This window comes from Croceicoccus marinus, assembly GCF_001661675.2.
In the GTDB taxonomy this organism is placed as follows: Bacteria; Pseudomonadota; Alphaproteobacteria; order Sphingomonadales; family Sphingomonadaceae; genus Croceicoccus; species Croceicoccus marinus.
Genome location: NZ_CP019602.1, coordinates 2689861 through 2747325 on the forward strand (window position 1 = coordinate 2689861; position 57465 = coordinate 2747325).

Here is a 57465-nt window from a genome sequence, read left to right on the forward strand (position 1 = left end):
CCCGCGCCGACGTCGACCGCATGATGGCCGAGATCGACGCGGGTGCGAAACGCTGCGTCGTCATCGGCGGGGGCTATATCGGCCTGGAAGCCGCCGCCGTGCTGCGCAAGCTGGGGATCGAGGTCGTGCTGGTCGAGATGCTCGACCGCGTGCTGGCGCGCGTGGCGGGCGAGACCTTGTCGCGCTTCTATGAAAAGGAACATCGCGACCACGGCGTCAACATCATGCTGGAAACCGGCGTCGACTGCATCCTGGGCGACGGCGACAAGGTGACCGGCGTGCGCCTGTCCGACGGCAGCGAGATCGATGCCGAGATGGTGATCGTGGGCATCGGCATCGTGCCGTGCATCGGCGCGCTGATCGTGGCGGGCGCGACCGGGGCCAATGGCGTGGACGTCGACGAATATTGCCGCACCTCGCTGGACGACATCTATGCCGTGGGCGACTGCGCGGCGCATGCCAATGATTATGCCGACGGGGCGGTGATTCGGCTGGAATCGGTGCAGAACGCGAACGACATGGCCAAGACCGCGGCGCTGGCGATCTGCGGGGACAAGCAGCCCTATCGCGCGACGCCCTGGTTCTGGTCGAACCAGTACGATCTGAAACTGCAGACGGTGGGCCTGTCGATGGGCTTCGACCAGTCCGTCGTGCGCGGCGATCCCGATAGCCGCAGCTTTTCGATCGTCTATCTGCGAGATGGCAAGGTCGTGGCGCTCGACTGCGTGAACAGGGTCAAGGATTACGTGCAGGGCAAGAAGCTGGTCGAACGCCACGCGGTGATCGATCCGGCCCTGCTGGCCGATACCGACGTGGCGCTCAAGGAAATGGCGGCAGGCTAACCGGCGGGCTGGAGCGCCTGCTCCAGCTGCGCCAGCGCCCAGTTCGCGGCCTCGGCCACAACCGGGTCGGGATCGTCCAACAAGGCGGCGACCGGTTCGATCAGCACCGCATCGCCGCTGTTCCCCGCAGCGATCAGGCAATTGCGCACGAACCGGTCCCGCCCGATCCGCTTGATCGGAGAGCCCGAGAACAGCGCGCGGAACCCCGCATCGTCCAGCGCCAGCAATTCGGCCAGCCGCGGCGCGACCAGCTCGGCGCGGGGCAGGAAGGCGCGGTTTGCCGCCGCGCTTTGCGCAAAGCTGTTCCACGGGCACACCGCCAGGCAATCGTCGCAGCCATAGATGCGGTTGCCCATGGGCTTGCGGAATTCCTCGGGGATCGGACCCTTGTGCTCGATCGTGAGGTACGAGATGCACCGCCGCGCATCCAGCTGGCGCGGCGCGGGAAACGCATTGGTCGGACATGCGTCGAGGCAGGCGCTGCAACTGCCGCAGCGGTCCTGGTGGATGTCGTCGGCGCGCAGCGGCAGGGTGGTATAGATCGCCCCCAGGAACAACCAGCTGCCATGGGTGCGGCTGACCATATTGGTGTGCTTGCCCTGCCAGCCGATGCCCGCCGCCTCGCCCAGCGGCTTTTCCATCACCGGGGCGGTGTCGACGAAGACCTTGACCCCCGCCTCGATCCCTTCGCGCCGCGCTTCCTCCACCAGCCAACGGGCGAGGCGTTTCAGCGCCTTCTTCACCGTGTCGTGATAATCGCGCCCCTGCGCATAGACCGAGATGCGGGCGCGGTCGCCCTGCCCTTCCAGCGCCAGCGGATCGTGGCCGGGCGCATAGCTCATGCCCAGCGCGATCACGCTTTGCGCCTCGGGCCACAGGGTCTGCGGCGCGGCGCGCTGGTCGGCGCGGTCCTCCATCCAGCCCATCGATCCATGGCGGCCGTCGTCGAGCCAGCCCTTCAGCCGCGCGATACGGCGCGGTTCCTCACCCGCGCTGGCGATGCCGGCGGCGACGAAGCCTTCCTTCCGCGCCTGCGCCAGAAGCGCTTGCCTTAGCCGTTCCAGCCTGTCAGCGCTTGACCCGTTCAAATGCCTTAACCTTATGTTGCGGACTTGCGGGGCAAAGCCGCAATCTCTTCTCTGGGGATTCCCGTTGCAGCAGGCAATGACACACGCATTCGGTCCGGCCCATTTCACCCCGCACGGTGCCCATGTTCAAGGTGGCCAGCTGCACGATACCCAGCCGCTGGCGATAGAGGCCAGGGGGCTGGTCAAGCGCTTCGACGGCGTGCTGGCCGTCGACGGGATCGACATCGCCGTTCCCGAAGGCTCGATCTTCGGCATACTCGGCCCCAATGGCGCGGGCAAGACCACGACGCTGCGCATGCTGCTGGGCATCATCGATCCCGATGTCGGCACCCGCCGCGTGCTGGGCAGCGAAAATCCGCACGCGCTGGCCAATCGCATCGGCTATCTGCCCGAAGAGCGCGGGCTGTATCCGGCGATGAAGGCGGTGGACGCCATCGCCTTCGTCGGCGCGCTGCGCGGCCTGCCCACGGCAGAAGGGCGCCGGCGGGGCTATCGGCTGCTGGAAGAGCACGGGTTTGCCCATATCGCGGACCGCCAGATCCGCCAGATGTCCAAGGGACAGGCACAGACGGTGCAGCTTCTGGCCACTTTGGTGCACGATCCGGCGCTGGTCGTGCTGGACGAGCCGTTCTCGGGCCTCGACGCGATCAGCCAGGGGCGGCTTGAGCGGACGATTCGGGGCCTTGCGGAAAACGGCACCACGGTCATCTTCTCCACCCACGTCCTGGCCCATGCAGAGCGATTGTGCGAACGGATCGCGATCATCGCGGGCGGGCGGGTCCCGTTCCACGGCCTGGTGACAGAGGCGCGCGACCGGCTGCCGCCGCAGGTGCATCTGGAAACGCGCGTCATCGACGGTCCGTGGCGCGCGGCGCTGCCCGCCGATGCCCAGCCGCAGGTCAAGGCGGCGGGCGGCGCGCTGTGGGCGTTCTCGCTGCCCGACGACGGTGTCGAACCGCTGCTGATCGCACTGGTCGAGGGGCAGGCGGGCATCCAGTCGCTCTCGATCGAGCGGGCGGGGCTGCACGACGCCTTTGTCGCCATCGCGGGCGAAGCGGCGGCCAAGGCGCTGGAAGAAGAGACCGGCGCCGCACGAGGAGCAGGGGCATGAGGCAGTTCGTCTCGAAGATCATGGTCATCGCCCGGCGCGACTTCCGCGCGATCCTGTTCAGCCGGTCCTTCCTGTTCTTCATCCTCGGCCCGCTGTTCCCGGTGGTCGTCGCCTGGATGGCGGGCGGCATCGGCGCCAGCGTGCAGGGCGCGGCGGGCGAAGCGCGGCTGGGGGTGGCGATGGGCGCGGCGGACCGCGCCCTGGTCGAACAGGCGCGCGTATCGCTGGGCAGCGCCGCCCAGCGCCTGCCGGGGCTTGAGATATTGCAGTCCGACCGCACCGGCGAGGGCGAGATCCGCGCGATGCTGGCCGACGGTCCGGGCGAACGCAACGTGGCGGCGGTATTGTCGGGCACGCTGGACGATCCCGTCCTGTCCGGGCCGCAGGGCCGCATTGCCGGCTGGCGCGCGGACGTGACCCTGCTGATCGACGAGGCGCGGCGGATGCGCGACATGCCCGCCGGGGCGCAGGGGCGCGAATGGCCCGCGATCGCGCTGCAGCCGATGGCGCAGCCCACCCGGATCGACGCGGTCGGCGGCCGCATCCGCACCGCGCAGGCGGGCCAGACGCTGCTGTTCCTGCTGACCATGCTGCTGGCGGGCATGGTGCTGTCGAACCTGGTCGAGGAAAAGGCCAACAAGATCATCGAGGTACTAGCCGCCGCCGTTCCCATGGACGCGGTATTCTTCGGCAAGCTGCTGGCGATGCTGGGCGTCAGCTTCGTCGGCATCTTCGTGTGGGGCAGCGTGGCGGCGCTGGCGCTGCTGGCGGGGGGCGGCGGGCTGTCGCTTTTGTCCGCGCCGGCGGTCGGCTGGCCGGTCTTCGGCCTGCTGGGCATCGCCTATTTCGCCTGCGCCTATCTGCTGCTGGGATCGCTGTTCCTGTCGATCGGCGGGCTGGCGACCACGGTGCGCGAGGTACAGACACTGTCGATGCCGGTCACCATGGCGCAATTGCTGGTGTTCTTCCTCGCGTCCTATTCGCTGGGGCACCAGGGCCAGCCGATCGAGATGGCGGCGGCGATCTTCCCGTTCAGCTCGCCCTTCGCGATGCTGGCGCGCGCCGCGATGCAGCCCGAGATCTGGCCCCATTTCGCCGCCATCGCGTGGCAGGGGCTGTGGGTTTTCCTGATCGTGCGCGCGGGCGCGGCGCTGTTCCGCAAGACGGTGATGAAATCGGGCCCCTCGCAAGGCAGGCGCGGGCTGGGCGCATTGCTGCGGCAGGTCAGGACCCGTTCGTTCAGGCAGGCCTAATCCGCCGACCGCTATGCTGCCCGCCATGAACAATGATCGCCGCAGCTTTATCGGCCTGCTGCTTGCAGGCACATTGACCCCGCTCGCCTCTGCCTGCGGGCGCGAGGCCGCGGCGAAGGAGAGCTTCCCCTTCAGCCTGAGCGAAACGCAGTGGCGCAAGCGGCTGACCCAAGCCGAATATCGCGTGCTGCGCGAGGAAGGGACCGAGCGCGCCTACTCCTCGCCGCTGAACGAGGAGAAGCGGTCGGGCACCTATGCCTGCGCGGGCTGCGGCAACCATGCCTTTTCGTCGCGCACCAAGTTCGAAAGCGGCACCGGCTGGCCCAGCTTCTATCGTCCGCTGAAGGGCGGCATCGGCACCGACACCGACTACAAGCTGGGCTATCCCCGGACCGAGGTGCACTGCGCGCGCTGCGGCGGGCACCTGGGCCATGTGTTCGATGACGGACCTGCCCCAACGGGCAAACGATACTGCATGAACGGGGTGGCACTGGATTTCATTCCCGGTCCGGCCTAAGGACGTCGTTTACCCGCGGGATCGGCGAGCCTGTCATGGGCGCGATCCCGCATTATTCGACTCCGGCTCAAATCACGGCTAGACCATAGAAATGACTGCCGAACAGGCCCCCAACAAACCCGCCACGCCGCTGCTGGACACGGTCGACACGCCCGATGACCTGCGCAGGCTGGCTCCCACGCAATTGCGCCAGCTGGCGGACGAACTTCGGCTCGAGATGATCGATGCCGTCGGGCAGACCGGCGGGCATCTCGGCTCTGGCCTTGGCGTGGTCGAACTGACCACCGCGATCCATTACGTGTTCGATACGCCCAATGACCGGCTGGTCTGGGACGTCGGGCACCAGGCCTATCCGCACAAGATCCTGACCGGGCGGCGGGGTCGCATCCGCACCCTGCGCCAAGGCGGCGGCCTGTCCGGCTTCACCAAGCGGAGCGAGAGCGAATACGATCCGTTCGGCGCGGCGCATTCCTCCACCTCGATCAGCGCGGCGCTGGGCTTCGCGGTCGCCAACAAGCTGTCGGGCAAGCCTGGCAAGGGCATCGCGGTCATCGGCGACGGCGCGATGAGCGCGGGCATGGCGTATGAGGCGATGAACAATGCCGAACAGGCGGGCAACCGGCTGGTCGTGATCCTGAACGACAACGACATGTCGATCGCACCGCCGGTCGGCGGGCTGTCGAGCTATCTGGCGCGGCTGGTAACGTCGGGCCAGTTCCTTGGCCTGCGCGAGCTTGCGCGCAAGTTCGCGCGGAAGCTGCCCCGCCCGCTGCACGTGGCGGCGCGCAAGACCGATGAATTCGCCCGCGGCATGGCGATGGGCGGCACCTTGTTCGAGGAGCTGGGCTTCTATTACGTCGGCCCCATCGACGGGCACGATCTGGATGCGCTGGTCCCCGTGCTGGAAAACGTGCGCGATGCCGCCGAAGGGCCGTGCCTGATCCACGTGGTGACGCAAAAGGGCAAGGGCTACGGTCCTGCCGAGCAATCGGCGGACAAGTATCACGGCGTCCAGAAATTCGACGTGATCACCGGCGAGCAGAAGAAGTCAAAGGGTGGACCGCCCAATTACCAGAATGTGTTCGGAGAGACGCTGGCAAAGCTGGCGGAGACCGACGAGCGCATCTGCGCCATCACCGCCGCCATGCCCGGCGGCACCGGCGTCGACAAGTTCTCCAAAAGGCATCCGGAACGCAGTTTCGATGTGGGCATCGCCGAACAGCACGCGGTCACCTTCGCGGCGGGGCTTGCGGCACAGGGCATGCGGCCGTTCTGCGCGATCTATTCGACCTTCCTGCAACGCGCGTTCGACCAGGTGGTGCATGACGTCGCCATCCAGAACCTGCCGGTGCGCTTCGCGATCGACCGTGCGGGCCTGGTCGGCGCGGACGGGGCAACCCATGCGGGCAGCTTCGACGTAACCTATCTGACCACCCTGCCCAACATGGTGGTCATGGCCGCCGCGGACGAGGCGGAGCTGGCGCATATGACCTATACCGCCGCCTGCCACGACAGCGGGCCGATCGCGTTCCGCTATCCGCGCGGTGCGGGCACGGGCGTGCCCATGCCCGAACAGCCCGAGCGGCTGGAGATCGGCAAGGGCCGCATCGTGCGCAAAGGTAGCAAGATCGCGGTGCTGTCGCTGGGCACGCGCCTGGCAGAGGCGCTGAAGGCCGCCGACCAGCTGGAAGCCAAGGGGCTGTCGACCACGGTCGCCGACCTGCGTTTCGCCAAGCCGCTGGACGAGGACATGATCCGCCGCCTGATCGCCAGCCACGAAGTTGTGGTCACGGTCGAGGAAGGCGCCATCGGCGGGCTGGGCGCGCACGTGCTGACCATGGCGAGCGACGAGGGGCTGCTCGACGCGGGGCTGAAGATCCGCACGATGCGACTGCCCGACCAGTTCCAGGACCATGATTCGCCCGAACGGCAATATGACGCGGCGGGGCTGAATGCGCCCCATATCGTCGACACGGTGCTCAAGGCGCTGCGCCACAACAGTGCGGGAGTGGAGGAAGCGCGGGCTTGACCGCCGCGCGGACCGTGCTGAGCTTCATCGTCGGCGCGGTCCTGGTCTATGGCCTGGTCGTGGCTGCCGCCTGGCTGGGACAGCGCAAGCTGATCTATCCCGCGCCTTCGGGCAGGCAGGCGGTCCCGGACGGGTATGAACGCGTCCTGCTGCAGACATCCGACGGCCTCACGATCGATGCGGCGTGGCGACAGGGACTGCCCGGTCGCCCGGTCGCCGTCTTCTTCCATGGCAATGGCGACCGCTGGTCGGGCGCGGCGCAGGCCATGGCACCGCTGGCGCGCGCAGGGTTCGGCGTGCTGCTTTCCGAATATCGCGGCTATTCCGGCAATCCCGGCACACCTTCCGAGGACGGCCTGTACCGCGACGGCGATGCCGCCATCGCCTGGCTGCGCGATCGGGGCATCGCGGACCAGCGCATCGTGCCCATAGGCAATTCGCTGGGTTCGGGCGTGGCGACTCGCATGGCGGTGACGCACGGGCTGGACCGGCTGGTGCTGGTGTCGCCTTTCACCAGCCTGCCCGATGCGGCGAGCGCGCGGTTTCGCTTCCTGCCGGTGCGGCAATTGATCGCGGACCGCTATGACAATCGCGCCATGATGGAGGACTATGGCGGGACAGCGCTGATCCTGCATGGGGTTCGCGATTCCCTGATCTCGATCGATCACGCGGGCGCGTTGGCGAATTTGTCGGATCGCTTCACGCTGGTGACGTTCGACCAGGCCGGGCACGAACTGGCCTATCTGCCCGAATCGGGCCGGGCGATCCGCCGCTGGCTACACAACGAAGCGGGCCAGCCCTAGCCGACACACCCGGGCCGATCCGCCCCCTGGCCGATCCCCCTAGCCCACCCAGCGCCACAGGCCTGCCGCCACGCCGCCCAGCGGCAGGTGCAGCCAGTTGATCGCCAGCCACAGCGCCAGCGCGATAAGCCATTTGACCGGGGGTACGCTGGCAAAGCCGGACAGACGCGGCAGATAGCTCGTCCGGGCCTGCCAGCCGGTCCAGGCTTCGCCCAGTTGCTGCTGCTTCTTGTGGTCCTGCATCGCCGATCCGCCCAGCGCCAGCACGATCAGCGCGCCCAGCAGGAACAGGGTGCGCGGTTCGGGGACCAGCAATATGTGCGAGAAGGCCCAGATCGCGATGCCCCACATCATCGGATGGCGCGTGACCGCGAACACGCCCGCCGGCTGCTTGCTGGCGGCCAGCTCGGCGGCCCTGGGCGAAGGCGCGGCGGGATTGCCCGACAGGCTGCCGATGAACAGCAGCAGCGCGAGATAGGTCAGCGCCATGGCGGCGATCCATGCCCACAGCGAATACGGCTCCCACGCATAGGGACCGCGCGGCGCCGCGCCAAAGGCGAAGACCGCCCAGCCCAGCGTGACCACCGCGACGATCGAATAGACCGCCATGAAGCCCGCCTGCCCCAGCAGGCCGACCAGCGGCCTGCGCAGCGACTGGCTGAGGATCACGTGGGAGCCCACGAAGACGATCGCCGCCGAGAGCAGGAAGGAGAGCCGTAGATCCATGTGCGCTGCCTGTCCTTGCTGCAAGGCGCGGATCGTGGCAGCCGCGAGGGGCCTTGGCTAGCCCCTCGTTTCCGGATGCATGCCCGCGGCCTGCGGTTCGCCGACTTCCTTCTGGCCCAGCAGGTCGTCGCCGACATTGTCGTCCTGCAGCGTGTCGAGATGCATCAGCTTCTTCACCAGCGGCGACAGCAGCAGCACCGCGCCGCCTATGGCGATGGCGTACCAGCCGACGGTGGAATAGACCGACAGCACCAGTTCGCGCCCGGCTTCCTCGCCTTCCAGCCCCTCGCCGCCAGCCGCGCTTGAGATCAGGCCTGCCGCGAAATTGCCGGTGGCCGATGCGAAGAACCAGGTCCCCATGATCAGCGAGGCCATGTGCGCGGGCGCAAGCCGGTTCATCGACGACAGGCCGACCGGCGACAGGCACAGCTCACCCGTGGTGTGGAGCAGGTAGATGAGGAAGATGAAGGCGACCGGCACCGCGCTGACGCCCGCGGCATTCGCGCCCCAGACAAGGACGAGGAAGCCGAGGCCGACCTGGATCACGCCAAGGCCGAACTTGAACGGCGCCGAAGGCTCCTTTCCCTTGCGGCCCAGGATCGTCCAGCCCCATGCGAAGAACGGGGCGAGCAGGAAGATATAGGCCGCGTTCAGCGACTGGAACATCGATGCGGGGACCTGCCAGCCGAACAGCGACCGGTCGACATGGCGGTCGGTGAACAGGTTCAGCGAATTGCCCGCCTGTTCGAACAAGGCCCAGAACACGATCGACACGAAGATCAGGAACAGCGCGGCGAAGATGCGGTCGCGGTCCTCGGCAGGCAGCTTGACCACCGAATAGAGCACGACGCCCAGCACCAGGATCGCGCCGAACACGCCCAGCAGCGTGCCGACCACGTCCTGGTTCTGCACCATCCACCAGCATACCACGACCGCGCCGAGGCCGACGCCGTACAGCGCGAACTCGACGGCCCGCGACAGCGCCTTAGGCGGCTCGCCCCGGCCCATCAGATAAGGCTTGCCGATGATGAACACGACCAGGCCCAGCAGCATGCCCACGCCCGCCGCGCCGAAGCCGTACGACCAGCCATAGACCTCGCCCAGATAGCCGCACAGCAGCGATCCCAGGAACGCGCCCAGGTTGATGCCCATGTAGAAGATCGTATAGGCCGGATCGCGCCGCGCATCGGTGCGCGGGTAGAGCTGTCCCACGATCACCGAGATATTGGCCTTCAGAAAGCCCGATCCCACGATGATGAAGGCCAGCGCCAGCCAGAATATGTTGAGCGAGGCGGCATCCTGTCCGCCCGTCCCCTCGAACCCCATCAGGAAGTGGCCGAAGGTAAGGATCACCGCGCCATAGAGCACGGCCTTCCTCTGCCCCAGCCAGCGGTCGGCCAGATAGCCGCCCAGCACCGGCGTGATATAGACCAGCGCGGTATAGGCGCCATAGATGACCCCCGCCTCGCCGTCCGAGAACAGCCAGTGCTTGGTGAGGTAGAAGATGAGCAGGGCGCGCATTCCGTAATAGGAAAAACGCTCCCACATCTCGGCGAAGAACAGGATGAACAGGCCCTTGGGGTGGCCGAGGATCGTCCCGCGGGCATCGCCGCTCTGCTCGTAACTGGTCGCCATCGGGGGAGCTTGCTTTCCTTGTTTCGCGTCGGGCTCGAAACCGCGCACCCTAAAGCATCGCCGCCGTGGGTAAAGCCCGATTGTTGCAGGTGAAACCGGTGTCGTTGCAGCAATGCCACGCCGCGCTGTCGGGCGAAGCGGCGCGGGTGCCGCGCTTGTCTGCGGCAGTGTATTATGCCACTATCACGCCATGCCGCGCCCCACCGGAACCCAGGCCACGCGCCCCGTCTATCTGAAACTGCGCGACGAGATCGTGGCCGCGATCCTGACCGGCGCCTTCCGCGAAGGCGAACTGCTTCCCTCGGTGCGGGCCTTTGCCGCAGAGCACGGGGCGAACCCGCTGACGGTGGCCAAGGCCTATCAGCAATTCCAGGACGACGGGCTGATCGCAGTGCGCCGCGGCGTCGGGGTCGAGCTGCTGGACGGCGCGCGCGACCGGCTGCTGAGGGCCGAGCGCACCCAGTTCCTGGCCGAGGACTGGCCTGCGATCCGCGAACGGATGGTGCTGCTGGAACTGGACCCGGCCCGCCTGCCGACCGGCGCGACCTAGCCTTTTTCCGGCGACAGCCTACCCTTTTGGGCATGTTTCACGGCCGCCATGCCCCGGCTAATACCCTTGTATGTTGCGCCTGCGAATGGCATTATCCACGAATTCCGTTCGTTGCATCTAATCTGGACTGCGAGGGGCCCGGCCAGACCGGGGGGTCGATAGACGGATGCCAACGGGGTCGCAGCCACGGCAAGCGGGGTGCACGCGAATGATCAGATCCGAACTCATCCAGACCCTGGCACGGGAAAATCCCGAGCTTCGTCCCGAAGATGTGGAGGCCGTGGTCAGTACGTTCTTCGACGCGATCACCGAACGGCTGGCACAGGGCGGCCGGGTGGAACTGCGCGGTTTCGGCGCATTTTCGACGCGGGAGCGCGCGGCGCGCGCGGGCCGTAATCCGCGCACCGGCGAAACGGTCGAGGTTCCGGGCAAGCGCGTCCCCTATTTCAAGGCAGGCAAGGAAATGCGCGAGCGGCTAAACGGCTGATCGCGCAATGTCCGGCGATATTCGCGCCGGATGCGGCATCGCGTCTTTCGACGGGCGTTGCGCGCCGCCCGCGCTTTGCCTAGGGCATGGCGCGCGGCGCAAGGGCCTTGCCGCCGCACAGGCGATGCGGGCGTGGCGGAATGGTAGACGCCGGGGACTTAAAATCCCCTGATCCTCGATCGTGTGGGTTCGAGTCCCACCGTCCGCACCAGAACCCGACAACCGCTTCCCCGCCGCATCGCATGGTAAAGATTATCCTGCCGGAATCTTTGTATTTTTCCGCAGATTGGCGAACGGTCTCTTAACCATTCCCCTTGTAAACCGGATGGGTGGAAGAGCGTGCGATCAAGAGATTCATGCTCGACAGGTGGCAAACAGGGGAACTGTCGTGAGTGATCTGGGTCAACACGGAATGTTCGGCGAGACGATCGCCGCCTATGCAGAGCGGCGCAGGGAAGAGCGCTTTCCCATCATTCGAACCGCCAAGCTGATGTACGACGATACCGAGATGCCCTGCGTATTGCGCGACATCTCGAACAGCGCGCTGCGCGTGCGCATCTATGACGCGATCCCGATGGGCAGCCGCGAGATGATGCTGGAATTCGGGGACGGCGACCGCCACCCGGTCGAGCTGGTCTGGCAGCGCGACGGGCATGCCGGGCTGCGCTTTCCGCAATTCGCCGACCTGCGCGCCCTGGTGGGCGAGAAGGGACCCTTCCGCAAGCGCGCGATCCGCATCGGCGTCGACCTGCCTTCATCGGTCACCGTGCTGGGCACAAGGCATGAGATCAGGATCGAGGACATCTCGCATCAGGGTGCGCGGATTTCCTGCGACCATCCGCTGGCGATCGACCAGCAGCTGCGAATCGCCGTGCCTTCGCTGGGCGAAGTCTATGCGGTGGTCCGCTGGCGCGAGCAGCCGCATTACGGGCTGGCCTTCCTCGAGACCTTCCGGTTCGAGGAGATCGCCCACATGGCTGGCAGCCTTCAGGCGATCTCGCGCGTGTGGCGCAGGCAGCATCCCCGGCAGGAAGTGGTGCGTCCGGTGACCATGCAAAAGCGCGTCGTGAATGGCTGATCGCGTCGGCAAAGCGCGCGCGGCGATGCGGCGTTAACGATAATCGGCCGCCTTTCCCGCCGCGTTAACGAGCCCTTAGCCATTTTCCGTCAGCCTTTGTCCAGCGACCGGAGACACCATCCTGCACCGGCGGGGCGGCGGCTTTGGCGACAGGGGTGAGACGGGGGTAAAATGGCTTTCTTGCAGACTTCGGCCGATCCGCGCCAGGCGGCGAACCCGCAGGATCTGACCGTCGATGTCGTCATCATCGGCGCCGGCCCCGCGGGGCTGACGGCAGGCTATCTGCTGACCAAGGCGGGCAAGTCCGTCGCCATCATCGAGAAGGACGAGACCTATGTCGGCGGCATCAGCCGCACGGTCGAGCACGAGGGATACCGCTTCGACATCGGCGGCCACCGGTTCTTTTCGAAGTCCAGGGCCGTGGTGGATTTGTGGAACGAGATCCTGCCCGACGACTTCATCAGCCGCCCGCGGATGAGCCGCATCTATTACGAGGGCAAGTTCTATTCCTATCCGCTGCGCGCGTTCGAGGCGCTGCGCAATCTGGGACTGTGGCGCTCGGCCATGTGCATGGCGAGCTTTGCCAGGGTGCAGATGTTCCCGCGCAAGCAGGTGAAAAGCTTCGAGGACTGGACCATCAACCAGTTCGGCGAGAAGCTCTATTCGATCTTCTTCAAGACCTACACCGAGAAGGTGTGGGGCATGCCTTGCGACGAGATGAGCGCCGATTGGGCTGCGCAGCGGATCAAGGGGCTATCGCTGTGGGGCGCAGTGGTCGATGGGCTGAAGCGTTCGCTCGGCCTTAACAAGAGACCCAACAACGGCATGCAAGCCAAGACCCTGCTGGAAGAATTTCGCTATCCGCGGCTTGGCCCCGGCATGATGTGGGATGCGGCGCGCGACCACGTGGTCGCGGGCGGCAACAGCGTGCTGATGGGCCATGCGCTCAAGCAGCTTGCCAGCGACGGCGAAGGCGGCTGGCGGCTGGACGCGGTGACCGCCGATGGCGAGGAGCGGATCATCCGCGCGCGCCACGCGATCAGCTCGGCCCCCATGCGCGAGCTGGCGGCGCGGCTTTCGCCTGTTCCCGATGCGGTGCTGGACGCTAGCGGACTGAAATACCGCGACTTTCTGACCGTCGCGCTGAAGATCCGCAGCGATGACCTGTTCCCCGACAACTGGATCTACATCCACGATTCCAAGGTGCAGGTCGGCCGCATCCAGAACTTCCGCAGCTGGTCGCCTGAAATGGTGCCCGATGCCTCGGTCGCATGTGTCGGCCTTGAATATTTCTGTTTCGAGGGCGACGGGCTCTGGGCGTCCTCGGACGATGACCTTGTGGCGCTGGCGACCCGCGAGATGGAGATCCTCGGCCTTGCGCGCCCCGAAGACGTGATCGGCGGCACGGTGGTGCGGCAGGAAAAAGCCTATCCGGTCTATGACGAGGATTACGCGCAGCGCGTCGCCGTCATGCGCGAGGAGCTGGAGGACAAGCACCCCACGCTGCACCTGGTCGGCCGCAACGGCATGCACCGCTACAACAACCAGGACCATGCGATGATGACCGCCATGCTGACGGTCGAGAATATCCTGGCAGGCCAGCGGGTCTATGACACCTGGTGCGTGAACGAGGACGCCGAGTATCACGAGGCCGGAAGCGAGGGCGAGCAGCCCGCCTTCCCGCAGCATGCCGGCGATGCCGCCGATCGCGCCGCCGCCCTGTCGTCGATGCGCGCGGTGCCGATGCCTGTAAGCGTTCGTGCGGAAACAACCTCCGCGCCGATGCGGGGGCGCGACGCCGCATGAATTTTCGGGACGAAGCCCGGCGCTTCGTCGCCTATGGCGCGGCCAGCGCGCTCGCGCTCGGCTTCGACATGGGCAGCTATCTGCTGTTGATCGGGGCGGGCATGTCGGCCCCCCTCGCCGCCGTGGTCGGCTATGCGCTGGGCATCGCGGTGCACTGGCTGGCGTCGAGCCATTTCGTCTTTGCCGGCCGCGTCGCGCAGCCGGGCCGCGAACGCTCGGCACAGATGGGGCTGTTCGCGCTGTCCGCGCTGGTCGGGCTGGCGCTGACATGGCTGATCGTCAGTGCAGGCGTCGCATCCGGCCTCGACCCGCGGCTGGCCAAGATCGCGGCCATTGCCGCCAGCTTCATCGTCACCTTCCTGCTGCGCGCCCGCTTCGTCTTCGCCCCGCGCAATGCGGGCGAGCGAAAGGTCGCCGCGCAGTGATCGGGGAACGCCGCCGCCCGGTGATGGATACGGATCTGGTGATCCGGGCCTCGCTTGCGTGGCTGCTGATGGTGGCCGTCCTGCTGATCGCCGGCCTGCCCGCGATCCTGGGCCGCCAGTTCAACGAAGGCGACGACATCATGCGCCTGCTGCAGGTGCGCGACTGGCTGGCGGGGCAGAGCTGGTTCGACGTGTCGCAATATCGCATCGACGCGCCCTATGGATCCGGAATGCACTGGTCGCGGCTGGTCGATGTACCGCTGGCGGTGGTCATCCTCGTGCTCGCGCCGATATTCGGCCAGCCCGCTGCCGAGCATGTCGCGGCGGTAGTCGTCCCGCTGGCGACCCTGTGGCTGGCGGTGCTGCTGATCGGGCGCATCGCTTGGAAGATCGGCGACGAGGAAGCCACCGGCCTCGCCTGCCTGTCCGCCGCCATCGCCGCGCCGCTGCTGCACCAGATGCGGCCGATGCGGATCGATCACCACGGCTGGCAGATCGTGCTGTTCATGCTGGCGGTCAATGCGCTGATGGCGCGCGATGCCCGGCGCGGCGGGTGGATCCTGGGCGGCGCACTGGCGCTGTGGCTCAACATCTCGATGGAAGCTCTGCCGATGGTGCTGGGCTTCGGCGCGATCCTGCTGGTGCGCTGGCTGCGCTGCTGGGGCGACCGGCTGTGGCTGACATCGATGATGCAGGCGCTGGCGGCGGGTTCGGCGCTGCTGTTCCTGCTGACGCGGGGTCTGACCGCGGGAATGCCGATGTGCGACGCGGTGGCGCCCGCGCATATCGCGGCGCTGGCCATCGCGGCGATCGGCGCGACGGGCCTTGCCCGGACCGAGACGCCGCGCCCCTTGCTGTTCACGCTGCTGGTCCTGGGCACCTGCGCGGTCACGGGGGTGGTCGTGCTGCTGCAGATCGCGCCGCAATGCGCGGGCGGCAGCTTTGCGGGCATGGACCCGATGGCCCGCGACATCTGGCTTGCCAATGTGATCGAGAGCCAGCCGCTGTGGCATCATCCCGCCCATCTGGCCGCGCAGATCCTGATCCCCGCGCTGGTCGCCATCGTGGTTTCGCTGCGGCTCGCCGCGCGCAGTTCGGCATGGCTGCACCGCTGGTACCTGGAATACACCGCCCTGCTGCTGGCGGCACTGGCGATGGCGGTGCTGCTGCCACGCTCAAGCGGTTTGGTGGCGGCGCTGGCCGCGGTGCCCATCGGCATCCAGATGAAGCAATGGCTGCGGCAGCTGCGCAAGCTGAACCGTCCCGGCAAACAGGCGATGGCGGTCGCGGGCATGGTCGCGTCGCTTCTGCCCGCCATGCCGCTGACCCTGCTGATGCAGGCCGCGCCCAGTCATGCGAGCGCGCCGCCCAGCGCTGCGGAAAGCTGCGACGTGCGCGGCGCGCTTGCGGCACTGGGCGAAGAGCCCGCCGATATACTGGCGCCGATCGACATGGGTCCGTCCATCCTGCTCGACAGCCCGCACAGGGTGGTCGCGACCGCGCATCACCGCGCGCACAAGGGAATCGGCGACACGATCCGTGCCTTTTCGGGCAGCGACGAGGCCGCGCACCAGATCCTGGCTCGACGGCGCATCGGCTTCGTGATGATGTGCCCCGGTCAGGCCGAGGTGCAGTTCTACCGCCAGATAAACGGCAGCAGCTTCGCGGATAATCTGGCAGAGGGCACCGCGCCCGACTGGCTGATGCCGATCACGCATGAGGGCGACCGCAACGTGCTGGTCTGGCGGGTGATCGGCTAGGCTGGGTGCCGCGCCGCGCAATCGGAGCAGACGCCGCGCAGTTCCACCACCGTGCGCAGATCGCCGAAACCGGCGGATCCCGCGGCATTGCGCAATCCGTCGGTCAACCGGTCGTCGTCGATATGCTCCGCCCGGCCGCACTGGTCGCAGATCACGAAGATGCAGTCGTGGCGGCAGCCGGGATGGCGATTGACCAGATAGGCGTTCGCGCTCTCGATCCGGTTCGCCAGATTGGTCCGCACGAACAGGTCTAGGATGCGATAGACGCTGTTGGGCGCGACCCGCTTTTCACGTTCGCGCGTCAGGTCCTCGGCAATGTCATAGGCGGATACCGGCGCGGCGCTTTTCATCAGCTGGCCGAATACCGCGCTGCGCATGTCGGTCCATTGCTCGCCCGCATCGGTCAGCGCCGCGCGCGCGGCGCGCAGCAGCGACTGGCCCGAGTGCTCCTCGTGGTCGTGACCCGCATGGTCGTCGATCGTGTGGATATGGTCAGCCATGGATGCGTACCGGGATATGATCCGCCGCGCCGCATGGCAAGCGTGCGGCGTTCATCCGCGCTGGAACGATGCCCGGTAATCCTGCGGGAACAGCGCCTGAAGCGCGCGCACCTTGGGCGCGTCCCAGCGCATGATATAGGGATGGCGCGGGTTCTTCAGCGCGAAATCCTGGTGGTAGGTTTCCGCCGGATAAAAGGCCTTCTGCGCCTCGATCCTGGTGACGATGGGCTTGGCCCACAAATCCGCCTTGTCCAGCTGCGCGATATAGGCGCGCGCGACGCGTGCCTGCGCGGGGGTCGTCGGCACGATGGCGCTGCGATAATGGCGGCCGCTATCCGGACCCTGGCGGTTAAGCTGGGTGGGGTCGGCGACGACGGCGAAATAGATGCGCAGCAGCTCGTCATACCGAACCTTTGCGGGGTCATAGGTAATGCGCACCGCTTCGGCATGATCGGTCGCGCCCGCGCTGACCTTCTTATAATCGGCGTCCGCCTTGCTGCCGCCGTGATAGCCCGCGACCGCGCTCTTCACCCCGTCGACATGGCTGAACACCGCTTCCACGCCCCAGAAACAGCCGCCGGCAAAGATTGCGGTGCGGGTGTCGCCGGTTTCCTTCACCTGCAGTTCGGCAACCGGCGTACGGACCGGTTCCTCGGCAAGGGCGGGGACCTGGCTTGCTGCCAGCAGGGCAGCGCCAATCGCAAGAAGAGGTGCGCGTGTGTTCAATCCGGGTTCCTTATACGAAAGCGGCGGCGATGGCCTGCGTCGCGACAGGGAAACCGGTTGCAGCAAACAGACCGCCCGCGCCGATGGCAAAGCCAATGGACAGGTTCCGGATCATGGCCCGGTCACGCAGGATGGCTGCAAGGATCTTCATGGCGCTGCTTTCGTCTGCTTAAGGTTTCTCGGTCGGGATATGGTTACCGCTTATACGCGCAGCCCACTGAAAGAAGCGTGAACGCCCCCGTCGTGCGCCGTTCATCTTCCAATCGACCGACCGCGTGATCCGCCCGATCAATGGCGGAAATGACGCATCCCGGTGAACACCATGGCAAGCCCGGCCTTGTCAGCGGCGGCGATCACCTCGTCGTCGCGAATCGAACCGCCGGGCTGGATCACCGCGGTCGCGCCCGCCTCGGCTGCCGAAAGCAGGCCGTCGGCAAAGGGGAAGAACGCGTCCGATGCAACCGCGCTGCCGGCCGTCATGGGCTCGTTCCAGCCATAGGTGTCGGCGGCTTCCTTCGCCTTAACCGCGGCGATGCGCGCCGAATCGCGGCGGTTCATCTGGCCCGCGCCGATGCCTGCGGTCTGGCCATCCTTCACATAGACGATGGCGTTCGACTTCACATGGCGCGCGACGGTCCAGGCGAACAGGCAGTCCTTCAGCTCGCGGTCGGTCGGCTCGCGCTTTGTGACGACCTTCAGCTGCTGCGGATCGACATGGGCGAAATCGCGGTCCTGCACCAGCAGTCCGCCCGCGATCACCACCTGGCTGACGCCCCGGCGGCGCGGATCGGGCAGCGCGGGCACGATCAGCAGTCTAAGGTTCTTCTTGCGCGCGAAGATGGTGCGCGCCGCCTCGTCCGCGCCGGGGGCGACGACGACCTCGGTAAAGATCTGCGCGATCTTTTCCGCCGTCGCACCGTCGAGCGGGCGGTTCACCGCGACGATGCCGCCGAACGCCGACACCGAATCGCAGGCCAGCGCCTTGTCCCACGCCTCGGCCAGCGTTTCGCCGACCGCCACGCCGCAGGGATTGGCATGCTTCACGATCACCACGGTCGGCGGGCCGTCGGCGAACTCGGCCACCAGTTCCAGCGCGGCATTCGCGTCATTGTAATTGTTGTACGACAGCTCCTTGCCCTGGATCTGCTCGGCCTGCGGCAGGCCTACCGCATGCGGCCCCTCGGGCACGTAGAGAGCGGCCTGCTGATGCGGGTTTTCGCCATAGCGCAGGGTGGTGACCAGCTTCGACGCCATCGTCCGGCGCGGCGGGAACTTCAGCTGCTGGTCGGCATGGGCGAACCATTGGCTGATCGCCGAATCGTAAGCGGCGGTCGCGGCATAGGCCTTGGCCGCCAGCATCTTGCGAAAGCCATAGCCCGTGGCCCCGACGCCTGCATCCAGCTCGGTAATCAGCGCGCCGTAATCGGCCGGATCGGTCACGATCGAGACATAGGCATGGTTTTTCGCGGCCGAGCGCACCATCGACGGGCCGCCGATGTCGATATTCTCGATGATCTCGTCGCGGTCCGACCCCTTGGCCACCGTCTCGGCAAAGGGATAGAGATTGACGACGACCAAATCGATCGCGCCGATCCCGTGTTCGTACATCGCCTTTGCATGGGCCGGATCGTCGCGCACCGCCAGCAGCCCGCCGTGGACCTTGGGATGCAGCGTCTTGACCCGCCCATCCATCATCTCGGGAAAGCCGGTAAGGTCGGAGATGTCCCTGACCTCAAGCCCCGCCTCGCGCAGCGCTTTGGCGGTGCCGCCGGTCGAGACTAGCTCGACATTGCGGGCGGCCAGTGCCTTACCCAGATCGACCAGCCCGGTCTTGTCCGAAACGGACAGCAGGGCGCGGCGGACGGTGACGGGGTTTTCCATGGACGGGGCTTTCGTGGCAGCGGCGCGACACGCACCTTTCATGCGCGTGCGCTTAGGCCCGCGCGCGCCATTCATCAACCCGGCGATAACCCTGCCGGCGATAACCCTGATATCCGGTGTCGTGCCCGGTCGCGGGCGTTCAGCCCGTCTTGCGCAAGGTCCAGTGCACCATGTCGCCCTCGCGCCCGACATCGCCGGTGACGACCAGCTGCAGGGTCTGGCGCGGCTGGCCGCCGCTGTCGACCCACAGGCTTTCCTCGATCGCCAGACCCGGCTCGTCCACGCGGAACTGCCAGAACGAACCATCGGGCAGCGCCAGCATCGCGCCGCTGCCGCCGTCTTCTGTCTTGACGACATGGTCGGCGGCGACATTGGCGCCCAGGTGGAATCGGATCGCAAAGGCATGGCTGCCGCGCCGCGCCCGCTTGCCGCGGGGCATCAGCGCGTCCTGTCCTTCCAGGATCGATCCGTCATCGGCCAGCGCCAGCCGCCGTTCGTGATAGAGCCCGTGGCGGGCGACATAGCCGTCATGGCTGGCGATCATGATCTGCGCGCCCTGCGCCCGCTCGCGGTCGAAGGTGACGGTCTTGACCCCGCCGCCCAGCCGCCCGTCGGCCTCGACCGCGGTCGAATCGGCTTCACCAAGTGTCAGCGTGCTATGCGCGGCGGTGGATCGCAGCCCTTCCTCGATCCGGCGCGGCACCGCGCCGCCCGCCATCGACGCACCGCCGCAATTGACGAAGATGCGCTCTGTCCCGTGGCTGAATTCGATGGCCAGCGTCGATGCGCAGCCGCCATGTGCCTCGCGCCCCGAAGGGGGCGGCGCGGCATCGAACTGCAGCACGGCCTGTTTCGCGGCCAGCCGCTGATAGCCCCAGTGCCCCGCCTCGCGCAGCGGGCGGGCATGCGGATCGGCCGCCTCGCACAGCATCGTCAGGCGGCGCGCGCTGACCGGCGCGCAGCCCTGCCAGCTGCCCAGCGACCCGTCGGCATGCGCCAGCGCCAGCAGCGGCGGCGTCATCAGCCGCAGCATCGTCTCGACCTGCCTGGGCGGTTCGCGGCGGCACGCGCGATAGCAGGCGACCAGCCGCAGCAGCGCGGCGATCGCGGCGATCTGGTCGTCGGGGCTGCGCGACAGCATGCCGCCATCCTCGCCCACCGCATCGCCCAGGGTCGCGACCAGCCCGGCCTCTCCATACAGGCGGCGCGGCTTGCCGTCGGGCATCAGCAGGCCCGCCGCGGTGACCGCAACCCATGCGGGGATCGCGTCCTGCGGCGCATGGCGGCGGCGCACCTGGCGGTCGAGCCACAACGCGGTATCCGACATGTGGCGCAGCAGCGCGGCGCGAAACGCACGGTCGGTGCCCGACAGGATCAGCGGCGCATGCACCAGCCAGATCAGCAGCCGCTCACCCGCGACGCCGGCCTGCCATGCGGGCCCCTCGCCCACCACCGGGTTCGCCAGCATCCAGCGGCGCAAGATATCCTCGGCCACCGGGGCGACCTTGTCGCGCGTGCCGGCGGCTTCCAGGTCGGGCAGCCAGGCAAAGCCGTGGATCGCCCGCGCGATCGGCGGCGCCAGCTTGCCCGAGCTGAAATCCAGGTTCTCGACGCTCAGCCTCTTGCCCGCGATCAGGAAATGCCCCGCGCGCAGCGCCATGCCGCCCGGACGCTCGCCCGGCAGCGGTTCGGCCACGGTCGCCAGCAAGCGCATCTTCGACGGCTTGTGGAACGGGCGCACCAGGTTGCGCGCCGAAATGCCGCGCGCATACAGAAAGCGCATCACCCGGTCGATCGGACCCAGGCTGGGCGGCGACAGTTCGGCCAGCGCCAGCTCGCCATCGCGCAGCGGAGGGGGCGGAGCGGGATCGCCGCTCATCCTGCCGGCACCGCCCAGTGCGGGGCCAGAAGCGGGGCCAGAAGCAGGACCGGGCCCAGGACCGGCACCGGGCGCCGGGCCAGGCCCAATTTCGCCTGCCTCCGTCTCGACCAGGCCGCCATCGCCGCCCGCCCCGGCCAGGGGAACGCCGCGCCGACCGGCGGAACCGGACCGCGCCTTGGACGCGTCGTGGAGAGAGGAGTGGTGGAAGACCATAACGGATTCAATCCTTGCCCTTAAGGGCGGCGATATTGGCGGCATATTGCGGCGGACCGCCCTTGAAGGTAGCGCTGCCAGCGACCAGCACGTCGGCGCCCGCATCGACGCACAGTCGCGCCGTTTCGGCGTTCACGCCGCCATCGACTTCCAGCCGGATGTCGCGGCCCGACTTGTCGATCATGCGGCGAACCGCCTCGATCTTCTTCAATTGCGAATGGATGAAGCTTTGCCCGCCGAAGCCGGGATTGACGCTCATTACCAGTACAAGGTCGATCTCGTCGATCAGATAATCCAGCATTTTGGCCGGCGTGCCGGGATTGAGCGAGATGCCCGCCTTTTTCCCCAGCCCCTTGATCGCCTGCACGGTGCGGTGGATGTGCGGCCCCGCCTCGGGGTGGACGGTGATGATGTCGGCGCCCGCTTCGGCGAAATCCTGCAGGTACTGGTCCACCGGGCTGATCATCAGGTGCACGTCGAAGACCTTGGCCGAATGGGGGCGCAGCGCCTTTACCACCGCCGGGCCGATGGTGATGTTGGGCACGAAATGCCCGTCCATCACGTCGACATGGATCCAGTCCGCGCCTGCTTCGTCGATGGCGCGCACTTCCTCTCCCAACCGGGCGAAATCGGCGGACAGGATCGACGGAGAGATGAGCGGTTCGGGCATGAATCACGGATAGTCCACAGCAGAGAAGCGTCACAAGCAAGACCGGCGGTTTTTTCCACACGCCCCCTTCGGTTCGTCCCTGATAGAGACAGTTCCGGCAGCCGAAGCGGGGGGAATACGCGCCCACCCGTGCCAAGCGCCGCAAATGCGTTTAGGAAAGGCGCGATGTTCCGCCCGATGACGCCCCGCCCATGACGCTCTCGACGATCCGCCGCGCGGCGGGGCTGCTGCGCTCGATCCCGCCGGGGCAGATCGCGCTGCTCTCCGCGCTGACGCTGGCCTCGGCCCTCAGCGAGGGGGTGGGGCTGCTGATGCTCGTGCCGATGCTGTCGGCGCTGTCCGCGGGCGAGCTGGCCGCCGGGCTGCCCGGCTGGGCGGCCTCGGCCTCTGCCACGCTGGCGCAATGGATGGGGCTTGGCGGATTGCTGGCGCTGTTCGTCGCGCTGGTGGCGGCGCGGGCGGTGCTGAACTACCGCCTCGCGCTGGCGCAGACGCGCAGCCAGTATGCCGTGGTCGACGACTGGCGCGACCGGATCTATCGCGCGTTGCTGTCGGCGGGCTGGCGGCATCTGTCGGCGATGCGGCAATCGGACAATATCAGCCTGCTGATCCAGTTGGTCGACACGATCGGCGACGGCATATTCCGCCTGCTGGGCCTGCTGACCAGCGTGGTGACGCTGGGGATCGTGTGGCTGGCCGCCTTCGCGCTGTCGCCGGTCACGGCGCTTGTCGGCGCGCTGGGCGGTATGGCGGTGCTGGCGCTGTTCTCGCGCTTTCGCCGCCATGCGCGCGGCCTTGGCAGCGATGTCGTGCGCGGGATCGGCGCCCTGCAGGGCGAGGCGCAGGAGACGCTGGGCGCGCTGCGCCTGATCAAGTCGCACGGGCAGGAAGGCGGCGCGGCGCTGCGCCTGTCGCAGAACGTGGGGGCGCTGCGCCGCGCGCAGCTGGCGATGATCCGCACCACCGCGGGAAGCCGCGCATTGCTGCTGTCGGCCGGGGCCGTGGCGATGGCGCTGGTCGTGTGGGTCGCGTTTGCGCGCGGCGTGTCGCTGGCGGTGCTGCTGCCGCTGGTCGCGCTGTTCGCCCGATCGGTGCCCCTGCTCGACACGCTGCAGTCGGGGCTGCAGCACTGGTCGCACGCGCTGCCCGCGATCGAACGGGCCGAGAGCCTGCTGGCGCAGGCCAGCGCGGCACGCGAACCCGACCTGCCCGCCGCCCCCGCGCCCCGGCCCCTGCACGAGATCGCGGTCACCGATGCGACAGTGCGCCACGCCGGGCGCGACAGCCCGGCGCTGGATGATGTCACGCTGGTGCTGCCTGCCGGTTCGATGACCGCGCTGGTCGGACCTTCCGGCGCGGGCAAGAGCACGCTGGCCGACCTGTTCGGCGCCATGTTCGCGCCCGATGCGGGCACGCTTTCGGTCGACGGGATGCCATTGGATGGCGCTGCTTTGGTCGGATGGCGGCGCACCAGCGCCTATCTGCACCAGGAACCGGTGCTGTTCCACACGACGATCCGCCGCAATCTGCAATGGGCCAGGTCCGACGCTGGCGAGGCGGAGATGAAGCGCGCGCTGGAGCGGGCTTCGGCCGGCTTCGTGCTGGAGCTGCCCGAGGGGCTGGACACGGTCGTGGGCGACGCGGGCCGCCGTCTTTCGGGCGGCGAACGCCAGCGGATCGCGCTGGCGCGGGCGCTACTGGGCGATCCGGCGCTGCTGATCCTGGACGAGGCGACCAGCGCGCTGGATGCCGAGAACGACGCCGCCATCGCGCGCGCCATTGCCGGGCTGAAGGGACAATGCACCATACTGGTCATCGGTCACCGCGGTGCCCTGACCGACATGGCGGACCGGGTCGTGACCTTGCGGAACGGGCGGATCGCCGGGGAAGGCGCAATTCCTTCCGCCAGCTAAACGGCGAATTCAGCACCTATTCACGGCATTTGTCCCAGAAAACCGCCAACCATGGGGCGCAGCTTGATCATTTCCCAAAGCAGACCATCTAGCCGCCCATCCCCCTTTTCTTCGCAGCGGAGCCCTTTCGCATGATCCCATCGCTCTTCACCTTCGGCCGTTACACGTCGCCCCGTTCCCGCATGCTTCGCGCCGGCGGGGCGCTTGCGCTTGCGTTGGTGGCATCGGCGCTTGTCCCGGCGCCCGCGATGGCCGCGCCCGCGGGATGCGAAGGCGACAGCAGCGGCAACAGCTGGATGTTCCTGGAAGCGCAGGGCATGCGCAATGCCAAGGGCTGGCTGACGGTCAAGATCTACAACAGCTCGGACGAGTTCCTGGCCAGCGGCGGTTCGATGGACGTGATCCGCGTGCCCGCAAGGCCGGGCAACCAGCGCATCTGCATGAAGCTGCCTGACAACGGCACCTATGCCCTTTTCGTCTATCATGACGAGGACAAGGACAAGAAGCTCAACTTCAACTTCCTGAAGATGAGCCCGACCGAAGGCGGCGGCTTTTCGAACAATCCCAGCATGGACCGCATCCGCCGCCCCAGCTGGAGGGAAACCGCGGTCCGCGTGTCGCGCCCCGGCCTCGCCACGCGGGTGACGGTGAACTACCCCTAAGGCCGTCCTGAACCCGCGCCTCTTTGCCTGACCGGCAGGGAAGTGTTAGCCCTGTCGTCATGAACCTTCATGCGACTCCGCCCGGCGACATCGGCTCCTCGATTGCAGAGGCGGCCGAGGCGCTGGGCGACGAGATCGTGGCGCTGCGCCGCGCGATCCATGCCGATCCCGAACTGGGGCTGGAAACGCCGCGTACCCTGGCGAAAGTGAAGGACGCACTGGCGGACCTGCCGCTGGAATGGCGCGAAGGCCCGCAAACGACCGGCGCGGTCGCCGTGCTGAAAGGCCGCGGTCCCGCCACCGACAAAAGGCGCCGCGTGGTGCTGCGCGGCGACATGGACGCGCTGCCGCTGGCCGAGGAGACGGGCCTGCCCTTTGCCTCGCGGACCCAGGGCCGGATGCATGCCTGCGGCCATGACGGGCACACCGCCATGCTGGCCGGCGCGGCAAGGCTGCTGGCCGAACGCACGCAGGACTTCGATGGAGAGGTCTGGCTGATGTTCCAGCCGGGCGAGGAAGGCTTTGGCGGCGGGCGCATGATGGTCGAGGATGGCCTGCTCACCGATCGGCATGGCCCGCCCGACGCCTGTTTCGCCCTTCACGTCATGCCCAATGCCCGCCACGGCCAGATCGCCTGCATCCCCGGCCCGCTGATGGCGGCGTCGGACACGTTGCAGGTGGTGGTGAGGGGTTCGGGCGGCCATGCCTCAATGCCGCACGGCGCTGCCGATCCCATGCCCGTCGCGGCCGAGATCGTGACCGCGCTGCAAGCCATGGTGACGCGCCAGTTCGATGCGGGCGAGCCGGTCGTCGTCACCGTCACGAGGATCGAGGCCGGGCATGCCGACAATGTCATCGCCGATGCCTGCACCATGCGCGGAACGCTGCGCACCCTGTCGGACGAGACCCGAGCCCGACTGCCGCAAGCGATCGAGCGGCTGGCCACGAATATCGCCGCGGCCCACGGGCTGACCGCGGAGGTCACGGTCAAACCGGGCTTTCCCGTCACGGTCAACGATCCGCGCGCTTTCGCCCTCGCCCGCGAGGTTGCGGTCCGCGAATTCGGCGCGGACAGCTTCGAGACGCTGAAACGCCCGCTGATGACGGCGGAGGATTTCAGCTATGTATTGAACCATGCGCCCGGCGCGATGCTGTTCCTGGGCGTTGCGCGCGAAGGTGACGATTGGTCGCAGTGCTGCGGCCTGCATTCGCCGCGCATGCATATGGACGAGACTGCCCTGCCGCGCGGGGCCGCCTTGCTGGCGGCGCTGGGGCTGGCGGTCTTGCAGAAAGGCTTGCCCGCATGACGACTCCCCCCGGATCGAACCAGCCCCGGATCGACATCAAGCGGATCGAGGCGGACATCAATGCCATCGCCCGCTTCGGCTTCAACGAAGAGGATCGCGGCGTCTATCGCCAGGGCTTCTCGCCCGAGGACATGGCCGCGCGGCAATGGCTGCGCGACCGCATGGGCGAGCTGGGCCTCGATCACCGCATGGACGGCGCGGGCAATGTGATCGGGCGTTATGGCGCAGAGGGCGCCGGCGCCGACAAGCCCGCCATCGTGATCGCGTCGCATCTCGATTCGGTGCCGGCGGGCGGTATCTTCGATGGCGTGCTGGGCGTGGTTGCGGGACTGGAAGTGATCCGCACCATGCAGGACGCGGGGATCACGCCGAACTATCCGATCGAGGTGATCGCCACCAGCGAGGAGGAAGGCCGTTTCGGCGGCATGCTGGGCGCGCAGGCGCTGACCGGCAATCTCACCCGCGAATGGCTGGAAGGCGCGGCGGACGAACACGGGCTGGCGCTGAAGGACGCGATGGCCGACGCGGGGCTGGATTACCTGGAGGCGCTGCATGCCTATCGCCGCCCCGAAACGCTGCACGCGTTCCTGGAACTGCATGTCGAGCAGGGCCCGGTGCTCGACACCGAGAAGACCACCATCGGCGTGGTCGAGGGGATTTCGGGCGTGTTCAAATGGATGGTCAGGCTGAAGGGCAAGGCCGACCATGCGGGCACCGCGCCGATGCACCTGCGGTCCGACGCGCTGATGGGCATGGTCGATTTCGCGCACGAGATCCCGCGCATCATCGACGAGGAAGGCACCGACAAGAGCCGGATCACCATCGGCCATGTCGCGCTGAAACCCGGCTTCCCCCACACCGTGCCCGGCGAAGCCGAGTTCACCATCGTGGGCCGCGACCTCGACGAGGAGGTGATGACGCGCCTCGCCGACAGCTGCCGCAAGGTGCTGGAATCGATCTCGCGCCGTCATGGGCTGAAGTTCGACTACGAGCAGATGAGCTGGCTTGCGCCCGCCTATTGCGACGAGGGGATCGTCGCGCTGGTCGAGCGCAATGCGAAGGCGCTGGACTACAGCTACAAGATCATGCCCTCGGGCGCGGGGCACGATGTGCAGTTCTTCACCGCGTTAACCAGAACCGGCCTGATCTTCGTGCCCAGCGTCGGCGGGGTCAGCCATGCGCCGGACGAATGGACTCACTGGTCCGACATCGAACGCGGCGCACAGCTGCTGTGCAATTGCGTGCTCGAACTGGCATGCGCTTCGGAGCAAGTTACACCGCTAGAACAGTCGATTGCCCGCTGATCGGGCACGCCTTGCCGCAACGCAGCAAGCAAATTCGAGAATTCGTATCTCGAAAGGGGTGCTGGCCTTGCCTCGATTGATTTACGGGGGGATGAAGGGCGCCCCGGGGGCAGGCTTTTTGAAAGCAATATCTATCGAACGAAGTTAATTTCGATTTATCCCCTCGCCCCCATGTTTCTGCGAAGGGAAACTCGTATGACACAATTCGATCAGGCACGCCGTGCCGGCATGCTTGTTGGCACCGCTATCGCGGCATTCACCGTCCTCGCCCTCCCCCAGAGCGCCATGGCCGAGGAATGCGTCATGGAGGACGCGGGCACCTCGACCCAAAGCACGCAGGGGGCAAGCAGCGCGAATGCAACCGCCACCGCCTGCGGGACCGAGGCGACGGCCAGCAGCAGCAACAGCACCGCAGTCGGCTATCAGGCAAAGGCCTCGCTCAATAGCGCGACCGTGGCCACGGGTTTCACCGATGGTGCAGTGGCTTTTGGCGCGCGCGCGGTGTCGGTCGGCTATGACACGATCGCGCTGGGCAACGATGCCCGCGTCGGCACGGTCGATTCCACCGACGGCACGAACACCACCTATGGCTTTGCCGATTTCAGCACCGCGGTCGGCGCGGATTCGCGCATCAGCGCCGCGTTCGGCACCGCAATCGGCAAGGTCGCGACCGTTTCGGCGCAGGGCGGCAGCGCGATCGGCGCCTATGCCAGCGCATCTGGCGTGAACGGCATCGCATTCGGCACCGACGCCGATCTGAACGACGGCAGCCGCATGGGCGCCAGCGCATCGGGCGCCAATTCGATCGCGATCGGCACCAATGCCGCATCGGCCGGAAGCGCTTCGACGGCGATGGGCCAGGGCGCATCTGCCATGTCCGACAATTCCGTCGCGCTGGGCAGCGGCTCGTCAGTCCAGTCGGGTGCGGGATATGCGATGGCGCTGGGCTCGCGCTCGACCGCCAGCGCCGCGTTTTCCAGCGCGGTCGGCTATTCGGCATCGTCCAGCGGCGCGCGCTCGACGGCGGTCGGCAGCCTTGCGATGTCGAGCGGCGCCGATTCCACCGCGGTCGGCCGCGGCGCGATCTCGTCGGGCGGGCGGTCCAGCGCGTTCGGCTTCAAGGCGGTCACGCCCGGATCGTTCGCAGTGGCGCTGGGGACCGAGGCTTCGGCCAGCGGCACCTCGGCCACCGCGGTCGGCGGGTCGGCCAGCGCGGCCTTCGCCAATTCGACCGCCATCGGCTATCAGGCGCAGACGACCGACGTTAACCAGGTCACTGTCGGCGGCACGGGCTCCTCGGTCCGGGTGGGCGACATCGACGCCTCGACCTCGGCGCAGGAAGGGCAGCTTTATTCCGTGACAGTCGATAATGACGGCACGCTGGGCAAGGGCAGCGCGCTCGCCACCGGCCAGCAGGTCGCCTCGCTCGCCAGCAACATGCAGGCGATCGCGGCGGTCACCGATGCGCAGTTCTCGGCGCTGCAGGCGGATGTCGACACGCTGTCGTTCCAGCTCGACGACCTCGACGAAAGCACGCGCGGCGGCATTGCCTCCGCGATGGCGCTGGGCGGGCAGATGATCGTGCCCGACAGCACGATCTCGGTCTCGGGCAATGTCTCGACCTATCGCGGAGAGCAGGGCTTTGCCGGTACCGTCGCCGCGCGGGTCGCGCCCCGCATCTACGTGTCGGGCGGCCTTGCGGGTTCGACCGCGAAAAACTCGACCGGCGGACGCGTGGGCGTCGCGCTGGGCTTCTGATCCGGGCCAGGTCCGAAAGAGGGGGCGGGCGCTTTCACAAGCGCTCGCGCCTTCGCTTTTCAGGCTGCGAACAGGCTCCACAATTGCTGTCCGGCCAGCACGACGAACAGCAGCGCCGATCCCGCCAGCATCGCGTTCGACAGCCAGCCATTGCGCGCCTCCGCCGGCAGGTCCCGGCGGTTCAGCAGCAGCAACAGGGTCACCGCCAGGAACGGCATGAACAGCGCGCCGAACGCGCCATAGATCACCGCCAGCAGGAACGGCTGCTGCGCATAAAGCAGCAGCATCGGCGGAAAGGTCAGCCAGGCGGCATAGGCGCGAAACGGCGCGCTGCGTTCGGGCGGGCCTTCGGGCAGCGGCCGGTTGAAGAACTGCGCGTACCAGTCGGCGAAGAACAGGCTCATCCCGTGCCACACGCCCAGTACGGACGAGAATGCCGTCGCGGCGAAACCGATCAGGAAGGCAGCGGCGACTGGCTGGCCGAAGCGCGCGGCAAGCACGTTCGACAGGTCCAGCAGGCCCCGGTCCCCGCTCTGCAGCGCGATGCTGGCGGCATATAGCAGTTCGGCGCCCACGATCATCATGGCGACGACGAAGATGCCGGTCAGGATATAGGCGACCGCATTGTCGATCCGCATCATCGGCAGCCAGCCGGTGCCGTTCCAGCCCTTCGCCTGCGCCCAGTATCCATAGGCCGCGGTCGTCACCGTGCCGCCCACCCCGCCGATCAGCCCCAGCGTGTAGAACAGCGAATGGCCGGGCAGCGTCACCGCCAGCCCCGACAGCAGCATCGGCAGGTCGGGGGCGGCCAGCACGGCCAGGCTGACGATCACGACGAACATCACCGCAACCAGGATCTTGATCAGCCCTTCCAGCCGCTCATACCGGTTGAAGAATACGAAGGCGAAACCCGCCAGCCCGGTCAGGATCGCCCATCCGGTCAGCGGCAACACGGGAAACAGAGCGGCCAGCGGCAGCGCGGTGGCGCTCATCGCGGTGGCGCCATAGATGAAGCCCCAGATCACGACATAGATGCCGAAATACCAGCCGGTCCAGCGCCCCAGCGACTGCCAGCCCGCCAGAATCGTCGATCCGGTCGCAAGGTGATAGCGCGCCGATCCTTCGGACAGCGCGATCTTGACGATGCAGCCCAATATCGCCGCCCACAGCAGCGCATAGCCAAAGCGCGATCCCGCGATCAGCGTGGCGACCAGATCGCCCGCGCCCACGCCGGTGGCGGCCACGACGATGCCGGGGCCGATGTGACGCCAGAGGCTGCCCGACGGCTGCTCGCTCATGCCGCGGTCAGATCAGTTCCTCGATCGCGTGAAGCGCAATCGCGTGGTTCAGGATGATGTCCTTGCGCGTGTTCGCGGTGTGATCGTCCGACTGCTTGTATTCGGCAATGCTGGCGCGCAATTTATCCTCGTCGAAGATGCCGTGCTGGGCGATCCTGTCCGACGACAGCCATTTGTCCAGCAGCAGGTCGATCTCGCGCCCTTTCTCGTCGCTGGTGTGCGCGGGCGGGGCCATGAAGGCGAATTTCTCGCGCTTGTAGAGCACCTCGGGCAGCACGTGCTTCATCGCCTCGCGCACCACCCATTTCTCGATCCCGTCGCGGATGCGAACCGATGGCGGGATGCGCATGGCGAGCTCTGCGACATGATGGTCGAGGAAAGCGGGGCGCGATTCCAGGCTGTTCGCCATGTCCACACGGTCGCCGCCCCAGTTCAGGATCTGGCCTTCCAGCATGGTCTTGATCCAGCTGTACTGCACCTTGTCGAGCACATGCCGCCCGTCGAGCATCGACTTGTCGAGACTGTAGGCAATTGCCGCAACCGGATCGTAGCCATCGAGCTTTTCGACGAATTCGTCCGACAGCAGCGGCTTCACCCGTTCGTAGACCAGCATCCACGGCTGGATCCAGCTGGGGGTGAAACCCATCACCTCCTCGAACGCAGGATGGCTGATGGTCTCCTCCGCCAGCACCGATCCTGAGAAGATCTTGTTGCGCTCCTTCATCTCGGCCCCTGCGGCGGTTTCGGCGTAGGCGGGGTCGTGAAGGAAATAATCGGCCTTGAACTGGGCATAGCCGCCGAACAGCTCGTCGCTGCCCTCGCCCGTGATCACCACCTTGTAGCCGTTTTCGGTCACGTGCTTGGACATCAGCATCTTGGCGACGCCCAGCGTGTTGTAAAAGGTGCGTTCCGAATAATAGACCGCATCCTCGAAATTCTGGCCATAGAGATCGGCGGCGGACACGCGCAATATGCCCTGGTCCGCGCCGACCATCTCGGCCATTTCGGTCGCGATCGAGGTTTCGTCATAGCGCGCATCGTCAAAGCCGATGGTGAAGGCCTTGACCGGCGATTGCTGGATCGCCGCCGCCATGCCAAGGATCGAGCAGCTGTCGATGCCGCCGGACAGGTAGCAGGCGACCGGCACATCGGCCTCCAGCCGCAGGGCGATGGATTCGACCAAAGCCTTGCGGACATTCTCGATATGCTCTTCGTCGGGCAGGTCGTCATGCTCGCCGTCCAGCGGAAAGTCGGCGTCCCAATAGCGGCGCTCTTCCACCGCGAAGCCGTCGCCGTCGCGGCTGACGATCAGCATGTGGCCGGGCTTCACCGCCTCGATCCCCTTCCACAGCGTCATGCCGGGGACCATCACCTGCATCATCTGGTGTAATTGCGCGCGCGGATCGAGTTCGCGCGGGACATCGGGATGCGCCAGCATCGCCTTGATCTCGCTGCCCCAGAACACGCCCGCATCACCCACGTGGCAAAACAGCGGTCGAATACCGAACCTGTCGCGCACAAGGATCAGCTGCTGCTTCGCCTCGTCAAATATGGCGAAGGCGAATTCTCCGCGCAAATGGTGCACGAAATCAAGGCCGTGCTTGTGATAAAGCTTGATCGCCAGCTCACTGTCGGACTTGGTGTTGAAATCATAGCCATCGGTGCGCAGCAGGCCGCGGATGCGCTTGTAGTCGTAGAACTCGCCGTTCGCGGTCAGCACCATGCCGCCGGTGCCATCGCTGTCGCGGCCGAAGATCGGCTGGTCGCCCGCGTTCAGCCCGATGATCGACAGCCGCGTATGGATCATCGCCAGCGCATTGCGGTCATCGATGTGAAAGCCGCGCCCATCCGGCCCGCGGTGATAGAGCGCATCGGCCATCTTCTCGGCGCGGGCGACGGTTTCGGGGTGATGGGTGCGGGCCCACAGCCCGGCAATTCCGCACATCGGGGCGTTCCTTTACTTGATGAGTTCGCGTTACTTGATGAGTTCGCGGGGCACGATGTTGCGCACCCGCCCGAAAATGGCGAGCAGCAGCGCCTGGCGCAGCCAGACCGCGCCATCCGCCTGGTTGAAATAGAGATTGTGGTCGGTGTCATCGAGGCAGGTGCCAAGCTCGTCCCCGCGCGCCAGCGGATGCAGGATGACCGTGTCGGTCTTCAGCTGGCTTTGCGACGACAGCGAGAACTCGTCGCCGAAGAAGCGATATCCATCGCCCAGGAATGCAATGGCGTTCATGTAGATGACGTCGAGATATTCGAGGCTCTGCTTCAGGTTCCGGCTGAAATCGATGGTGATCGGGCTGGCATTGGTCAGCGCGCGCAACTCCGTGCCCAGCGGGTCCGCCATTTCCGAGAAGATGGTGATATGATTGATGTTCCTGTGGAACAGCAGCGCCAGCGTGAGGAAGCTCTTCACCGTGCGCATATTGCCCGGCGTGCCGATGATGCCGATGGTCAGGCGGAACTGTTCGGGCAAGGTGCCGAACGCCAGCTCAGGCCGCCATTTCATCAGCGCGTACCAGTCGGCCAGCGCCTGCGTCGGATGTTCGTCCGACCCGTTGCCGCCATTGATCAGCGGAACACGCATATATTCTGTCAGCTGCTGCAGCGCCTGCTGCTGCGTGTGCCGGACCACGACGATGTCGGCGTAGCTGTTGAACATCTGCCCGATGTCGCGCATCGATTCGCCCTTGGCGACGCCGGTGGTCTTGGCGTCGGCCACGCTCATCGTCTTGCCGCCGACGTGGAGCATCGCGCTTTCGAACGACAGGCGCGTTCGGGTGGACGGTTCGAAGAAGGCGGCGGCCATGATCTTGTCGTCCAGCGCATGGCCGGCGGGAAATTTGCGCAGCTGTAGACAGGCGGCCAGCTTCGACAATTCCTGCATCAGCGGCAGGTCGAACTGCGCCGCCGACAGGATCGAGCAATTATGCAGCCGGTCGAGCACGTCGAGATCGAGCTTTGGCGACATTGCGAGCAGATCGCGCGGGTCGGGGCAATTGCCCAGCACCCCGGCTTTGCGCTGTGGGTCGGCGCGGTGGTCGAGCTGGCTGGCGGATTGGATGTCGTTCACCAGATCGACCTCGCCTTGGCGTCGCGCAGAAGCATCGCCGCCAGCGCAAGCGCCGAAACCGCGCACCAGATCAGCGCGGTCCAGACCGCGAGTTCGAGGAATCCTGCAGAAAAGCTCATGAGTCCTCCTTCAACCGCGCCCAGTCGAACCGGTTCCTGTTCAGCATGCACGCCGCCAGCATCCAGGCCATGGACACCGCGGTCGCGATGGTGGTGGCGACGAACCAGCCGATGGTGAAATAGCAGACCAGCCCCGCGCCCGCGCCCAGCAGCATCGCGCCCAGCGCGCCCGCCGTATTGGCGCTGCGCCAGTATAGGCCGGTGATGATCGGGAAGATCATCGCCCCAACCAGCGGTCCGGCGAAGAACAGCACGCTGGCGAGCGTCCCGATGCGCGGCGCGCATAGCGCCCATGTCAGGACGCCCAGCGCCAGTGTGATCCACTGCGCCGCCGATTTCAGGGCCGCGGGCGATGCATTTGGGCGCAGCAGGCGGCGCCAGATATCCTCGGTCACAAGATCGCTGGTCGCGGCGAGCAGGCTGTCGATGCTGGAGGCGAGCGAGCAGAACACGATGATGAAGATGCCGATGGCCCCCGCCGTGCCCAGCACCTGCGCGATCACCAGCGGTCCGACCATGTCCGCGCTGGGCACCGCGACGCCCAGCGCGCCCGACGCCAGCGCGATGAAGCCCGCCGCCACGGGGATCGGCAGCCACACCAGCCCGCCGATGAAGAACGCCTTGCCGCCCAGGCCTTCGCGGAACGCAAAGGCGCGGCTCCACCAGACATTGTTGTGAAACACCTCGCCCAGGCCGAACAGCAGGTTGTTGAAGATCGCCATGATCGCGGCGGGGAACAATACGTCGAGCAGCGCGGGCTTGTTCGCGGACAGTTCGGCGTGGATTTCGCCCACCGACACCTGGCCGAGCACCGCGAATCCGGTGATGACGATGCCGATGAGGATGATCAGCGTCTGGATGAAATCGGTGCCGATCACCGCCCCCAGCCCGCCGCGCATCGTATAGAGCACGCAGACGCCGAGGATGACCGTCATCCCCCAGACGTAATCGATGCCCGCCAGCGCCTCCAGCAATATGCCGCCCGCCATTGCCATGCTGACCAGCCATGTCAGCGAATAGAACAGGGTGAAGACCAGGAACACCGCCCAGGTCGCGCGCCCGTATCGCAGGCGGAAGAAATCGCCGCTGGTATAGCCATGCGGCATCAGGGCGCGGATCCGCACCGCCAGCGGCGCGAACAGCATCAGCCCCAGCGAGGCGGTGGAATAGGCGATCATGCCCCACACCCCAAGCTCCAGCGCGAATTGCGGGGCGAGCATGGTGGTGTTCGACGTGATCCACGTTGCCGCCGCCGTCGCCGAACCCAGCGCCAGCCCGACATTGCGGCCCGCCAGCGCGTGATCCTCGAAGCTCTTGTTGCGGCGGCCCCAATAGATGCCAAGCCCGACCCACAGCACGCTGAACGCGGCCAAAAGGATCCAGCCCAAAGTTGGGTCGAGGAAGATCGTGCGCTCAGTCATGGCGCGCACCGCGCAGGATGATCCCCAGCACCATCAGGAACACGACCCCGCCCAGCAGGGTGAGCAGCAGGGCGCGCGTCAGCGACTGGTGCCGCACCTCCAGCTGGATGCTGTCGGTGACCGCGCCGCCTTCCGGCCCGATGGTCAGCGTGTAATGGCCATCGGAAAGGCCCGAGAGGAACAGCTGTTCGCCGCTGCCTTCGAACACCGCGCGCCAGGGCCCGCCCTCTCTGGCCATGGATATATGCACCGGACCGTCCGCCTGCCATGCCAGCGGGACCTGTCCGGTATCGCTGGTCCGCGGGACCTGTCCGGTATCGCTGGTCAGCGGGACATCGTCGCTGAAAGCCGGCTGGGCCGAGGCGGGCAGGGAAAAAGCAAGCAGGGAAGCGGCGAGCGGCACCAACCCTGGGCGGGCGGCGCTTGCCGTTCTGGTTGCCGCTTGTCCCGCGATGCCGTCTGCTCCGTCGCTTCGTAACGATTACGGCCTACCAAGCTTGGCCGGCAAGGGCCACCGGCGGCGGATATTTTATCCCGCCGCCGGTGCGCGCCGCATCAATCGACCAGCGACTTGTTGATTTCCTCGACCATCTTCTTGGCGTCGGACAGCAGCATCATCGTCTGGTCCATGTAGAACACGTCATTGTCGACACCGGCATAGCCGACGCCCCCCATCGAACGCTTGATGAAGAACACCTGCTTTGCCTTGCCCACGTCGAACACGGGCATGCCGAAGATGGGGCTGGACTTGTCGGTCTTGGCCGCCGGATTGACCACGTCGTTCGCGCCGATGACGAAGGCGACGTCGGTCTGCGCGAACTCGCCGTTGATGTCCTCCAGCTCGAACACCTCGTCATAGGGCACGTTGGCTTCGGCCAGCAGGACGTTCATGTGGCCGGGCATGCGGCCCGCGACCGGGTGAATGGCGTATTTGACCGTGACGCCCTTCTCCTTCAGCAGATCGCCCATCTCGCGCAGAACGTGCTGCGCCTGTGCGACCGCCATGCCGTAGCCGGGAATGATGATGACCTGTTCGGCCTGGCTCATCATGAAGGCCGCGTCCTCGGCGCTGCCGCGCTTCCACGGACGGTCGATCTTGACCGCGCCGTCGCCGCCGCCGGTGTCCTCGGCGCCAAAGCCGCCCGCGATCACGCTGATGAAGCTGCGGTTCATCGCCCGGCACATGATGTAGGACAGGATCGCGCCCGATGCGCCGACCAGCGCGCCGGTGATGATCATCGCGGTGTTGTGCAGGGTGAAACCCATGGCCGCCGCGGCCCAGCCCGAATAGCTGTTGAGCATCGAGACGACCACCGGCATGTCCGCCCCGCCGATCGGGATGATCAGCAGGAAACCGATGACGAAGGCCAGCACCAAGATGGTCCCGAACATCCATTCGGGCGCCGGGTCGGTCATCGCGAACAGCGCGGTCAGCACGATGATCGCGACCAGCGTGCCCAAGTTGATGACATGCCGCATCGGCAGCATGATCGGCGCTCCGCTCATGTTCCCGTTCAGCTTCAGGAAGGCGATGACCGAACCCGAAAAGGTGATCGCGCCGATCGCCGCGCCCAGCGCCATCTCGATCCGGCTGACCGGGCTGATGACCAGGGTTTCCAGGCCGGTCGGGTCGATATGCGAGACCAGGATGCCGAACGCGCCCGGATTGGCATAGGCCGCGCCCGCGACCAGCACGGCGGCAAGCCCGACTAGCGAGTGGAATGCGGCGACCAGCTGCGGCATCGCGGTCATCGCGATCTTGCGCGCGATCACGAAGCCGATCGTACCGCCGATGGCGATGGCGATGCCGATTTCGGGCAGGCTGGCGATGTCGTGGGTGATCAGCGTCGTCACCACCGCGATGGTCATGCCGATCATGCCATAGCGGTTGCCCGCCCGGCTGGTGGCGGGGCTCGACAGTCCGCGCAGTGCCAGGATGAAGCACACGCCAGCGACCAGATAGGCCAGCGCGACCCACGGATTCACACCGGTATCACTCGCACCGACGGCCAGAAGGTTCAGCATGCTCATGCCTCACCCCCTTCGGCCTTCCTAGGCGCGCCCAATTGTTTCTTGGCGGGTTCTTTCTTCTTGTACATCGCCAGCATGCGTTCGGTGACCGCGAAGCCGCCGAAGATGTTGACGCTGGCCAGCACGACGCCCAGCAGCCCCAGCCACTTGGCCGTTTCGCTGCCCGCTTCGGCGGCGGCGATCAGCGCGCCGACGATGATGACCGACGAGATCGCATTCGTCACCGCCATCAGCGGCGTGTGCAGCGCGGGCGTCACCGACCACACCACGTAATAGCCGACGAAGCACGCCAGCACGAAGATCGACAGGATCGCGATAAAGTCCATGTCCGTTGTCTCCTTCAGCGGTTCAGCTTGTCAGCAAACAGTCGCTGCAATCCGCCGACATCACTATCGCGTCCGATTTTGAATTGAATCGGGTTATGGCCAGAGAGAAAGATCTTTATCTCGGCGTCGAGATCGAAAGTACCCGCACTTTCAATCGCATAGGCATTGATCGCTCGATAGGGCACCGTCAGATACTGCTTCTTGCTTCCGGTCAGCCCTTGGACGTCCACGTAAATGACGCGCCAATCGGTAAACGCGATCCAATCGCGTATGGTCTTAAAGACCACCAGCACTTGCTCGCCTTCTACGAGGGCATGACCATGCTTTTCTGCAAATTCGTTCGCCGAAGCGGTTGTCGCATTCAAAATCCCCACGTCCGCTCTCCCCTTAGCCCGAAAGCCTTTCGTGCACGATCTTCCCGCCTTGCGTCAGGCGGATCGCGGTGCCGATCTCTTCGTCCAGCACCGGCCCGCCCGCATCCTTGTCCCAGAAGGCGGATACGAAATTGAACAGGTTGCGCGCGAACAACGCCGAAGCGTCGGCCGCCAGATGCGCGGGCGTGTTGGAAAAGCCGACGATCTTCACGCCGTGCTTCTCGACCGTCTGGTCGGGGATCGATCCCTCGACGTTGCCGCCCTGGGCCACCGCCAGGTCGAAGACCACGCTGCCCGGCTTCATCGTCGCGATCTGCGTGTCGGTGACCAGCCGCGGCGCCGCGCGGCCCGGGATCAGCGCGGTGGTGATCACGATGTCCTGCTTGGCGATATGGCTCGACACCAGTTCCGCCTGCGCGGCCTTGTATTCGTCGCTCATCTCGGTGGCATAGCCGCCGCTGCCTTCGCCCTCGATCCCCTCGACCTTTTCGACGAAGATCGGCTTGGCGCCCAGCGACTTGATCTGCTCTTTCGTGGCGCTGCGCACGTCGGTGGCGGATACCTGCGCGCCCAGCCGCTTGGCGGTGGCGATGGCCTGAAGCCCCGCGACGCCCACGCCCATCACGAAGACGCGCGCGGCTTGCACCGTGCCGGCCGCGGTCATCATCATCGGGAAGGCCCGGCCATAGATATTGGCACTGGCGATCACTGCCTTGTAACCGGACAGGTTAGACTGGCTGGACAGCACATCCATCGACTGCGCGCGGGTGATGCGCGGCATCAGTTCCATCGCCAGCGCTTCATAGCCCGCCGCGGCATAGGCGTCGGTGCGCGTGCGGTCGCGGAACGGGTCGAATACGGCAGCGACCTTGGCGCCCGGCTTTGCGCCCGAAAGCAAGGCCACGTCGGGCGCCTGCACGCCGAAAACCCAGTCGGCGTTCGCAATTGTGGCAGTCAGGTCGCCGACTTCGGCCCCGGCCTCGCGATAGGCCTCGTCGGTGATTGCGGCGGCAATACCAGCGCCGCTTTCCACCCGCACGGTCGCGCCAAGCCCGATCAGCTTCTTCGCGGTCTCCGGGCTCATCGCCACGCGGCTCTCGCCCTCGGCACGCTCTTTCAGCGCGGCGATGACGGGTCCAGCATTGTCCATGCCTTCCATCCCCCTCCGTCAGTTCGGGCCCCTGGCCTTGACTTGCCGCCATGGATGCCCGGGGGACGGCCCGCTGGCCACCCCCCATTTAGATCAGGTCACATAATGCGCAGTCGTCTTGTCCTTCACCTCGTCCGCGGTGACGCCGTCAGCCAGCTGGATCAGCCGGAACGGGCTGTCGTGATCAGGCCGCTGGAACACGGCGAGGTCGGTGATGATCATGTCGACCACGTTCGTCCCCGTCAGCGGCAGCGTGCATTCCGGGATGAACTTGGGCGATCCGTTCTTGCTGGTATGCTCCATCACCACGATGATCTTCTTGACGCCCGCGACAAGATCCATCGCGCCGCCCATGCCCTTGATCATCTTGCCGGGGATCATCCAGTTGGCGATGTCGCCGTTCTGGGCCACTTCCATCGCGCCCAGCACGGTCAGGTCGATATGCCCGCCGCGGATCATGCCGAAGCTGGTGGCGCTGTCGAAATAGGCGCTGCGGTCCAGTTCGCTGATCGTCTGCTTGCCGGCATTGATCAGGTCGGCATCCTCCTCGCCCTCATAGGGAAAGGGGCCGATGCCCAGCATGCCGTTTTCCGATTGCAGCGTCACTTCGACGCCGTCGGGAATGTGATTGGCGACCAGAGTCGGGATGCCGATGCCAAGGTTCACATAGAAACCGTCTTCCAGTTCCTGCGCCGCGCGCGCGGCCATCTGGTCTCTCGTCCACCCTTTTGCTTCCTGGGCCATTTACGCGGCCTCCCTCTTGCGAGTCGTCACGAATTCGATCTTCTTGTCATAGGGCGCGCCCACGATCATGCGCTGGACATAGACCCCGGGCAGATGGATGCAGTCGGGGTCGAGGCTGCCGTTCGGCACCACTTCCTCGACCTCCACCACGCACACCTTGCCGCAGGTGGCGGCAGGCACGTTGAAGTTGCGCGCGGTCTTGCGGAACACGACATTGCCGCTTTCGTCCGCCTTCCACGCCTTGACCAGCGACAGGTCGGCGAAGATCCCGCGTTCAAGGATGTAATCCTCCATCTGGCCATCGATGTTGGCGAAACTCTTCACCTCCTTGCCCTCGGCGACCTGGGTGCCGAAGCCGGTCTTCGTGTAGAAGCCGGGAATGCCCGCCCCGCCGGCGCGCATGCGTTCGGCCAGCGTGCCCTGCGGGCAGAACTCGACCTCAAGCTCTCCTGCCAGAAACTGGCGTTCGAATTCCTTGTTCTCGCCCACATAGGACGAGATCATCTTGCTCACCTGCTTGGTGCGCAGCAGCTTGCCGATGCCTTCGTTGTCGATACCCGCGTTGTTGGACGCGAAAGTCAGGTTCCTGACCCCGCTGTCGCGCACCGCGTCGAGCAGCCTTTCGGGAATGCCGCACAGGCCGAAACCGCCGCTGGCGATCAGCAGCCCGTCTTGCAGCAATCCATCAAGGGCGGCAGCAGCGTCAGGATAGAGTTTCTTCATGGCGCGAAATGCCCGTCTCCATTGTTCGGCCCCATCCTGTCCGGCCCGGACCCTGCATGGGGCAGGCCGTTGGCAGTGGGGCTTTATCGTTCTTTTCAGCTAGGCGCCCAAAGGCGCGTCCTGCGGCGAGTGCCGGCAGGCGATTGCCCGCCTTGCGCTATCTTGCGCGGGATGGCGCCATATCGCAAGCCCGGAACCGCGAAGCTCAGCCGGAAGGGCTAGAAAATATCACGGCCGAGCCGGGCAAGATCGCGGGGCCGGTTCACATTGGCGATGCCCGGCGGATCGGCCACGCGGCGCGCACCCAACCGGTCCAGCAATTCGGCAGGCTTGCGCCCGCCCCGCGTCACGTAATCGTCGATCTCGGCAGCCAGTTCGACTGGCCAGAAGGCGACCAGGAACTGCTGGTCGAAACAGGCCAGCGCATCGGTGCCCAGCCGCTGCACCAGATCGCCGGGCAGAGGCAGCACGTCGACCGGCACGCTCAGCACGCCGCGCAGGCCCGACGCCGCCGCCCGGTGCAGCGCCGCATTGATCCCGCCCATTGGGCCCAGACCCGGTTCGGGCCGGTCCTCGATCCGCTCGATCCCGGCATGGCCGCGCCCGCACAGCACCAGAGCGGCGACCTGCGGGCGCAGCGTGTCGATCGCGTGCCCGATCAGCGGCTTGCCCTGATAGAGCGCCAGCGCCTTGTCGCTGCCGAACCGGCGCGCCTGCCCGCCCGCGACGATCGCGCCCAGTATGGGGGCGCCCGCGGTCACGGATTGGCGCCCTCGGGTTCGGCTGGCTCGCCCGCCGCTTGCGGGCCGAATGGCGGTTCGTCGTCGCCGCCTTCGTCTGCGCCGGGAGGGGGCGGACCGGTGATGAAACCGCCGGGCGGGGGCGGCAGGTCTAATTCCAGCGGGACCAGCCCTTCCATCGCCGGGTCGATCAGCATGCCTTCGCCCTCGATGCCCTCCACCAGCGGCACATCCTCTTCTTCGGGCGCGATCGAGGCGGCGGGTGGCGGCGCGCGGCGCAGGCGAGCGGGATCGATCGGAAGCTCGACCTCTCCCAGATCGACATTGCGCATGAAATTGCGCCAGATCTGCGCGGGTGTCCCGCCGCCGCTATTGCCCGGAACGGGGGCATTGTCGTCGCGCCCGACCCAGACCGCGGTGACCAGATCGCCCGCGAAACCGATGAACAGCGCGTCGCGCCCTTCCTGCGAAGTGCCGGTCTTGCCGAAGGTCGGCGTACCCAGCGCAGCCGCGCGGCCCGTTCCATTGTTCGCCGCATGCCACAGCAGGTCGAGCATCGGCGCCCACTCGCTCTCAGGATCGAGCGCGCGGCCCGGCTGCGCGCCCTGCCCCTCGATCCCGTGGACCTCCACCGGATAGCGTCCGCCAGCAAAGGCGGCATAGGCGGCGACCATCTCCTTGAGCGTCACCGACCCCGAACCGAGCGCAAGGCTTGCATCGTCGGGCAGTTCGGCGGTCACGCCAAGGTCGCGCGCGGCTTCGCGCACATTGGCCAATCCCGCGCGGTCGGCGACGCGGACAGCCGCGGTATTGCTGGATATGGCGAAAGCCTCGCGCAGGCTCATTTCGCCGCGATAGCCGCGATAGCCGTTGCGCGGCTGCCAGCTGCCGATGCGGACCGGCGCGTCGGTGACCATGTCGCCGGGCTCCATCCCCTCGCGGATGGCGGCGAAATAATCGAACAGCTTGAAGGTCGATCCCGGCTGCCGTTCGGCCAGAGTGGCGCGGTTGAACCCCTCGGGCGTCCATTCCTTGCCGCCCACCATGGCGACCACGCGCCCGTCGGGCCGGATCGCCAGCAGCGCCACCTGCGACCCGCCCAGCCGCGCGCGGCGCACGGCCCGCTCCGCCGCCGACTGTATATCGGGGACCAGCGTCGTCTGTACCTCGCCCTCGAAATCCTCGGGCAGGTCGGCGGCCAGCCAGTCGATGAACCAGCCTGCCTGACCCGACGGTTCTTCCTCCGCGCCGATGTCGAGTTCCGGATCGGGCACGTCCTGCGCCTGCTGCCCAGTGATGAAGCCAGCTTCGGCCATGGCGTCCAGCACCACCTGCATGCGTTCGGCCGACGCTTCGTAATCCACCGTCGGTGCCAGCCGCGACGGGGCCTTGACCATGCCTGCCAGCATCGCTGCCTCGCCCAGCGAGAGTTCCTGCGGGGTCTTGCTGAAATAATGATGCGCGGCAGCGGTCAGCCCGGTCTGTCCCTCGCCGAAATAGCAGTTTTCCAGATAGCGCGAGAGGATCGTGTCCTTGCTGGCCCAGCTCTCGACCCAGTCGGCCAGCAGCATTTCCTGCACCTTGCGGGTCAGGGTGCGGTCCTGCGTGAAGAAGGCGTTCTTCACATATTGCTGGGTGATGGTCGATCCGCCCGCCACCACGCCGCCCGCCTGCAGATTGTCGAAGGTCGCGCGCGCCAGCCCGCGGAAATCGACACCGCCGTGATCGTAGAAACGCCGATCCTCGATCGCCAGGAACGCCTGCCGCACATGATCGGGCAGTGCCGCCGCATCGATTTTTGCCACCGGTCTTTCGCCGCGATGCGCCAGCAAGGTGCCATCCGCCGCCAGATAATCGACACCCGCGGGCCCGGGCGGGGCACCCACGCGCCACGGCGGCGCCATCCAGGCCTGCCAGCCGACCAGCAGCAGCAGCGCCGCGACCAGAACCAGCAGCCAGCGCGGCTGCGTGGACAGCCAGCGCAGCGGCCCCCCGCCGCGGCGCGGGGCAGAGGAAGATCCGGATACGGCGGTGCTGTTCATTCGGCCGGCTTGGTCGGACGCGACGAGGCAGTGCGGTTCATGGCAGCGGTGTTGAGCAGAATTCTTCGCCCTTGAACAGTTCCCAATGGCACAGTTGCCAAAGGCATGGCCCCCGCCGCTCGCCACTCCGCCCGCCGCAAGCTTCGCTCGGCGGGGCTTGACGGCTGCGGCCAATTCGGCAGTCTGTCCAACAAGTATCGCATGTAATCATTCCCCCCCCATGCTGACTGTCGGAGCGTCCATGACCACATCCTATCGCCGGTCCGTCCGGGTCTCCCTGCTTGCGCTTTCGGGCGCTCTCGCGCTGGCCCCGGGGCTGGCATGCGCGCAGGACGCGCCGCTGGTGCGCCCCGGCGCGCCGGGTCAGGCATCGACCGCGCTGTCGCCCGAACAGGCGATCGCGGTCGCGCAGGCCGGCTATTCGCCTGCCGACGTCCGCTTCATGCAGGACATGATCCATCATCATTACCAGGCGATCGAGATGGTGGAACTGGTGCGCGGACGCACCAATGACGAGGATCTGCTCAGCCTCGCTTCGCGCATAGAGGCGAGCCAGGACGACGAGATCGCGTTCATGCAGGGCTGGCTGACCGAGCGCGGCGAGACGGCGCCCGATCCCGCCACGCATGCCGGGATGGGCCACGGCCACGCGATGTCGGATCGGCGCAAGGCGATGTCGGGCATGGCGACGCCCGAACAGATGGCCGCTCTTGCGGCCGCGAAGGGCACCGAGTTCGACCGCCAGTTCCTGACGCTGATGATCGCGCATCACAATGGCGCGATCGAGATGGTGGACCATCTGCTGGATCAGTCGGGCAGCGCCTATGACCCGGTCCTGTTCAACTTCACCACCGACGTCACCACCGAGCAGCAGGCCGAGATCGACGGGATGGTCGGCGTGCTGGCGAAGCTGACCGACGATCCGCGCACCGGCCTGTCGGCAGGCTATGCCGACGCGGGCAAGTCAGCACGGAACATGGCCCTGGTCGGGGAACTGCGCAAACCGGCGGGCTTCTACGATCCGGCCAATCCGTCGAACCTGCCCCCCGCCATCCCCGCCGAGACCGAGAGCGAGGACCCGAGCTATGGCAAGCGGGGATCGCATCTCAGCTTCGCGAATACCGACATGGCGTTTCGCGGCGATCTGATGGTCGCGGGCAATTACCACGGGTTCAACATCTATCGCCTTGGCAGTGATGGCATGCCTGCGCTGGTCAGTTCGGTCGTGTGTCCGGGCGGGCAGGGCGACGTGTCGATCGTGGGCGACATGCTGATCATGTCGGTCGAACAGCGCAGCGCGCGCGTCGACTGCGGGCTGCAGGGCATCGACGAGGACGTCAGCAAGGACCGCATGCTGGGCCTGCGGATCTTCGACATCTCGAACCCCGCGCTGCCGCGGCAGACCGCCGTAGTGCAGAACTGCCGCGGATCGCACACCCATTCGGTCGTGAGCGGACCCGGACAAGGGGGCAGCGACGACAAGATCATCGTCTATGTCTCGGGCACCGGGGGCGTGCGCGACGAGGAGGAACTGGCCGGCTGCGTCGCCGGGCTTCCGGGGGACGAGAACAGCGCGCTGTTCAGCATCGACGTGGTCGAGATTCCCGTCGCCGATCCGTCACGGGCGCGCATCGTCGACAGCCCGCGCGTGTTCGCGGACACCGCCTCGGGCGAGATCGCGGGCCTGTGGCGCGGCGGCGATCACGGCGACGGCACGCAGGAGACGCGGACCACCGACCAGTGCCACGATATCACCGTCTTCCCCTCGCTCAACCTGGCGGCGGGGGCCTGTTCGGGCAATGGCATCATCCTCGACATCTCGGACCCGCTGAAGCCCAGGCGGATCGACGCGGTGACCGACAAGGGCTTCGCCTATTGGCATTCGGCCACCTTCAACAATCGCGGCGACAAGGTGGTCTTCACCGACGAATGGGGCGGCGGCATGCGCCCGCGCTGCCGCGTGTTCGACCCCGGCGACTGGGGCGCCGACGCGGTCTATGATATCAAGGACGGAAAGCTTGCCTATCGCAGCCATTACAAGCTTCCCGCCGCGCAGGGCGAGAAGGAGAACTGCGTCGCGCACAACGGCTCCATCGTGCCGGTGCCGGGCCGCGATATCTTTGCGCAGGCATGGTACCAGGGCGGGCTGTCGATCATGGATTTCACCGACAGCGCCAATCCGGTCGAGATCGCGCATTTCGACCGCGGCCCGGTGTCGGACGAGCATCAGATCCTGGGCGGATACTGGTCCACCTATTTCTACAAGGGCCATGTCTATGGGACCGAGATCGTGCGCGGCATCGACGTGCTGACGCTGGAGCCGAGCGATCATCTGACCCAGAACGAGATCGACGCCGCCGCGCTGGCGCAGGAAGTGAACGACACGTTCAACCCGCAGCAGCAGTTCCCCGTGCAATGGCCCGCCGATCCGGTGGTGGCGCTGGCCTATATCGACCAGCTGCGCCGCGCCGGCGTCGATGCGGCGCTGATCGATCCGCTGGCCGCCTCGCTGGAAGCGATGAAGGCCGGGTCGGGCAGCAAGGCCGCGGTGAAGAGCGCGGCGGCGCCGCTCGCCTCGGCCAATCTGGATCCCGCGCAGGGCTGGCGCAAGGATGCGCTGATAGAGGTGATCGGCGAGCTGACCGCCTGAGGATGATCGCGCGGGGCGGGCGCGGTGCCCGGCCCCGCCGACATCAGCAGATGGTGGCCGCCAGCCGCGCCTTTTCGCTGCGCTCCAGCAGGACGGCGACCACATAGATCGCCAGCCCGCCCAGCGCGAGCGCAGATCCGATGAACCCCGCCGAGGTCAGCCCGTAACCCGCCGCGATGGCCATGCCCGCCAGCCACGGCCCCAGCGCATTGGCGGTGTTGAACGCGCTGTGATGCGCGGCGGCGGCCAGCGTCTGCGCATCGCCCGCCACGTCCATCAGCCGCACCTGCATCACGCTGCCGACGCCGCCGCCCATGCCGATCAGGAAGACGATGATGCCAAGCCCCACCGGATTCGCCGCGACGAAGGGATAGATCGCCAGCATCACCGCGCTCCACAGCAGCATGCCCATCGCGGTCCGGTCGCGGGCCTTGTCGGCCAGATGCGCGCCGCCGAGATTGCCCAGCGTCATGCCAACGCCGAATATCCCCAGTACCAGCGGGACCGACCGCTCCGACAGGCCCGTGACCTCGATCATGGTCGATGCGACATAGGTATAGACCGCGAACATCCCGCCAAATCCGATCGCGCCCGACGCCAGCGTCAGCAGCACCTGCGGTCGGCGGAGCGCACCCAGTTCGCGCAAAGGGCTGGCCCCGGTATCGGCGGGTTCGTTCGGTGCCAGCAGCGCAACCAGCGTGACCGTCAGCAGCGCCAGCAGCGCGACGACCAGGAAGCCGCTCTGCCAGCCGAACAGCTGGCCCAGCCAGTTCGCCACCGGCACGCCGATCACCGTTGCCACCGTCAGCCCCGACATCACCAGCGCGACCGCCTTGGCGCGGCGATTGACGGGCACCAGCGAGGCCGCGACCAGCGCCGCCACGCCGAAATAGGCGCCGTGCGGCAGGCCGGACAGGAAGCGGAACACCAGCAGCGATCGGTAGTCCGGCGCCAGCGCGCTGAGCGCGTTGGCAATCGCGAACAGGCCCATCAGGCCCATCAGCAGCGACCGCCGCCTGATGCGCGCGCCGAAAATGGCGATCAGCGGCGCGCCGACCACCACGCCCAGTGCATAGGCGCTGATCGCATGGCCCGCCTCCACCTCGGTAATGCCGAGGTCGGCGGCGAAGAAGGGCACTAGGCTCATCGCCGCGAATTCGGTGGTGCCAATGGCAAAGGCCCCCATGGCGAGGGCGAACAGCACCCACGCAGGGCTGGCGGATCTGGTCGATGGCTGGGTCATGCTGCGCTGCAATATAGGCGGGCATCACGCCTGCACCAGTGGGTGCCATGTGCGTTTTGATCGATCGGCGCATGCGGAAACTGCAAGTCGCCGGACAGGGGATCGCACAGCATGGGGGCCGTGCCCCGCAAAACTAGCGTGCGTTCCCGATGGGCAAGCGGCCCCGCTTCCCCAAAATCCGAAGCCGGGGCGGCGAACGGACGAAACCGTCGACGTGCGCAACGTCACCGTAGGGGTCGGTGGCGCTAGACATGTTCGAAGCCGAAAGCGACCGGCCGATCTGACACGGCATCGCCTCTGCGCGGATCGGATCGACCGACAGTCCCGGCGGCGCGCTGATCCAGAGCGCGGTCGACGGGCTGGACGATCGCTTCGCCGCCGCCAGCGGCAGACAGGGAATGTAGAGCGGTCGGGGGCCGGCTCGCCGCGTGGGCGGCGAAATCCGGCCCCTTGCCGTCATGCCGGCTTCAGAACTCGACCGAAGCCGATGCCTTGAAGGTGCGCGGGCCGCCCAGCAGCAATTGCGTTCCGAACGTGCTGAACGCCGATGCCCAGTAATCCTCGTCGCTGACGTTATCGACGCCGAAGCGCAGCGTCAGGGGAGTGTCCTTGACCAGCGCGACATAGCGCACGCCCAGGTCGAAGCGCGCCCAGTCGTCCAGCTGCAGCGTGTTGGCCGGATCCGCGGCCTGCTTGCCGGTATGGACCGCGCGCCCGGTCAGCGTCAGCGCGGGCATGAACGGCAGGTCCCATTCCACATTGGCGTTGCCCATCCATTCCGGGATGCCCGCCGGATCGTTGCCTTGGTAGAGCCCGCCCGGCGTGCGGCGCAGTTCGGGATCGTTGACCGCGACGCCGCCGATCAGGCGCAGCCCGCGCACCGGCTCGGCATCCAGGGTAAATTCGATGCCGCGATTGCGCTGCTCTCCGAACGGGCCGAAGACCACCTGGCCGGCATTGTCGGTATCGGCGCGATAGGCCGAATTGGGGCGATCGATCTGGAAGAACGCCAGCGAGGCGTTGAACAGACCGAAATTGGCCTTGCCGCCGAATTCGTACTGGACCGAGCGATAGGGCGCCAGCACCTCGCCCGCGTTGCTGACCACCAGATTGCCGCCCGTAGCGGGATCGGTAACGCCGTTTGGCGCGACATCGCCGCGCACCAGCCCCTCGATCCGGTTGGCATAGAGCGAGATGCCATTGGCGGGCTTCACCACCAGTCCGGCGACCGGGGTGACCGCATTCTCGCGGTAGTCGCTGGCAAGCTCGCCGCCGAAATAGGCATAGGAGCGCGCGCGGATCTCCTGCAGCCGCAGCCCGCCGGTCAGCAGGATCCGGTCGTTCCACAAGCCCAGCGTGTCCGACGCGAAGACGCTGGACACGCGGGTGCGCGTGATCGGGAACGGATCGTCGAGGTTGCCGCCCGCGAACGCACTGGGCGGGCGGGCGATATCGACCGGATCGTAGAGATTGGTCGCGAAGCCGCCCGCATAGAAATCATAGGCGGTGCGGATTTCCTGCCAGCTGGCCGACGCGCCGACATTCAGCTGGTGGCTGATCCCGCCCGCGGCCAGGCTGACGCGCATGCCCGCGGTCGCAGCCTCGTTATTATCCTCGCGCGGGACATAGGATCCGCCCGCGCTGCCCGCGCCGGTCGCCGCGTCCAGCAGGGTGAACGAGCTGGTGTACTGGTCCTCGCGCCCGTCGCGCGCGCCGACGCGGGCATAGAAGGTCGCATTGTCGGCGACGTCATATTCGATGCTGGCGGTGCCGAAGAAATCCTCGGTCTCGATCTCGGCCCAGGGCTGGCCGAAATTGGTGTCGGCATCGGGGGCGTCGGGGATCGCGGTGCTGATCGTCACCAGCGGACGCCAGTGCGACTGGCGCAGGCGCTGCCAGTTCAGGCTGAGCGAGGCGCGCAGCGGGCCGCTGTCATGGTCGATACCCGCGCCCAGCACATAGCTTGAATGGAACTCGTCATTGATGGCGATGTCGCCTCGGCGGGCCGATCCGTTGATCCGCACGCCCCATTCGTCGTTCGCCCCGAAGCGCCGCGCCACGTCCGCCGCGCCCGAGAAGTGGGCGTCCGACACATAGCCCGCGGTGACGCGGGTCAGGTCGCGATCGGCCATCTTGGGCAGGATGTTGACGCTGCCGCCGATGCCGCTGCCGCCCGGCGCCGCGCCGTTCAGGAACGCGCTGGCGCCGTTGATCACCTGGACCGAAGACAGCAGTTCGGGCGCGACCAGTTGGCGCGGCGCAATGCCGTAGAGGCCGTCGAAGCCGACATCGTCGGAGAACAGCGGGAAGCCGCGGATCACGAACACCTCGCCCGCGATGCCGAAGCCCATCGTGGTGCGGATGGTCGGATCGTTCTCGAGCACCTCGCCCAAAGTGTCGGGCTGCTGGTTCAGGATCAGCGCCTCGGTATAGGAGCGCACGCTGAAGGGCACGTTCTCGCCCGGCTGGTCGCCCAGCACACCGACCTGGCCGCCCTGCTCGACCACCGTACGATTCGCCTGCTGGGCGGAGACGAGGATGTCGCCGGCCGCGTCGTCCAGCGCGGACGTGGATGCGGCATCGCCGGTCTGCGCCTGCGCGGGCATGGCGAAGACGGCGGAGGAAAGCAGCGCGGCGCACAGCCCGGCGCGCGTGATCGGTTTGGAACGCATGAGACCCCTTGAACCCTGATTGGCGTTTTTCATGCGCGCCACTTGCCGTTTATGAGAAGCAGTTGCAATAGCCAATCGATAGGACCGCCTGAGCCCCTCCCCAGCCGCTCGTCAGCCCTGCCGGAATCCCATCGCCCAGATCACCGCCAGCAGCGGCGCGGCCAGCGTCAGCCACGACAGCGCATCGCGCCATCCGTCGCCGGTGAGTGCGCTCAGCAGGCCGATCGCGGTCAGCACCGCCAGCAGCACGGGTACCGCGAAGATCTGCCGCAGCGATTGCCGGGCGCGCCTCATTCCGCGGGCTCCAGCACGCCGCCGCTGGTCACCTCGCGCACATGCGCCCGTGCCGACACGCGGCGCTTGCCCTGCCAGAGGTACAGCCCGCTGCCGAGCACCACGATCGTCACCAGCGTCATCATCGCCCACAGGATCTTGAGCGGCAGCCCGCCGTAATCCCCGAAATGCAGCGGCTGCGACAGCGCCAGCGCCTTGCCGTACCACGGCATCGGCCTCGCATCGGTCAGCACCCCGGTTTCGGCATCGATCAGGACCGAGGTCAGCAGCCCCTCGGTCAGCGGCGTGTCGCCCTGGAAGAAGATCGCGTAATGATGGTTCGAGCTGTAATCGCCGCCCGGAAAGCCGATGAACTGCGGATTGGCGCCGGGCACGGCTTCCCGCGCGGCGGCCATGGCGATGTCGAGCGAGCCATAGCGCGCGGGCGGCAGCGGCTGCGCCTGTGCATAGGCCCGCGTCATCTCGGCAAGCTCGTTCGCCTGCCACGCTTCGTTGATCGGCGTGGCCAGCGTGTTGATCACGCCGGTCAGCCCCACGACCGCGACCCAGGCCAGCGTCACCACCCCCAGCAGATTGTGATAGTCGAGCCACTTGACCCGCGTGCTGCGCGACGAGCGCAGCGATCCGAAGCCCAGCCGCCGCATGAACGGCGCATAGAGCACCACGCCCGACACCACCGCGACCAGGAACAGCACGCCCATCAGCCCCAGGAACAGCATGCCCGGCAGGCCCAGGAACATGTCGGTATGCAACTGCAGCAGGAAATGCATCACCCCGCTGTCCTCCTCCAGCGAGACCAGCGCGCCGGTCGAACGGTCGAGGATCATCAACGACATGTCGCCCACCGGCGAATCGGGGCTCGGCGCTGTGGTCACGGTCATCAGCGGCTGGGTGTTGTCGAATGCCATGAACACCGGCACCTCGCCGGCTCGCTCCGCCAGCGCGGCATCCAGCATGCGGTCCAGCGGCAGCAGGCCCGGCGCATTGCCCGACGATGCGACGCCGGGGCGGCCGACATCAGGCTCGCCGCCGGTCAGGCGGTCGATCTCGTCATGGAAGATCAGCGGCAGCCCGGTGACGCACAGCATCAGCAGGAACACGGTGCAGACCAGGCTCGACCATTTATGAATGAAGTACCAGGCGCGAACGGCTCTCTGGGTCATGGGCGGTGCTTACGGGTGTGATTGAGAATTATTATCAATCCCTACCCGCAAGCATCGCCCGTGTCCAGATTGGCCGCGTGGCCCCGCCCGGCACTATCGCCCGGCGCTATCGCCCGGCGCTATCGCCCGGCGCTATCGCCAGCCGCAATCGATTGCGGCCTAAAGCAGATCCTCGATCCGCACCGGCAGTTCGCGTATCCGCTTGCCGGTCGCATGCCAGACCGCATCGGTGATCGCCGCCGCGGTGCCGACATTGGCCAGTTCGCCGATGCCCTTCACGCCCAGCACGTTGATCTCGTTGTCGACCTCGGGGACCATGATGATGTCGACCTGCTGTATGTCGGCATTCACCGGGATCAGATATTCGGCGATATTGTCGTTCACATAGCGGCCGCGGCGCATGTCGATCTCGGTCTTTTCGTGCAGGGCCGAGGATATGCCCCAGATCAGCCCGCCCAGGTACTGGCTATGCGCGGTGCGCGGGTTCATGATGCGCCCGCCCGCGAAAGCGCCGGTGATGCGCGGCACGCGAATCTCGCGCGTACGCTCGTTGACGCGCACCTCGACCATTTCCGCGCCGAATGCGAACATGGTGCGCTCCTCAAGATTGCCGCCGGTGATGCGCACGCCGCCGTCATACATCGCCTCCAGCGCCTTTTCGTCGAGGCTGGGCGGAATCCAGCGGCCCAGCACTTCCAGTTCGGGGTCCGTCATGGCCGCGACGGCGGCGCGGCGCGCGTCGATGCCGGCTCCCTCGGGCACGCCGAGCTGTGCGGCGAGCTTGTCGCACGCATCGGCCACCGCGCTGGTCACGCTGGCGGTAGAGATCGATCCGCCCGAGATCGGCCCCGGCGGATAGCGGCTGTCGCCCATCCGCACCTCGATCCGGCCGGGATCGATGCCCAGCCGCTCGCCCGCGGCCTGCGCGGCGATGGTATAGCAGCCGGTCCCCACGTCATGCGCTGCAACCTCGATCAGCGCGCTGCCGTTGCGGCGCAGCGTCACCCGCGCGGTCGAGGGAGACATCAGCGTGGGATACATCGCCATAGAGCAGCCCCAGCCGACCAGCCAGTCGCCATCGCGCATCGAACGCGGTGCGGGATTGCGGCGGCTCCAGCCGAAACTCTCGGCGGCGGCATCGAGGCATTCGTTCAGCGAGCGGCTGGTATAGGGCGCGCCATTGACCGGATTGACGCGCGTGTCGTTCATCTTGCGGAACTCGACCGGGTCGATCCCAGCCGCTGCGGCCAGCTCGTTCATGGCCGCTTCCAGCGCATAGACCGTCGGCACTTCCGCCGGAGAGCGCATGAATGTCGGCACGTTGCGGTCGCCCTGCACGATGTAACTGTCGGTCTTCACCGCCTGGAACGCATACATCGCCGCGGTCTTTTCCAGCCCGCCGTTGGAATAGGGCGACACGCGCGAGGTGAACTCGCTCTGCCGGTGGTCATAGCCGGTCAGCCGCCCGCCGGCATCGCATCCCAGCCGCACGTGGTGGCGGGTTTCCTGGCGGTGGCCGTTATGGGTGAAGCCCTGGTCGCGCATGGCGACGACCTTGACCGGGCGCCCGATCTGCTTCGCGGCCAGCGCGGCCATCGCCGTGCGATGCGTCACCGCGCCCTTCGACCCGAACGCCCCGCCCACGAAGGGCGACACGACATGCACATTGTCGGGATCGATCTGCAACTGCTCGGCAATCGTGTATTTCAGGCCCCAGACATACTGGCTCGGTTCGTGCAGCACCAGCCGCGGGCCGTCCCAGTACGCAGTGGTCGAGAACAGCTCGATCGGGTTGTGATGCTGCGTCGGGGTCGCATATTCGGCGTCGATCACATGGGCCGAGCCGGCCAGCGCGGCATCGGCATCCTTGAAGCGGATCGGCTCGTAGCCCGGATTGACCTCTCCCAGCGGGCGCTCGACAACGCCTTCGCTGCCAAAGGTCGGGGCCGGGTCACTTTCCTCATAGGTGAATTTCAGGCGGAACGATGCCTCGCGCGCGGCTTCGAAGCTGTCGGCCACGATCAGCGCGATCGGCTGGCCGTCATGCTCGATCTCGGGCCCCGCCAGCGGAGAGCGGTCGGTGATGGCAAGCCCGCCGCCCGCAAAGGTCTTGCTGTCCCCAAGCGCAGGGCGATTGCGATAGGTCAGGATCGCCTGCACGCCCGCCACCGCCTTGGCCGCGGTCTCGTCGATGCCGGTGATGCGGCCCTTGGCGATGCTGCTGGTAACCATCCAGCCATATGCGGGCTTGCCCGGAACCGGCAGGTCGTCGGCATAGATCTTGGCGCCCGTGACCTTGCCCAGCGCTTCATAGCGGGCGATGGGCTGGCCCATGTTGGCCTTGGGCCGGGGTACGGGGTTATAATCCTGAGCCATGTGATCAGCCCTCCATTCCGGCGATTTCGGTGAAGGCGCGGACCATCGTCCGCTTGCCCAGGTCGATCTTGAACTTGTTGTGCTCGGTAGCAGACGCGCCGGCAAAGGCGATCTCGGCCGCGCGGTTCAGCCGCGCCTCGTTCAGCGGCCCTCCGCGCAAGGCGGCTTCCGCCTCTCGCGCGCGCCAGGGCACGGTGGCGACACCGCCCAGCCCGATGCGGATATCGGCGATGGTATCGCCCTCCATCCGCAGCGCCCCCGCGGTCGATGCCAGCGCATAGGCATAGGATTCGCGATCGCGCACCTTCAGATAGCGCGACCGCGGAAAATCGGCGTCGGGGATCGAAAAGGCGGTGATCAGGTCGCCCTGCTGCAGCGTCGTTTCGATATCGGGGCGCGATTGCGGCAGCCGGTGAAGATCGGCAAAGCGCAGCGAGCGCGGCCCGCCCTTGCCCAGGATCTCGACGATGGCATCCAGTGCAATCAGCGCCTGCGCGAAATCGCCCGGATAGGTCGCGATGCACGAAGGCGAAGTCCCCAGCACCGCCAGGCTGCGGGTCACGCCGCCTTCCAGCGCCGCGCAGCCCGATCCGGGCACGCGCTTGTTGCACTGGTCATAGCTGGTGTCGCGGTAATAGGGGCAGCGCGTCCTTTGCAGCACATTGCCGCCCAGCCGCGCCATGTTGCGGATCTGCGGACTGGCGGCCAGCCACAGCGCATCGGACAGCATCGGCACGCGGCGGCGCACGTCATTGTCATCGGCTAGCGCCGCCATCGTGGTCAACGCGCCGATACGCAGGGCCTTGCCGTCCCACGCGATGAAATCATGGCGCTGGCCGTCCATGCCGGTGATGTCCACGACCTGCGTTGGCCGCATCACGTCCAGTTTCATCAGGTCGGTCAGCGTGGTGCCGCCGCCCAGGTACTGCGTGCCGGCATCGGCGGCGGCGACCGCGCGCACGGCGCTGTCGGGGCGATTGTATTGGAAGGGGCGCATCGCTTCAGCCCTCCATCTCGGCGCGGGCCTGCTTCACGGCGGCGACGATATTCGGATAGGCGGCGCAGCGGCACAGATTGCCCGACATGTATTCGCGGATCTCAGCCTCGCTGCCGGCATGCCCCTCGGTAATGCAGGCGACGCCCGACATGATCTGTCCCGGCGTGCAATAGCCGCACTGGAACGCGTCATTGTCGATGAAGGCCTGCTGCATCGGGTGCAGATTGCCCTCGCCGCCCAGCCCTTCGCCGGCAAGCCCCTCGATCGTGGTGATGGCGCGGCCTTGCACCTGCGCGGCAAGGGTCAGGCAGGACAGCACGCGGTCGCCGTCGACATGGACGGTGCAGGCGCCGCACTGGCCGTGGTCGCAGCCCTTCTTCGAGCCGGTGAGTTCCAGATCGTGCCGCAGCACGTCGAGCAGCGTCGAGCGGCTGTCGATGACCAGCTCGCGCGCCTGGCCGTTGATGTTGAGCGTCACGGGAATGCGCTGCACCGGCACGTCCTGCCGCTCCATCGCGGCGGGGCGGATTTCCTGACCGCGCGCGGCCAGCGGCAAGACCGCCGCGCCTGCCGCGCTGCCCTTCATCAACCCCCGACGGCTTACCCGGTCGAGGTTGCTCGGCTGTTCGCTCATAGATCGTGCTCCGCTGGCGGTCGGCGATATGCTCGCCCGGCTTTCGAAAACTGCGCTGAAAAAAAGGCAGGATCGGCCTTAACGAGTCCCGGCGAATGAACAGCCGGGCGCGGCATCGGTTCCCGCTTGCGGGAATACCCGGGGGATGCGCAGGGGATGCCCGGGGGATTTTGGGACCCGCTAGTCCCTGCGCTGGCTGCCGAATGCCCAGCGCAGGGTCTTGCCCATCGCGAAGGTGCCGGCCCGAACCGGCAGTGCGGACAAGGTGCGCCTGCGCAGGCCCAGCATCTTTACTGCAAAGGGGGGCAGCAGGTCGACCGCCGCTCCGCCCAGCAAGGGCTGGACTGCCATTGCCGTTCCGCCGCGGCCGCGCGGCGACAGGATCTCGGCGGCAACGGCGCGTGCATCGGGGCTGCCGTCCAGCTGGCCGCGCATGTCGCGCATCATCGCGCGCGCCTCGGCCTCGCTGGTGGGAACGGGATCGGCGTGAAGGCGGCGCGCGACCTCGGCGAATTGCTCGAAATATAGGTCGCGGTCGCGGCGCGGCATGGCCGGGCGCACATAGCGCACATGCGCGTCGAGAAAGCTCGTCGCCTCGGCCAGGTGGACCCAGGCCAGCACCGAGGGATCGGTTGCGGAATAGGGGGCTCCGCCGGGTAACGTGCCCTGAACCCTGCGGTGGATCGCATTGACCTTTGCGATCGCCTTCTCCGCCTCGTCCCGGTGGCCATAGGTCGTGACCGCGATGAAACGCGCGGTGCGGCGCAGCCGGCCATGCAGATCGCTGCGGAAGGTCGAATGGTCCAGCACGCCGCGCAGCGCATGCGGGTGGAGCATCTGCAGCAGCAGGGCCGATATGCCGCCGACCATCATCGCGGTGACATCCGCATGGACGATCCGGATCGGCGTATCCGGCGCGAACAGCGCATGGTCGGACGGCGCGACCGGCTGCTCGCCCGAGGCGCTGTCGTTGAACACGGCCCGCACATTGCGAACGATGGCACGGCGAAGGGGGTGCTGCGGTTCAGCCGCCATGACGGCAGCGCGCAGCGAGCGCAGGACGGCGCGTGGCAGACATGGATGGGGTCTTACCACCGGGCCCCGGCTTTGCCCATGGCCTTGATCGGCCGCCAGGGCGGGCGGCTGTCACGGGGGCGCGTATGGAACCGCGCGGACGATCAATCACCCGGCGCGGCGGGCCACGCGCGCATGGAGGCATCGACGACGCTTTGCAGCGCTTCCCTGCCCGCCCCGTCACGGGCCATGACGGACAGTCCCTGCATCACGGCGACCGCCAGATCGGCCAGCGCCGACGCATCGGCACGGGCATCGATCAGCCCGTCCGCGATGTCGCGTTCGATCCGCGCTTTCAGCCCATCGCGCAGCCGGCGGCGATAGCGGGCAACTTCGGCCTGCACATCGGCCGAAGCGGCCGAACCGCTGGCGGTCGCGCTGGCGAGCAGGCATCCCGGCGGCGTATCCGCCCCCGTGAATGTCGCGGCCGCGCCGGAAAGGATCGACCGGGCCGCCTCGAAAGCGGTGGGCGCCGCATCGATCGCCGTGTCCATCACGTCGGGATCGCCTGCATAGCGCCGGACAGCTTCGAGAAAGAGGTGCTTCTTGTCCCCGAACGCCGCGTACAGGCTGGGCGCGGTAATCCCCATGGCGCGCGTCAGATCGCTGATCGGCGTGGTCTCATAGCCGTGCCGCCAAAACATCAGCATCGCCTTTTCAAGCACGTCGTCGCGGTCGAACGACAGCGGCCGCCCGCTTTTGCGCCTTGGATCGGTTCCGGATTCCATAGCGCTTGTTACGAAATGATTTGACATCCGTCCAGATCGAACCCACTCTTTTCATATCGAACGCTACGAAAGTCCTGCCATGTCCCTCACCGATTTCCGCACCCTGGGCCACTCCGGCCTTGTCGTCAGCCCGATGGCGCTTGGCACCATGACCTTCGGGCCGGGCAAATGGGGAGCGGACGAGACGAGTTCGCGGGCCATCTTCGATGCCTATCGCGAGGCTGGCGGCAATTTCATCGATACCGCCGACATCTATTCCGGCGGCGAAAGCGAGCGCCTGGTCGGCAAGTTCATCGCAGACACCGGCTCACGCGACGAGATCGTGCTGGCCACCAAGTTCGGCTTCAACGGATCGGCCAGCCCGCTGTCCGGATCGCAGGGCGGCGGCGGCAATCCGAATGCGGGCGGCGCGGGGTCGAAGAACATATATCGCGCACTGGACGCATCGCTCGAACGGCTTCGCACCGATCATATCGACCTGTACTGGATGCATGTCGGGGACGGCGTGACCCCGGTCGAGGAAATCGTGCAGACCATGGGCGACCTCGTCCGGTCGGGCAGGATCCGCTATTACGGCTTTTCCGACATGCCGGCCTGGGTAGGCTGCAAGGCGGCCACCATCGCGGCGGAGCGCGGGGTGCCCGGCCCGATCGCGATGCAGCTTGAA

At 66.8% G+C, this 57465-nt stretch carries 51 protein-coding genes and 1 tRNA gene (2 of these 52 cut by a window edge); 20 read left to right on the top strand and 32 right to left on the bottom strand.

What is annotated here, in order from left to right; genetic code table 11:
- Positions 1-842 carry the 3' portion of an NAD(P)/FAD-dependent oxidoreductase gene (locus A9D14_RS12755; protein ID WP_066847075.1) on the top strand. It extends 391 nt beyond the left edge of the window, so only the last 842 of its 1233 coding nucleotides appear in the window; the start codon falls outside the window, past its left edge; it ends in the stop codon at positions 840-842.
- On the opposite strand, the gene queG is transcribed toward A9D14_RS12755, so the two are convergent.
- Positions 839-1930: a tRNA epoxyqueuosine(34) reductase QueG gene (queG, locus tag A9D14_RS12760; RefSeq protein ID WP_066847077.1), complete on the bottom strand. Its 1092-nt coding sequence runs from the start codon at positions 1928-1930 to the stop codon at positions 839-841. The two genes, A9D14_RS12755 and queG, sit on opposite strands and share 4 nt — an antisense overlap.
- A 76-nt stretch (positions 1931-2006) precedes the next feature.
- Between queG and A9D14_RS12765 the strand changes: the two genes are divergently transcribed.
- From A9D14_RS12765 to A9D14_RS12785, 5 genes are all read left to right on the top strand, one after another.
- Complete coding sequence (locus A9D14_RS12765) at positions 2007-3041, top strand: ABC transporter ATP-binding protein (protein ID WP_083987915.1); 1035 nt, start codon at positions 2007-2009, stop codon at positions 3039-3041.
- Positions 3038-4294: an ABC transporter permease gene (locus tag A9D14_RS12770; protein ID WP_066847084.1), complete on the top strand. Its 1257-nt coding sequence runs from the start codon at positions 3038-3040 to the stop codon at positions 4292-4294. The genes A9D14_RS12765 and A9D14_RS12770 overlap by 4 nt, the downstream gene beginning before the upstream one ends.
- 25 nt (positions 4295-4319) lie before the next feature.
- Entirely contained in the window at positions 4320-4811 is a 492-nt protein-coding gene (gene msrB, locus A9D14_RS12775) for a peptide-methionine (R)-S-oxide reductase MsrB (RefSeq protein WP_066849162.1), read from the top strand.
- Between the two features lie 91 nt (positions 4812-4902).
- Entirely contained in the window at positions 4903-6840 is a 1938-nt protein-coding gene (gene dxs / locus A9D14_RS12780) for a 1-deoxy-D-xylulose-5-phosphate synthase (RefSeq protein ID WP_066847086.1), read from the top strand.
- Positions 6837-7643, top strand: a complete 807-nt coding sequence (locus tag A9D14_RS12785) for an alpha/beta hydrolase (RefSeq protein WP_066847089.1) — start codon at positions 6837-6839, stop codon at positions 7641-7643. The genes dxs and A9D14_RS12785 overlap by 4 nt, the downstream gene beginning before the upstream one ends.
- Positions 7644-7682: 39 nt before the next feature.
- Here the strand turns inward: A9D14_RS12785 and A9D14_RS12790 are convergent, their stop codons facing one another.
- Together A9D14_RS12790 and A9D14_RS12795 are read right to left on the bottom strand one after the other, a co-directional pair.
- Positions 7683-8369 (bottom strand): NnrU family protein, encoded by a 687-nt coding sequence (locus A9D14_RS12790; RefSeq protein WP_066847097.1) that lies wholly within the window; start codon positions 8367-8369, stop codon positions 7683-7685.
- A gap of 57 nt (positions 8370-8426) precedes the next feature.
- Entirely contained in the window at positions 8427-10004 is a 1578-nt protein-coding gene (locus tag A9D14_RS12795; RefSeq protein WP_066847099.1) for a peptide MFS transporter, read from the bottom strand.
- Positions 10005-10194: 190 nt separating this feature from the next.
- On the opposite strand from A9D14_RS12795, the gene A9D14_RS12800 reads away from it, so the two are divergent.
- From A9D14_RS12800 to A9D14_RS12830, 7 genes are all read left to right on the top strand, one after another.
- Positions 10195-10554 carry a GntR family transcriptional regulator gene (locus A9D14_RS12800; protein ID WP_066847101.1) on the top strand — a complete coding sequence of 120 codons (360 nt, stop codon included), beginning with the start codon at positions 10195-10197 and terminating at the stop codon, positions 10552-10554.
- A gap of 208 nt (positions 10555-10762) precedes the next feature.
- Complete coding sequence (locus A9D14_RS12805) at positions 10763-11041, top strand: integration host factor subunit beta (RefSeq protein WP_066847103.1); 279 nt, start codon at positions 10763-10765, stop codon at positions 11039-11041.
- A 126-nt stretch (positions 11042-11167) separates the two neighbouring features.
- A tRNA-Leu gene (locus tag A9D14_RS12810) sits at positions 11168-11252 on the top strand.
- 177 nt (positions 11253-11429) lie between these two features.
- Positions 11430-12119, top strand: a complete 690-nt coding sequence (locus tag A9D14_RS12815) for a PilZ domain-containing protein (protein WP_198302021.1) — start codon at positions 11430-11432, stop codon at positions 12117-12119.
- A gap of 171 nt (positions 12120-12290) precedes the next feature.
- Positions 12291-13925 (top strand): NAD(P)/FAD-dependent oxidoreductase, encoded by a 1635-nt coding sequence (locus A9D14_RS12820; RefSeq protein ID WP_066847113.1) that lies wholly within the window; start codon positions 12291-12293, stop codon positions 13923-13925.
- The gene (locus A9D14_RS12825; RefSeq protein ID WP_066847117.1) at positions 13922-14350 is read left to right on the top strand and encodes a GtrA family protein; all 429 of its coding nucleotides are present in this window, start codon (positions 13922-13924) and stop codon (positions 14348-14350) included. Before A9D14_RS12820 ends, A9D14_RS12825 begins: the two co-directional genes overlap by 4 nt.
- Positions 14347-16110, top strand: coding sequence for a hypothetical protein (locus tag A9D14_RS12830; RefSeq protein ID WP_066847119.1), 1764 nt, complete (start codon positions 14347-14349; stop codon positions 16108-16110). The genes A9D14_RS12825 and A9D14_RS12830 overlap by 4 nt, the downstream gene beginning before the upstream one ends.
- Here A9D14_RS12830 and A9D14_RS12835 read toward each other — a convergent pair.
- The 6 genes from A9D14_RS12835 to rpe form a co-directional block, all read right to left on the bottom strand.
- Positions 16107-16610: a Fur family transcriptional regulator gene (locus A9D14_RS12835; RefSeq protein ID WP_066847121.1), complete on the bottom strand. Its 504-nt coding sequence runs from the start codon at positions 16608-16610 to the stop codon at positions 16107-16109. The two genes, A9D14_RS12830 and A9D14_RS12835, sit on opposite strands and share 4 nt — an antisense overlap.
- A gap of 51 nt (positions 16611-16661) precedes the next feature.
- Positions 16662-17336, bottom strand: coding sequence for a peptide-methionine (S)-S-oxide reductase MsrA (msrA, locus tag A9D14_RS12840; protein ID WP_066847122.1), 675 nt, complete (start codon positions 17334-17336; stop codon positions 16662-16664).
- 10 nt (positions 17337-17346) lie between these two features.
- Positions 17347-17487, bottom strand: a complete 141-nt coding sequence (locus A9D14_RS19570) for a hypothetical protein (RefSeq protein ID WP_157668232.1) — start codon at positions 17485-17487, stop codon at positions 17347-17349.
- A gap of 137 nt (positions 17488-17624) precedes the next feature.
- Entirely contained in the window at positions 17625-19217 is a 1593-nt protein-coding gene (purH, locus tag A9D14_RS12845; protein ID WP_066847124.1) for a bifunctional phosphoribosylaminoimidazolecarboxamide formyltransferase/IMP cyclohydrolase, read from the bottom strand.
- Between the two features lie 139 nt (positions 19218-19356).
- Positions 19357-21096 carry a heparinase II/III family protein gene (locus A9D14_RS12850; RefSeq protein WP_066847129.1) on the bottom strand — a complete coding sequence of 580 codons (1740 nt, stop codon included), beginning with the start codon at positions 21094-21096 and terminating at the stop codon, positions 19357-19359.
- A 223-nt stretch (positions 21097-21319) separates the two neighbouring features.
- Positions 21320-21982, bottom strand: coding sequence for a ribulose-phosphate 3-epimerase (gene rpe, locus A9D14_RS12855; RefSeq protein WP_066847131.1), 663 nt, complete (start codon positions 21980-21982; stop codon positions 21320-21322).
- Positions 21983-22173: 191 nt separating this feature from the next.
- On the opposite strand from rpe, the gene A9D14_RS12860 reads away from it, so the two are divergent.
- The 5 genes from A9D14_RS12860 to A9D14_RS12880 all read left to right on the top strand — a co-directional run bounded on the left by A9D14_RS12860 (position 22174) and on the right by A9D14_RS12880 (position 28926).
- Positions 22174-23895: an ABC transporter ATP-binding protein gene (locus A9D14_RS12860; protein WP_066847136.1), complete on the top strand. Its 1722-nt coding sequence runs from the start codon at positions 22174-22176 to the stop codon at positions 23893-23895.
- A gap of 131 nt (positions 23896-24026) precedes the next feature.
- Positions 24027-24557, top strand: coding sequence for a DUF2141 domain-containing protein (locus tag A9D14_RS12865; RefSeq protein ID WP_066847139.1), 531 nt, complete (start codon positions 24027-24029; stop codon positions 24555-24557).
- A gap of 59 nt (positions 24558-24616) precedes the next feature.
- On the top strand, positions 24617-25864 hold the full coding sequence (locus A9D14_RS12870) for a M20 metallopeptidase family protein (protein ID WP_066847142.1): 1248 nt from the start codon (positions 24617-24619) through the stop codon (positions 25862-25864).
- Positions 25861-27168, top strand: a complete 1308-nt coding sequence (locus A9D14_RS12875) for a Zn-dependent hydrolase (RefSeq protein ID WP_066847144.1) — start codon at positions 25861-25863, stop codon at positions 27166-27168. The genes A9D14_RS12870 and A9D14_RS12875 overlap by 4 nt, the downstream gene beginning before the upstream one ends.
- 195 nt (positions 27169-27363) lie before the next feature.
- The gene (locus A9D14_RS12880; protein ID WP_066847147.1) at positions 27364-28926 is read left to right on the top strand and encodes a YadA-like family protein; all 1563 of its coding nucleotides are present in this window, start codon (positions 27364-27366) and stop codon (positions 28924-28926) included.
- Positions 28927-28985: 59 nt separating this feature from the next.
- Here A9D14_RS12880 and A9D14_RS12885 read toward each other — a convergent pair whose 3' ends face one another.
- The 14 genes from A9D14_RS12885 to A9D14_RS12945 form a co-directional block, all read right to left on the bottom strand.
- On the bottom strand, positions 28986-30224 hold the full coding sequence (locus A9D14_RS12885) for an Nramp family divalent metal transporter (RefSeq protein ID WP_066847149.1): 1239 nt from the start codon (positions 30222-30224) through the stop codon (positions 28986-28988).
- A 7-nt stretch (positions 30225-30231) separates the two neighbouring features.
- Positions 30232-32169 carry an asparagine synthase (glutamine-hydrolyzing) gene (asnB, locus tag A9D14_RS12890; protein ID WP_066847151.1) on the bottom strand — a complete coding sequence of 646 codons (1938 nt, stop codon included), beginning with the start codon at positions 32167-32169 and terminating at the stop codon, positions 30232-30234.
- A gap of 30 nt (positions 32170-32199) precedes the next feature.
- Positions 32200-33297 (bottom strand): aspartate/ornithine carbamoyltransferase family protein, encoded by a 1098-nt coding sequence (locus tag A9D14_RS12895; protein WP_232468590.1) that lies wholly within the window; start codon positions 33295-33297, stop codon positions 32200-32202.
- Positions 33294-33416: a hypothetical protein gene (locus A9D14_RS20315; RefSeq protein WP_269769211.1), complete on the bottom strand. Its 123-nt coding sequence runs from the start codon at positions 33414-33416 to the stop codon at positions 33294-33296. Before A9D14_RS20315 ends, A9D14_RS12895 begins: the two co-directional genes overlap by 4 nt.
- Entirely contained in the window at positions 33413-34837 is a 1425-nt protein-coding gene (locus A9D14_RS12900; RefSeq protein ID WP_066849173.1) for a sodium:solute symporter family protein, read from the bottom strand. The genes A9D14_RS20315 and A9D14_RS12900 overlap by 4 nt, the downstream gene beginning before the upstream one ends.
- Positions 34830-35240 carry a hypothetical protein gene (locus A9D14_RS12905; protein WP_157668233.1) on the bottom strand — a complete coding sequence of 137 codons (411 nt, stop codon included), beginning with the start codon at positions 35238-35240 and terminating at the stop codon, positions 34830-34832. Before A9D14_RS12905 ends, A9D14_RS12900 begins: the two co-directional genes overlap by 8 nt.
- A gap of 152 nt (positions 35241-35392) precedes the next feature.
- Positions 35393-36868 carry an NAD(P)(+) transhydrogenase (Re/Si-specific) subunit beta gene (locus A9D14_RS12910; RefSeq protein ID WP_087910517.1) on the bottom strand — a complete coding sequence of 492 codons (1476 nt, stop codon included), beginning with the start codon at positions 36866-36868 and terminating at the stop codon, positions 35393-35395.
- Complete coding sequence (locus A9D14_RS12915; protein WP_066847153.1) at positions 36865-37194, bottom strand: NAD(P) transhydrogenase subunit alpha part 2; 330 nt, start codon at positions 37192-37194, stop codon at positions 36865-36867. Before A9D14_RS12915 ends, A9D14_RS12910 begins: the two co-directional genes overlap by 4 nt.
- Before the next feature lie 14 nt (positions 37195-37208).
- Positions 37209-37568, bottom strand: a complete 360-nt coding sequence (locus A9D14_RS12920; protein WP_066847155.1) for a PH domain-containing protein — start codon at positions 37566-37568, stop codon at positions 37209-37211.
- Between the two features lie 13 nt (positions 37569-37581).
- Entirely contained in the window at positions 37582-38718 is a 1137-nt protein-coding gene (locus A9D14_RS12925; protein ID WP_066847157.1) for an NAD(P) transhydrogenase subunit alpha, read from the bottom strand.
- A 93-nt stretch (positions 38719-38811) separates the two neighbouring features.
- Entirely contained in the window at positions 38812-39462 is a 651-nt protein-coding gene (locus tag A9D14_RS12930; RefSeq protein WP_083987920.1) for a CoA transferase subunit B, read from the bottom strand.
- Positions 39463-40185, bottom strand: coding sequence for a CoA transferase subunit A (locus A9D14_RS12935; RefSeq protein ID WP_066847161.1), 723 nt, complete (start codon positions 40183-40185; stop codon positions 39463-39465).
- Between the two features lie 218 nt (positions 40186-40403).
- Positions 40404-40946, bottom strand: a complete 543-nt coding sequence (mobA, locus tag A9D14_RS12940) for a molybdenum cofactor guanylyltransferase (protein ID WP_066847164.1) — start codon at positions 40944-40946, stop codon at positions 40404-40406.
- Positions 40943-42967: a transglycosylase domain-containing protein gene (locus A9D14_RS12945; protein ID WP_066847166.1), complete on the bottom strand. Its 2025-nt coding sequence runs from the start codon at positions 42965-42967 to the stop codon at positions 40943-40945. The genes mobA and A9D14_RS12945 overlap by 4 nt, the downstream gene beginning before the upstream one ends.
- Positions 42968-43208: 241 nt before the next feature.
- Between A9D14_RS12945 and A9D14_RS12950 the strand changes: the two genes are divergently transcribed.
- Positions 43209-45617, top strand: coding sequence for a DUF305 domain-containing protein (locus A9D14_RS12950; RefSeq protein WP_066847168.1), 2409 nt, complete (start codon positions 43209-43211; stop codon positions 45615-45617).
- 43 nt (positions 45618-45660) lie between these two features.
- On the opposite strand, the gene A9D14_RS12955 is transcribed toward A9D14_RS12950, so the two are convergent.
- The 9 genes from A9D14_RS12955 to A9D14_RS12995 all read right to left on the bottom strand — a co-directional run bounded on the left by A9D14_RS12955 (position 45661) and on the right by A9D14_RS12995 (position 56798).
- Positions 45661-46860 (bottom strand): MFS transporter, encoded by a 1200-nt coding sequence (locus tag A9D14_RS12955; protein WP_066847170.1) that lies wholly within the window; start codon positions 46858-46860, stop codon positions 45661-45663.
- Positions 46861-47327: 467 nt separating this feature from the next.
- The gene (locus A9D14_RS12960; RefSeq protein WP_232468592.1) at positions 47328-49532 is read right to left on the bottom strand and encodes a TonB-dependent receptor; all 2205 of its coding nucleotides are present in this window, start codon (positions 49530-49532) and stop codon (positions 47328-47330) included.
- 111 nt (positions 49533-49643) lie between these two features.
- Entirely contained in the window at positions 49644-49826 is a 183-nt protein-coding gene (locus tag A9D14_RS12965) for a hypothetical protein (RefSeq protein WP_066847173.1), read from the bottom strand.
- Positions 49823-50989, bottom strand: a complete 1167-nt coding sequence (locus A9D14_RS12970) for a PepSY-associated TM helix domain-containing protein (RefSeq protein ID WP_066847176.1) — start codon at positions 50987-50989, stop codon at positions 49823-49825. The genes A9D14_RS12965 and A9D14_RS12970 overlap by 4 nt, the downstream gene beginning before the upstream one ends.
- A 159-nt stretch (positions 50990-51148) precedes the next feature.
- Positions 51149-53365, bottom strand: a complete 2217-nt coding sequence (locus A9D14_RS12975; RefSeq protein ID WP_066847178.1) for a xanthine dehydrogenase family protein molybdopterin-binding subunit — start codon at positions 53363-53365, stop codon at positions 51149-51151.
- 4 nt (positions 53366-53369) lie between these two features.
- Complete coding sequence (locus A9D14_RS12980) at positions 53370-54362, bottom strand: FAD binding domain-containing protein (RefSeq protein ID WP_066847181.1); 993 nt, start codon at positions 54360-54362, stop codon at positions 53370-53372.
- 4 nt (positions 54363-54366) lie between these two features.
- Positions 54367-54996, bottom strand: a complete 630-nt coding sequence (locus A9D14_RS12985; RefSeq protein ID WP_066847184.1) for a (2Fe-2S)-binding protein — start codon at positions 54994-54996, stop codon at positions 54367-54369.
- Positions 54997-55176: 180 nt separating this feature from the next.
- Complete coding sequence (locus tag A9D14_RS12990; protein ID WP_066847187.1) at positions 55177-56031, bottom strand: oxygenase MpaB family protein; 855 nt, start codon at positions 56029-56031, stop codon at positions 55177-55179.
- A gap of 143 nt (positions 56032-56174) precedes the next feature.
- On the bottom strand, positions 56175-56798 hold the full coding sequence (locus tag A9D14_RS12995; protein WP_066847189.1) for a TetR/AcrR family transcriptional regulator: 624 nt from the start codon (positions 56796-56798) through the stop codon (positions 56175-56177).
- Between the two features lie 79 nt (positions 56799-56877).
- Between A9D14_RS12995 and A9D14_RS13000 the strand changes: the two genes are divergently transcribed.
- Positions 56878-57465, top strand: the 5' portion of a protein-coding gene (locus A9D14_RS13000) for an aldo/keto reductase (RefSeq protein ID WP_066847192.1). It continues 501 nt past the right edge of the window; 588 of the gene's 1089 nt are visible here — the first part of the coding sequence; the start codon lies at positions 56878-56880; the stop codon falls past the right edge of the window.

Excerpts from the sequence above, each read along its gene's own strand:
- A9D14_RS12960 (WP_232468592.1), bottom strand. The coding sequence starts at position 49,532 with ATGCGTTCCAAACCGATCACGCGCGCCGGGCTGTGCGCCGCGCTGCTT.
- A9D14_RS12935 (WP_066847161.1), bottom strand. The coding sequence starts at position 40,185 with ATGAAGAAACTCTATCCTGACGCTGCTGCCGCCCTTGATGGATTGCTG.
- A9D14_RS12805 (WP_066847103.1), top strand. The coding sequence starts at position 10,763 with ATGATCAGATCCGAACTCATCCAGACCCTGGCACGGGAAAATCCCGAG.
- A9D14_RS12835 (WP_066847121.1), bottom strand. The coding sequence starts at position 16,610 with ATGGCTGACCATATCCACACGATCGACGACCATGCGGGTCACGACCAC.
- A9D14_RS12945 (WP_066847166.1), bottom strand. The coding sequence starts at position 42,967 with ATGAACAGCACCGCCGTATCCGGATCTTCCTCTGCCCCGCGCCGCGGC.
- A9D14_RS12825 (WP_066847117.1), top strand. The coding sequence starts at position 13,922 with ATGAATTTTCGGGACGAAGCCCGGCGCTTCGTCGCCTATGGCGCGGCC.
- A9D14_RS12950 (WP_066847168.1), top strand. The coding sequence starts at position 43,209 with ATGACCACATCCTATCGCCGGTCCGTCCGGGTCTCCCTGCTTGCGCTT.
- A9D14_RS12875 (WP_066847144.1), top strand. The coding sequence starts at position 25,861 with ATGACGACTCCCCCCGGATCGAACCAGCCCCGGATCGACATCAAGCGG.
- A9D14_RS12800 (WP_066847101.1), top strand. The coding sequence starts at position 10,195 with ATGCCGCGCCCCACCGGAACCCAGGCCACGCGCCCCGTCTATCTGAAA.
- A9D14_RS12970 (WP_066847176.1), bottom strand. The coding sequence starts at position 50,989 with ATGACCCAGAGAGCCGTTCGCGCCTGGTACTTCATTCATAAATGGTCG.
- A9D14_RS12990 (WP_066847187.1), bottom strand. The coding sequence starts at position 56,031 with ATGGCGGCTGAACCGCAGCACCCCCTTCGCCGTGCCATCGTTCGCAAT.
- A9D14_RS12955 (WP_066847170.1), bottom strand. The coding sequence starts at position 46,860 with ATGACCCAGCCATCGACCAGATCCGCCAGCCCTGCGTGGGTGCTGTTC.
- A9D14_RS12870 (WP_066847142.1), top strand. The coding sequence starts at position 24,617 with ATGAACCTTCATGCGACTCCGCCCGGCGACATCGGCTCCTCGATTGCA.
- A9D14_RS12915 (WP_066847153.1), bottom strand. The coding sequence starts at position 37,194 with ATGGACTTTATCGCGATCCTGTCGATCTTCGTGCTGGCGTGCTTCGTC.
- A9D14_RS12910 (WP_087910517.1), bottom strand. The coding sequence starts at position 36,868 with ATGAGCATGCTGAACCTTCTGGCCGTCGGTGCGAGTGATACCGGTGTG.
- A9D14_RS19570 (WP_157668232.1), bottom strand. The coding sequence starts at position 17,487 with ATGAAGATCCTTGCAGCCATCCTGCGTGACCGGGCCATGATCCGGAAC.
- A9D14_RS12965 (WP_066847173.1), bottom strand. The coding sequence starts at position 49,826 with ATGAGGCGCGCCCGGCAATCGCTGCGGCAGATCTTCGCGGTACCCGTG.
- A9D14_RS12790 (WP_066847097.1), bottom strand. The coding sequence starts at position 8,369 with ATGGATCTACGGCTCTCCTTCCTGCTCTCGGCGGCGATCGTCTTCGTG.
- A9D14_RS12795 (WP_066847099.1), bottom strand. The coding sequence starts at position 10,004 with ATGGCGACCAGTTACGAGCAGAGCGGCGATGCCCGCGGGACGATCCTC.
- msrB (WP_066849162.1), top strand. The coding sequence starts at position 4,320 with ATGAACAATGATCGCCGCAGCTTTATCGGCCTGCTGCTTGCAGGCACA.
- A9D14_RS12925 (WP_066847157.1), bottom strand. The coding sequence starts at position 38,718 with ATGGACAATGCTGGACCCGTCATCGCCGCGCTGAAAGAGCGTGCCGAG.
- A9D14_RS20315 (WP_269769211.1), bottom strand. The coding sequence starts at position 33,416 with ATGAGCTTTTCTGCAGGATTCCTCGAACTCGCGGTCTGGACCGCGCTG.
- A9D14_RS12765 (WP_083987915.1), top strand. The coding sequence starts at position 2,007 with ATGACACACGCATTCGGTCCGGCCCATTTCACCCCGCACGGTGCCCAT.
- A9D14_RS12880 (WP_066847147.1), top strand. The coding sequence starts at position 27,364 with ATGACACAATTCGATCAGGCACGCCGTGCCGGCATGCTTGTTGGCACC.
- A9D14_RS12820 (WP_066847113.1), top strand. The coding sequence starts at position 12,291 with ATGGCTTTCTTGCAGACTTCGGCCGATCCGCGCCAGGCGGCGAACCCG.
- A9D14_RS12865 (WP_066847139.1), top strand. The coding sequence starts at position 24,027 with ATGATCCCATCGCTCTTCACCTTCGGCCGTTACACGTCGCCCCGTTCC.
- dxs (WP_066847086.1), top strand. The coding sequence starts at position 4,903 with ATGACTGCCGAACAGGCCCCCAACAAACCCGCCACGCCGCTGCTGGAC.
- A9D14_RS12900 (WP_066849173.1), bottom strand. The coding sequence starts at position 34,837 with ATGACTGAGCGCACGATCTTCCTCGACCCAACTTTGGGCTGGATCCTT.
- A9D14_RS12985 (WP_066847184.1), bottom strand. The coding sequence starts at position 54,996 with ATGAGCGAACAGCCGAGCAACCTCGACCGGGTAAGCCGTCGGGGGTTG.
- A9D14_RS12930 (WP_083987920.1), bottom strand. The coding sequence starts at position 39,462 with ATGGCCCAGGAAGCAAAAGGGTGGACGAGAGACCAGATGGCCGCGCGC.
- A9D14_RS12885 (WP_066847149.1), bottom strand. The coding sequence starts at position 30,224 with ATGAGCGAGCAGCCGTCGGGCAGCCTCTGGCGTCACATCGGCCCCGGC.
- purH (WP_066847124.1), bottom strand. The coding sequence starts at position 19,217 with ATGGAAAACCCCGTCACCGTCCGCCGCGCCCTGCTGTCCGTTTCGGAC.
- A9D14_RS12995 (WP_066847189.1), bottom strand. The coding sequence starts at position 56,798 with ATGGAATCCGGAACCGATCCAAGGCGCAAAAGCGGGCGGCCGCTGTCG.
- A9D14_RS12850 (WP_066847129.1), bottom strand. The coding sequence starts at position 21,096 with ATGAGCGGCGATCCCGCTCCGCCCCCTCCGCTGCGCGATGGCGAGCTG.
- A9D14_RS12770 (WP_066847084.1), top strand. The coding sequence starts at position 3,038 with ATGAGGCAGTTCGTCTCGAAGATCATGGTCATCGCCCGGCGCGACTTC.
- A9D14_RS12975 (WP_066847178.1), bottom strand. The coding sequence starts at position 53,365 with ATGGCTCAGGATTATAACCCCGTACCCCGGCCCAAGGCCAACATGGGC.
- A9D14_RS12980 (WP_066847181.1), bottom strand. The coding sequence starts at position 54,362 with ATGCGCCCCTTCCAATACAATCGCCCCGACAGCGCCGTGCGCGCGGTC.
- A9D14_RS12860 (WP_066847136.1), top strand. The coding sequence starts at position 22,174 with ATGACGCTCTCGACGATCCGCCGCGCGGCGGGGCTGCTGCGCTCGATC.
- rpe (WP_066847131.1), bottom strand. The coding sequence starts at position 21,982 with ATGCCCGAACCGCTCATCTCTCCGTCGATCCTGTCCGCCGATTTCGCC.
- asnB (WP_066847151.1), bottom strand. The coding sequence starts at position 32,169 with ATGTGCGGAATTGCCGGGCTGTGGGCCCGCACCCATCACCCCGAAACC.